We start from the raw sequence: 52,153 nt of genomic DNA on the forward strand, positions 1-52,153 counted from the left end.
AGCGCCGAGGCCACGGCCGCGACCGCCAGCCCCGACCATGCCCCCGACAGGCACCAGCGGAAGAAGGCCAGCAGGCTGCGCGGCGGCGGGCCCTCGGCCGGGCGGAAGGCGTCGATCATGCGGGCGAAGACATCATGCATCAGGCCCGGGCCTCCTGTCGCAGCGCGATCCGGCGCAGCACCTCGCGCGGCAGGGTGAAATCGCTTTCGATCCATGCCGCCTCGGCGCGTTTCAGGGCCTCGCCCAGGGCCGGGCCGGAAAGCTCGGGCATCAGGTCGCGGGCGGCCAGCGGGAATTTCGCCTCGGCGCCGCGGGCCAGCTCGTGGCACCAGCCAAAGGGCGGCGCCTCGCCGCGGGCGGCGCGGATCAGCACCGATTGCGCGGCGACGGCGCGGCCGTGGCGCCAGGCGGCGACCGGCGGATGCAGCGCCAGCGCCGCGGCGATCTGGTCCTGGCTGCGGGCCTCGTCGCGCGACAGCCGCAGCGCCCCGGCGGCGTTCGGGGCCGCCAGCAGCGCCAGGCGGCGCGGCCAGCAGGGCAGCGCGCCGGTGCCGAATTCGTGCTCGGCCTCGACCAGCTCGGGCAGGTCGCCGGGATCGGCGCCGGGCAGGACCAGCGACAGCACGCCCGCCTCGGCCATCAGCGCCACGGCGCGCGAGGGGTCGGGCGCATCCAAGAGCTTGCGCATCTCGTGGCCGATGCGTTCCCTGGAAATGCCGGCGAGGCCCGCGCGCAGCTCGCGGCAGGCGGCCAGCGCCTGCAGGTCGGCCTCGCGCCCATACCAGGCCAGGAAGCGGAAAAAGCGCAGGATGCGCAGGTAGTCCTCGGCGATGCGGGCGCGCGGGTCGCCGACGAAGCGCAGCCGGCGCGCGGCCAGGTCGGGCAGGCCGCCCACCGGATCCAGCACCTTGCCCGAAGCGGTGGCGTAAAGCGCGTTCATGGTGAAGTCGCGGCGCTGCGCGTCTTCCTCGATCCGGTCGGAATAGGCGACCACGGCGCGGCGGCCGTCTGTTTCCACGTCGCGGCGGAAGCTCGTGACCTCGAAGCCGCGGCCGTCGGCGATCACGGTGACGGTGCCATGGTCGATGCCGGTCGGCACGCTGCGCAGGCCGGCCGCCTCGGCCAGGCGGATGCTGTCCTCGGGCCGGGCCGAGGTCGAGATGTCCACATCCGCCACCGGCTCGCCCAGCAGCGCGTTCCGGACCGCGCCGCCGACGATCAGCGCCTGCGCGCCTTCGGCCGAAAGCGCGGCCAGCACCCGCGCCAGGGCGGGATCGTCAAGGAAGGGCGCGGTCAGGCGGGTCATGCGGAAAGCCTGGCTGAAATCCGGATGGCGAGCGAATGCAGGACGCGGGCGGTGGCGCCCCAGATATAATAGGGTCCCCAGGGGGCGACATAATAGTCCCGCCGGGCGCCGCGCCAGATCCGGCCCTCGACATGATAGTTCGCCGGATCGGTGACATGGGCGAAGGGGACGGTGAACACCTCCTCGACCTCGCCGGCCTCGGGGACGGGGGTGAAGGGGCCGTGGACCAGCGCCAGCACCGGGGTCATGGCAAAGCCGGTCACGGTGCGATGCGGCGGCATGGTGCCCAGGACCTCGACGCGGGCGGGGTCGAGGCCCACCTCCTCATGCGCCTCGCGCAGGGCGGCGGCGGTCTCGTCGGCATCGCCGGGATCGACCTTGCCACCGGGCAGGGCGATCTGGCCGGGATGGTGGCGCAGGCTGCTGGCCCGCTTGGTCAGCAGCAGCCGCCCGTCCGCGGCGTCGAAGGCGGCAAGCACTCCGGCGGGGCGCAACGCCGCCTCGCCGGGCGCCGGGGCGCCGCCGAAGTCGAAATCGGACGAGGGCCCGGTCGTTCCCGACAGGGCCCGCATCAATGTCTCGCGGACCCCCGTCATCAAAGTGCGGCCCGGCTTTCTTTGGCCCCGGCTTGCGGCAGCAGATTGCCCTCGGCATCCATGGTCGCCTCGAAGCCGAGGCTTTGCGGGTCGAATTCGTAATGCGCGCCGCAGAACTGGCAATCGGCGGTGACGATGCCGTCGCCGTTGGTCATGTGGGCGATGTCCTTGGCCGAATAGATCGACAGCGTGTCGCGCACCCGGTCGGCATTGCAGGAACAGCCGAAGACCAGCGGTTGCACGGCGAAGGCGGTGGGCTCCTCCTCGTGGAACAGCCGGAAGACCAGGTTCGGCAGGGGCAGGGCGGAATCGACCAGCTCCATCGCCTCGACCGTGGCCATCAGCATGGTGGCGCGGTTCCAGTCCTCGGACTGCGCGCCCTGCAGGATGTCGGCGGATTGCAGCGCCTCGCCTTCCGGGGCGGCGTGGCTGGCGGCGGGCAGGGTCTGCAGCATGATGCCGCCGGCACGCCAGTGCTCCTTGGCCTGGCCGGGCATGCGCGAGCGGCCGACCGTCAGCTCGAAGCGGGTGGGAAGCTGCTCGGACTGTTCGAAATAGGCCTGCGCGCAGGCGGCCAGCGAGCCGCCGGCCAGCGGCGTCAGGCCCTGATAGGGCGTCGTGCCCTCGCCCTGGTCGATCAGCACCGCGAAATAGCCCTGGCCGAGCTGGTCGAAGCCGGTGACGCCCTCGTGCAGCCGGTCCGGGTCGAAGCTGGCCCAGGCGCGCATCCGGGCGGGGCCGCCCTCGGTCTCGGGGGCGTAATAGTCGGTGGCGATGGTGCGGATGGCGCCGTTGCCGCGCACCTGCAGCGACAGTTTCCAGCGCAGCTTGATGGTCTGGCCGATCAGCGCGGTCAGGGTGGTCAGTTCGGCCACCATGGCGCTGACCGCGACCGGGTAGTCGTGGCGCGACAGGATATGTTCGAGCACCGGGCCCAGGCGCGCGACGCGGCCGCGCATGCCCGAGCGCTCCAGCTGGAAGGGCAGCACGCTGTCGTCCCAGGAAAGATCCTTCGTTTCGGTCATTGCAAGTCCTTCGGAATACGGGTGCGCGGGGCCGGCGACGGCCCGGCGCCTTGGCCCCAATATAGGCCCTGCGGCGGAAAGCCCAAGGGGGAAGCCGGGGGCTTCGCGCCCCCGGACCCCCGCGGGGTATTTGGAAAACGGCGAAATGCAACCTTCATGCCGGTTGACCTCGCGCGGGCGGGGACGGTAACCCGAGCGGGTATGTGCAGGGAGCCAGCCATGACCTTCGATCGCCGCATCAAGATCGCCCCGTCCATCCTGTCGGCGGATTTCGCGAATTTCGGCCAGGAGATCCGCGCCATCGAGGCCGAGGGCGCCGACTGGGTGCATGTCGATGTGATGGACGGGCATTTCGTGCCCAACCTGACCTTCGGCCCGCCGGCGGTGAAGGCGTTCCGGCCGCATGTGACCAGTTTCATGGACGTGCACCTGATGATCGCGCCGGTCGATCCCTATATCGAGGCCTATGCCGAGGCCGGCGCCGACATGATCACCGCGCATGTCGAGGCCGGGCCGCATCCGCATCGCACCCTGCAGGCGATCCGCGCCACCGGCAAGAAGGCCGGGATCTCGCTGAATCCCGGCACGCCGGCCGAGGCGGTGGAATATCTGCTGGACCTTTGCGACATGGTGCTGGTGATGACGGTGAACCCCGGTTTCGGCGGGCAGAAGTTCATTCATTCGCAACTGGACAAGATCGCCCGGCTGCGCGCCATGATCGGCGACCGGCCGGTGCATATCCAGGTCGATGGCGGCGTCGATCCGGGCACCGCGCCGCTGGTCGCCAAGGCGGGGGCCGATGTGCTGGTGGCGGGCTCGGCGGTGTTCCGCGGCGGCTCGGTCGCCGATCCCGGCGTCTATGGCAAGAACATCCGCGCCATCCGCGAGGCTGCCGAGGCCGCGACCCGTTGATCTGGCGCGGCGCCACGGCGCTGGCCGGCGCGGCGCTGGGTCTGGCCGCGCCCCTGGCCGGAAGCGACTGGCGCGAGCGGTTGGCGCTGTCGGGGCCCGAGGTTGCGCCGGGCGGCATCTGGCTGCATGCCGCGAGCGTCGGCGAGCTGACTTCGGCCCGCGTCCTGGCCGAGGCGCTGGCGCCCGGCTTTCCCCTGACCGTGACGACGAACAGCTTGACCGGCCGCGACCTGGCGCGGCGGCTGGGCCATGCCTGCGGCCTGGCGCCTCTGGACGTGCCGCAGGCGGTGGGGCGCTTCCTGGACCGGGTGCGGCCTTCGGTGCTGGTGACGGTCGAGAACGAGCTTTGGCCCAACCGCTCGGCGATGGCGGCGACGCGGGGCGTGGCCCAGGTGGTGGTGGGCGCGCGCATCTCGGCGCGTTCGGCGGCGCGCTGGGGCCGGCTGCCGGGGCTGATCGGGCCGATGCTGGGCCGCATCGACGCGCTGTCGGCGCAGGACGCGGCCAGCGAGGCGCGGCTGCTGGCGCTGGGGCTGCGGCCCGAGGCGCTGACGCCGCGGCTGAACCTGAAGCTGCTCGGTCCGGCGCGGATCGCGCCGGGCGCGGATGCGCCGGACCGTCGGCGCACCGTGCTGGCGGCCTCGACCCATGAGGGCGAGGATGCGGCGATGCTGGACGCCTGGCTGGCCGCGCGGCAGGTCGCGCCGGATCTGCGGCTGATCCTGGCCCCGCGCCATCCCGAGCGCGGCGATGCCGTGGCGGCGCTGATCGCCGCGCGCAGGCTGGATTTCGCCCGGCGCAGCCAGGGCGGCGGGCCGGAGGCGCCGCTGCTGCTGGCCGACACGCTGGGCGAGATGGCGCTGTGGTATCGCGCCGCCGGCATCTGCGTCACCGGCGGCTCCTTTGCCGATCACGGCGGCCATACGCCATGGGAGCCGGCGGCCTGGCGCTGCGCGATCCTGCACGGGCCGCATGTCGCGAACCAGGCCGATGCCTATGCCGATCTGGACGCGGTGGGGGGGGCGCTGGCCTGCAATGCCGCCGGGCTGCCGCGCCTGCTGACGGAGCTGTTGCGCGATCCGGACCGGCAGCGTCGCATGGGCGAGGCCGCGCGGGCGCTGCTGCTGGCGCGGGCGGGCAATCCTGCCACGCTGATCGCGCGGATCGGGACGCTGGCGCGGGCACGGGCTTGCGGAAGCGGCTGAGCGGCCCGATATTTGCAGGGAAAGGAGCCGACATGATCCGCTATGCCCTGCGCTGTGACCAAGGCCATGAATTCGATGGCTGGTTTCGCAATTCCGAAGGTTTCGAAAGCCTCAGGAAGGCCGGACAGGTGACTTGCGCGCAATGCGGCTCGGTCCATGTCGAGAAGGCGCTGATGGCACCGCGCGTCACCCATGGCGGCGACGATGCCCCGGATCTGCACAGCCCCCGCGACCCGCACGAGGCGGCGCTGGAAAAGCTGCGCCAGCATATCGAGGCGAACTCGGATTACGTCGGCATGTCCTTCGCCGCAGAAGCCCGCGCCATGCATGAAGGGCTGGCGCCCGAGCGCGCGATCCACGGCGAGGCGCGGCTCGAGGATGCCAAGCAGCTGCTCGAGGACGGGATTTCGGTCGCGCCCCTGCCATTCCGGGCCCGGCAGCGGGCGCATTGAGCCCGCTTGCCCGGTCGTGCCGGCCCGGCCCTAGCCCGGGGCGTGTTCGCCGTCGATCAGCACCATGATGCGGCCGCGCGAGCAGCGCTCGACGCGGGCCTCGACGCCGTAGACCTCGGCCAGCAAAGCGGGGGTCAGGATCTCCTCCGGCCGGCCCTCGGCATGGGTATGGCCGCCATGCATCAGCACGATGCGGTCGGCCCATTGCGCTGCCAGCGCCAGGTCGTGCAGCACGGCGACGACGATGCGCCCCTCGGCCGCCAGCCGTCGCAGTTCCGACAAGAGCCGCACCTGCCGCGCCAGATCCAGCGCGCTGGTCGGCTCGTCCAGCAGCAGCAGGCGCGGGTCGCGCACGATGGCCTGCGCCAGGCTGACCATCTGCCGCTGGCCCCCGGACAGCGCCGAAAGCGGCTCCAGCGCCAGCGCGCCGATGCCCAGCTTGTCCAGCACCGCCATGGCGGTGGCATCGGCACCGCGCGCGTCCAGCGTGTCGCCCGCCCGCCGTGCCGCGATCACGCTTTCCAGCGCCACCAGCGACGAGCCGGCCGGCAGGCTTTGCGGCATGAAGCCCACCAGCCGGGCGCGGTCGCGCATCGGCACATGCGCCAGGTCGCGCCCGTCCAGCAGCACCCTGCCGCCATGCGGCTGCAACTGGGCGATGGCGCGCAGCAGCGTCGATTTCCCGGCCGCGTTCGGTCCGGCCAGCACCGTGACCTCGCCCGGGCGCAAAAGCGGCAGGTCCAGCCCTGCGAGCACGCTGCGCGCGCCGTAGCGCACCGAGATGTCCTGCGCCAGCAGCCCCTGCATCAGCGCCGCCTGCCGCGCAGGATCAGCGCGAAGAAGATCGGCAGGCCGATCAGCGAGGTCACCAGCCCCACCGGCAGCAGCACCCCCGGCACCAGCGTCTTGCTGAGCGTCGAGGCCAGCGACATGACCAGCGCCCCGGTCAGCAGGCTGGCGGGCAGAAAGACGCGGTGGTTCTCGCCCACCAGCATCCGGGCGATATGCGGACCGGCCAGGCCGACGAAGCCGATCACCCCGACCATCGACACGGCGGCGGCCGACAGCAGGCTGACGCGGAACAGCGTCCAGCGCCTGAGCCCGGTCACGTCGACGCCGAAGCTGCGCGCCTGGTCCTCGCCCAGCCGCAGCGCCGTCAGCTTCCAGGCGGCGCGGAACGAGAACGGCACCGAGACCGCCAGCACCACCGCGATCAGCATCACCCCCGGCCATTGCGCCGAGGCGAGGCTGCCCATGGTCCAGAACACCAGTTGCTGCAGCGCATCGGCCGAGGCGACGAACTGCACCAGCGACAAGAGCGCCGCTGCGGTGAAGTTCAGCGCCACGCCGAACAGGATCAGCACCTCGGGCCCGCCGCCGCGGATGCGGCCCAGAAGCTGCAGCAGCGCCAGCGCGCCCAGCGCGAACAGGAAGGCATTGCCGGAAACGCTCCAGACCGCGGGCAGGCCGGGCAGGGTCAGGCCCAGCACGATCGCCACCGCGGCGCCAAGCGCGGCCGAGGACGAGACGCCCAGCGTGAAAGGCTCGGCCAGGGGGTTTTCCAGCACCGTCTGCATCTCGGCCCCGGCCAGCGCCAGCGCCGCGCCGACCAGCAGCGCCATCGCGGCGACCGGCAGGCGCACGTCCCAGACGATGACGTGGGTGCCGCGCGCGACCTCGCCGCCGGCCAGCGCCTGCAGCGTATCCGCCAGCGGCAGCCCGGCCGGGCCGGTCACCAGGTCCAGCAGCAGCGCCGCCAGCGCCGCCAGCGCCAGCACCCCGACCAGGGCCGAGTTGCGCCGGCCCTGCCGGTGATAGCGGCTCAGCGTCGCGTCGCTCATGGTTGCGGGGTCACCCACCAGCTTCCCGGCACGGTGACGGGCGAGAAGCGGGCATTGATCTCGGCCAGGGTGGCGGCGGGATCGACATCCTCGAACAGCGCGGGATGGAAGGTCTTGGCCAGGTATTCGATCAGCGCGATATGGATGGGCGAATCGTTGAACATGTGCCAGACGCCGGCGGCGCGGCCCTGCTCCACCGCCCGCAGCGCCGAGAAGCCGGGCGCCGAGACCAGCGCCTCGAAGCTGGCCTGCGCGGTCGCGGCATCGACCTCCGAGCCCAGCACCAGCCCGCCGCGCGCCGCCATATGCGTGCCGCCGGTGGCGATGTAGATGTCGGGATCGGCGCCGATCAGATATTCCAGGCTGACATTGCCGACCGGGGTCTTGACCGTCTCGGCGCCGATGTTCCGTCCGCCGGCGGTGACGATGAAATCGTTGAACACGCCCGAGCCCACGGTCGAGCAGCAGCCGGTGGGCGCGGCATGGACGTGGAAGAACACCCGCGGCCGCTCGGTGACGGCGGCCAGCCGGCCGCGGACCCGGTCGAGCCGGGTTTCGTAAAAGCCGGCGAATTCCTCGGCCCGTTCCTCGGCGCCGGTCAGCTTGCCCAGGATGTGCAGGCTGGGGATCGAGTTTTCCTGCGGATGCGAGAAGAAGTCGACATAGGCGACCGGGATGCCCGCCGCCTCGATCTGCCGGCGCACCAGTTCGGTGCCGGGATCGTCCTGGTCGATCAGCGTCAGCACCACCAGGTCGGGATGCAGGCCGATGATCGCCTCGGCCGACAGGCCGCGCGTGCCGGCGCCGACCGGCTTGATCTGGTCGATATCGGGGAATTTCTGCCGATAGGCGGCCAGGGTCGGCTCGTCCAGCGCCCGCGCCAGCCGCCAGCCGCTGACCAGCGAGACCGGGTCGTCATGGATCAGCCCCAGCACCGACAGATGCCGCGCCTCGGCCAGGACAATATGCTTGGCGGGCTGGGGCAGCGTGACCTCGCGCCCCAGGATGTCGGTCGCGGTGACGTCGGCACGGGCCAGGCCCAGCGAGGCGATCAGCGCGGCGGCGGCAAGCAGGGGACGGGTCAGGATCATGGCGTTTCCAGGGCTGGGGTGCCGGGGCGCAGCGATGCGCGCGCGCTCCGGCCGGTTCGGCTGCTTCTTAGCCTGCGGCGGGCGTGATGCGCCAGATGCGGTCGCCGGCCTCGTCCTCCGCGCCCTTGGACTTGTTCACCGCCCAGACATTGCCCTTGCCGTCGGCGCGCAGCTGGTTGGGCAGGCTGCCGGCGTCGATATTCGCCACGATCTCGCCCTCGGGGCTGACCACGGCGATGGTGCCGGCGCCGCGATTGGCGACATAGGCCAGGCGGCTGACCGGCTCGAAGGCGACGTTCAGCGGGCCGGCGCCGACCGCCACGTCATGGATCACCTCGCCGGTTTCGGCCTTGACGATCAGCAGGTTGTCGGTGGCCTGCGAGGCGACGAAGATCAGCCCCTCCTGCGGGTCGTAGGCCACGCCCGAGGCGGCCTTGACGCCGGGCAGCGGGATCACCCGAACCTCGCCCGAGGCCAGGTCGACCACCGCCGCCTCGGGGGTGGACAGGCTGACGGTGACCAGCTTGCCGCCCGCCTCGTCGATATCCAGCGCCATGGTCGAGAATGCCTCGCCGCGGATCTGCGACGTGATGGTGATCGGCTCCAGCGGCTCGAGCGTCCTGGTGTCGAAGACCTTGATCTCGGGCGTGCCGGTGGCGCTGGCATAGGCGCGGCCGTTGGCCTCGTCCACCAGCACGTCGCGGGCATGCGGCACGGCGCCCGGCGCGAACTGCTTGACCAGCGACAGGTCGGACTGCTTGTAGACCGCGGCGCTGTCCTGGCGGGTGTTGGTCACCCAGACATGGCCGTTCGCATCGTCCACGTCCACGCCATAGACCGCGAACAGGCCGCCGTCGCTGCCGTCCGCGCGCGCGGGGGCGGCGGCGGGTGTCACCTCGGCGACGATCTTCAGCGTCTGGGGGTCGATCTTGACCAGCTTGGCTTCCTTGACCGGCGGGCGGCCGACGGCGCTGGTGACGAAGACCGCGTCCCCGGCCGCGTTCGCCTTGACCTGATAGAGGCCGCGCACCACCGGCTGACTGGTGACGGCGAATTTCTCGGCGCCGCTGACCGTAACCTGGGGCGAGACCTTCAGCTCGACCACCTCGGCCGAGGCCGGGTTCTCGGTGATGACGACGATCGGCTGCAGCCCGATCTCGGCCTCGGCGTCGATGTCGAGCGCGAAGCTGAAGGTGCCGTCCTCGGCCACGGCGATCGGCTCGGGGGTCAGCACCTTCGGGCCGCGCATCAGGGTGACGGTCTGGCCGGGGATCATCGCCTCGCCCGCGATCACCGCCTTGCCGCCCTGGTGGACCGGGGCGCGGCCCTCGCCGCCGGCGCTGACATGGCCGGCGAAATCGACCAGCGGCTTGGTGAAGATCGTGTCGGCCAGCACCGGGGCGGAAAGAACCGACAGCGCCAGCGCCGAGACGCCCAGCAGGGACCGAAGGCGGTAGCGGGATTGGATGGCCATGGAAAGCTCCTTGAACAGGGGGAACGGACGTGGCTGACCGCTGGGGCTGGCTCGGATCAGGCGGCACCCTATAATCCTGACGGTCCTTGTCAACTAACGCCAGGCGGGGCAGATAGCTTTGTGAACGAAAGGATTGTCGCAAGATGTCGCAGGCTGGACAGGTCGGACCGGATCACGCCAGGAAGCAGGCCGAGCTGCGCATCTTCCAGACCGGCGCGCCGACCCATGCGCTGTCGCAAAGGGTGGCGGCGGTCGGTCCCGGCTACCGGCTGTTCCTGGCCGTGCCCCGGACCCCGGCGCCGGCGCGGGGCTGGCCGGTGCTTTACATGCTGGACGGCAATGCCGCCTTCGACTTCCTGACGCCCGAGCATCTGGCGCTGGCTCCGGGGCTGATGATCGTCGGCGTAGGCTATGACACCGACCGGCAATTCGCGCGCGAGCTGCGGACGCTGGATTTCACCGCGCCGGACGGGCCGGGCGACGGGCTGCGCCCCGACCATGTCCATCCGGGCCGCATGGCCGGCGGCGCGGCGATCTTTCACGACCGCCTGACCGGCCCGCTGCGCGCGGCGGCCGAGGCCGGCCTGCCCGTCGATCCCGTCCGCCGCACGCTCTGGGGCCACAGTTTCGGCGGGCTGTTCGCGCTTTATGCGCTGCTGGCCCGGCCGCAGGGCTTTGCCCGCCATGCCGCGATCAGCCCCTCGATCTGGTGGGACGAGGCGCTGATCCGCCGCGTGGCGCAGGAAGCCGCCCCCGCATCGTTGCCGCTGCTGGTGGCGCTGGGCGACCGCGAGCAGCGTTCGGGCAGCGCCGGCCCGCCCCCCGACGGGCCGGCGCCGGCGACCATGCAGTTCGTCGCCGGTCTGGCCCGGCATCCCGGCCACCGGGCGCAGCTTCATGTCCTGCCCGGCCATGCGCATATCCAGACGCTTGCGGGCTCGTTCCCGCTGGTTCTGCCCTTCGCGGCCGCCGATTAACCGGATCTTTGCGACTCTGCGCTTTTCTTGTCCGGAAACGGAGGGAGTCGCATGGTCCTTGTCAGATACGCTTTCGGAATGCTGGGGATCACGCTTTGCGTGCTGAGCACGACGCGAATGCAGGCGGATTGCCGCGCCGGCTGCGCCGCCTTTGCGGCGGCGCGATGGGATCCGGGAGAGGTTCTGCCGGGCCTTGCCGGGCTGCTGGGCGGGTTTGCCGCCCTGGCCTTCCCGCAGGCCGGCAAGGCGCAGCCGCCGCCCGGCAGCGCGGCGCCGGTCAGACCGGGGCCGCCGCCAGCCGGCGGGTAAGTTCGGGCAGGATCAGCGCCGTGGCCTCGGCCGAGGTCATCTCGGCATGCAGGAAGGGCAGGTCGATGACCTCGAGACCGGCGACATAGGGCGCCCACATCGCCGGGTTCAGGGCGCTGCCCTGGTGGTCGCGGGCGGCGCGGAAATGCGTGACCCGGCCGCCGAAGCGGCGGTGGCGATGGCCGCGGATCAGCCGGTTGGTGGCGGTCACCGTGCGCACCACCCCGTCCAGAACCGGCTCGGGCAGGGCGCCCAGGGCGCTGTCGCCCCGGCGCAGGAAAGCCACCACCGCCTCGCGCGTGTCCAGGTCGCGATGCGCCTCGGGGTCGTAGCCGGCGATGGCCAGCAGGGCGCGCAGCGCGGCGACCGGGTCGGGCTCGGGCTCGTCCCGCCAGGCGTCGCAGGGATAGCTGTCCAGCATGGCGACCAACCCGGTCTCGCGCCCGGTCGCGGACAGGATCGCGGCAATTTCCTGCGCCAGGATGCCGCCGACCGACCAGCCGGCCAGATGCACCGGCTGGCCGTCCGGAACCAGCGCCGCGATGCGCTGCGCGTAGTCCCGGGCCAGCGCCGCCAGGCTTTCGGGCATGGCCACCGCCGGGTCGAGGCCGGGATGCTGCAGGCCCCAGACCCGCCGCGCCGGGGCGATGCGCCGCGCCAGCCCGCGATAGCCCCAGGCCAGGCCGCCGGCCGGATGGATCAGGAACAGCGGCGCCGCCTGCGGATCGCCCTCGGCCAGCAGGATCAGCGGGCCAAGCCCGTCGTCGCGGGGCGCCCGCGCGTCCAGCACGGCGGCCAGCGCGGCCAGCACCGGCTGCTCGAAGATGGTGCCCAGGCCCGGATCCAGGCCGGTCTCGGCCTCCAGCGCCTGCGCGAGCCGCACGGCGGAAAGCGAATCACCGCCCAGGGCGAAGAAATCCGCCTCGGCCGGGGCGGGGGTGTCGAGGTGCAGGATCGCGGCGTAAAGCCGCGCCAGCAGCCGTTCGGTCGGGGTCTTTGCCGCCCGGCCGGCGGCGGCGAATTCCGGCGCCGGCAGCGCCTTGCGGTCCAGCTTGCCGTTCGCGGTCACCGGCAGCGCCGCCAGCGCCACCTCGGCCGCAGGCAGCATATAGGCCGGCAGGCTGGCCGCCAGCCGCTCGGCCAGCAGGCCCGGCCGCCAGTCCGCCGCCGGCACCAGATAGGCCACGAGGCGCTTTTCTCCGGCATGGTCCTCGCGCGCGATCACCACCGCCTCGCGGGCCAGGCCCGAGGCCATGATCGCCGCCTCGATCTCGCCCAGCTCGACGCGCAGGCCGCGGAGCTTCACCTGATGGTCCGAGCGGCCCAGATAGACCACCGCCCCGTCCGGGCGCAGCCGCGCCAGGTCGCCGGTGGCGTAAAGTCGCCCTGCCGGCCCCGCGACGAAACGTTCCGCGGTCAGGTCGGGCCGGCCCAGATAGCCGCGCGCCAGCTGCACGCCGCCCAGATACAGATGCCCGGCCAGACCCGGCGGCACCGGGCGCATCCGTTCGTCCAGCACCTGCAGCGCCGTGTTCCAGACCGGCCAGCCGATCGGCACCGGGTTCGCGCGGTCCTCGGGCCCGGCGGGCCAGAAACTGACATCCACCGCCGCCTCGGTCGGGCCGTAAAGATTGTGCAGCTCGGCCGTCATCCGGGCATGGAAGCGGTCGCGCTGGTCCGCCGTCAGCTCCTCGCCCGAGCAGAAGACGCGGGCCATCGCCAGCCCCTGCGAGGCGGGCGAGGCCAGGAAGGCCGACAGCATCGAGGGCACGAAATGGCAGGTGGTGATGCCGCGTTCGCGGATCAGCCCGGCGATGGCGGCGGGGTCGCGATGCGCGCCGGGCGGCGCCATGACCAGCTCGGCCCCGGCGATCATCGGCAGGAAGAACTCCCAGACCGAGACGTCGAAGGTCGCCGGGGTCTTCTGCAGGATGCGGTCCTGGGCATTGATGCCGTATTGCGCGCGCATCCACAGCAGGCGGTTGACGATGGCGCGATGCTCGACGGCGACGCCCTTGGGCTCGCCGGTCGAACCCGAGGTGAAGATCACATAGGCCAGATCGTCCGGCGCCGGCGCGGCCTTGGGGCGGCCCGCGGCCGGCCGGTCGGTCGGCTGGTCGGCGGGCCAGTCGGTGGGCAGCAGCAATTCGGTGCCCGGCGGGAACAGCCCGGCCAGATCGGCCGAGGTCAGCACCGCGACCGGCCGGGCCTGCGCCAGGATGCGGGCGATGCGCTCGGGCGGATGCGCCGGGTCCAGCGGCAGATAGGCCGCGCCGGCGCGCAGGATGGCCAGCAGCGCCACCGGCAGTTCCAGCGCGCGGTCCAGCGCCACCGCGACGATGCGGTCCGGACCGGCGCCGAGCGCCTGCAGCCGCGCAGCCAGAGCCGCGCTGCGGCGATCGAGCGCGGCGCAATCCAGGCTGTCCGCGCCGAAGCTGACGGCCGGCGCCTCGGGCGTGGCGGCAAGCTGCGCCTCGATCAGCGCGGTCAAGGTGGTGTCGGGCAGCGGATGCCGGGTCGCCTGGGCCCGCGCTGTGCTTGCCGCGATCTCGGCCGGGCTGGCGGTCGGCACCTCGGCCAGGGTTTCGGCCGCCAGCGCCGCGGCCAGGAAGGCCGCCAGCCGGTCGCCATGGCCGCGCACCTCCTCGGGCGCATAAAGCGCCGGGTTCGCGTCCACCTCGAAGATCATCCCCGCGGCCGGGTCGCCGCGGAAGGTCAGCGTCAGGTCGTCCACCGCCCCGGCGCCCAGGATATGCAGCCGGCAGTCGAGCCCCGGGAATTCCGGCGGCCTGTCAAAGGGCTGCACGTTCACCAGCGGCCCGTAAAGCCGCCGCGTGCCGCCGACCAGCCCCAGTTCGCGCCGCAGAATCTCGCTGCGGTAAAGGCCGCGGCGGCGGGCCTGGGCCATGGCTTTCGACTGCGCGGACAGCCATTCGGGCAGGGGCGCGTCCTCGTCCGGGCGCAGCCGGTGCGGCAGAACGTTCATCGCCATGCAGGGCACCTGCGCGATCCTGCGGCCCATCCGCGCCATGAAGGGCAGGCCGATCACCGCCTCACCGCCGGTCCAGCGCGCCAGATAGGCGCCGCAAAGCGCGTTCAGCACATCCGGCCAGCCCAGCCGGTGTTCGGCGGCATAGGCCGCCAGCCGGTCCAGCAGCGCCTGCGGCAACCGGCGCGAATCGCGCAGGAAGTCATGGCCGCTGACCGCGCGGCCCGGCGCCGGGCCCGCGACCTCGGGCAGGCCGGTAAGCTGGGCGTGCCACCAGTCGCGGTCGGCCGCGCGCCGGGGCGAGGCGCGCCAGGCCGCGTCCTCCTCGGCCGCCAGCGCCAGCGGGCCGAAGGGCTCGGGCTCGGGCGTGCCGGCCACCAGCGCGGCGTAATGCGCGGCGATGCGGTTGGTGACCAGCACCATGCCATAGCCGTCGATGGCCAGGTGGTGGATGCGCTGGTAAAGGAAATGCCGCTCGGGGCCGAGTGCGATCAGGCTCAGCGCCCCGGCCGGCTCGCGCGCCAAGTCCAGCGGGCGGCGGCTGTCGGCCTGCATCTGCGCCTGCGCCTGCGCCTCGGCATCGGGCTGGGCGGAAAGGTCGGCGAAGCCCAGGATCGGCGGCAGGCCGACGCTTTGGCGCGGCCCGTCCGGTCCGGCGAAGAAGCGCAGCGCCAGGGCCGGGGTTTCGGCGATGGTGCGGGAGACCGCCCGGGCCAGCGCGTCGCGGTCCAGCGGGCCGGTCAGTTCCAGATATTGCCCGGTGTTCAGGATCGGGTTGTCCGCGTCCAGCGCCTGGACATACCACAGCCCCTCCTGCGCCTCGGTCAGCGGGCAGCCGGTCTCGGTCGGGATGTCGCGATTCTGAGCATTCATCTGGGCCATACCCCGGCAGGCACAAGGGAAACGGAAACGAAACGGATGCTGACGACCATGTTACCCCGCAGAAAGGTTCGCGGGTCTTGCCCGTTTCGGGCCATGGCCATACTGTCGCTAAGAAAATTAGTCAACTTTACCGCTTTTCCGGCCAGAACCAGCATGACCCTGCCCACGCCTTCCCTTCCGCTGCGCGACACCGCTCGGGCCTATGGCCGCATCACCCGGCTGCTGCACTGGAGCATCGCCGCGCTGATGCTGTGGCAGTTCATCGGCATGGGGCTGCGGCTGGCCCTGGGCCGCACGCCGCTGGTGTCCTTTTTCGTCGGTTCGCATCAGCAGGTCGGCACGGTGCTGTTCCTGCTGATCGCGCTGCGGCTGCTCTGGTCGCTGGCGAACCGCCGCAACCGGCCGGGTCATGGCGCCGGCCTGCCGGGGCTGGCGGCGCGGCTGGGGCATGGCGCGCTGTATCTGGTCATGCTGATCGTGCCGGTCGCCGCGCTGCTGCGCGCCTATGGCGGCGAGCGCGGCTTCGCGCCCTTCGGCTTCGAGATCTTCGCGGCGCAGCAACCGCCGATCGGCTGGATGGTCGGCATCGGCGACGCGCTGCATGGCGAGCTGGGCTGGCTGCTGCTGGCGCTGATCGCTGGCCATGTGCTGATGGTCGGCCTGCACGAGGGGATGTGGCGCGACGGCACCCTGGCACGCATGGCCGGCGGCCGGCGCCGGGCCGGCCCCTAGGCGACGGTCCGCCCAGGGCGCGGCGGCAGACGCCGTCGCGGCGCGGCGTCGCCCTTTTTCATTGATTGCGCGCCGGGGCGGTGTCACCATTCCGTCATGATGAATGCGCCCTTCGGTTTCCCGTCCGAGCATGATCGCGTGGCCTTCGACCGGGCCGAACTGGGCGTCATCCTGTCGCTTTACGGCCGCATGGTCGCGGCGGGCGAATGGCGCGACTATGCCATGTCGTTCCTGCGCGACATGGCGGTGTTCTCGGTGTTTCGCCGGGCGGCCGAGCATCCGCTCTATCGCATCGAGAAGCGTCCCAGGCTGCGCCAGGCGCAGGGGCAATACGCGGTGATCGGCCTGGACGGCCGCATCCTCAAGCGCGGGCACGACCTGCCGACGGTGCTGCGGGTGCTGGAGAAAAAGCTGATCCGCCCGGTGGACTGACCCGGGCGGCGCTCAGCCGGCCTCGCCCGGCTTAATCTTCTGCGCCGTGCCCTGGGCGAAACTGTCCAGCCTTCCCTTGGCGGCGTCCTGGGTGTTGACGATGCCGGCGACCATGGCTTCGGCATAGGCGGCGTCCAGCCCCGACATGTTCTGCATGTGCGAGATCGCCGAGCAGGCGGCGAAATTCGACAAGGGCGTGTTCTGCGCCACCCGGCGGGCCAGCTCGTATGCCTTGGCCTCGCTGTCCGCGACCCGGTATTGCGCCAGCCCGACCTGCGTCGCCTCCTCGCCGGAATAAAGCCGGCCGGTCAGCATCATGTCGACCATGCGCGCCTGGCCGATCAGCCGCGGCACGCGGATGGTGGCGCCGCCGCCGGTGAACAAGCCGCGCTGGCCCTCGGGCAGGCCGAAATAGGTGGTCTCGTCCATGACCCGGATATGGACCGAGGAGGCCAGCTCCAGCCCGCCGCCGACCACCGCGCCCTTCAGCGCCGCGATGACCGGCACGCCGCCATATTCGATCTTGTTGAAGGCCTCGTGCCAGCGCAGGCAGATGCGCATGAACTCGGCGGGGCTGCGCTGTTCGCGGCCGTGCTCGATCAGATCCAGCCCGGCGCAGAAATGCGGCCCTTCGGCGCGCAGCACCACGGCGCGGGTGCCCGAGGCGGGCAGGGCGGAAAAGACCTCGACCAGCTCCTCGATGGTCTCGGCGTTCAGCGCGTTGCGCTTGGCGGCGCGGTTCAGCGTGACGGTGGCGATGCCATCCGCGTCCATCTGAAACAGCAGGTTGTCGAGTGTCAGGGCCGAGATGTCCCGCATGGTCTAGCCTTTCGTGATCCAGTGAATGACGAGGGGAACCGTGGCGATGCTGGCCGCGGTCGAGATCAGGATGGCCGCCGAGACCCGTTGCACGGCGGTGCCGAAATATTGCGCCAGGATATAGACATTGCCCGCCACCGGCAGGCTGGCGGCGGCGATCATCACGCCGGCCGCATAGGGCTCGACCCCGAAGACCGCCAGCGCGGCGATGCCCACCGCCAGCGGATGCAGCACCAGCTTGGCGAAGCCGAGCCAGAGCGCCGGGCCCATGCGCTCGGCCGCGCGGCCGGCGAGGCTGGCGCCGATGGCGAACAGCGCCCCCGGCGTGGCCGAGCCGCCGAGCAGCGCCAGGAACTCGTCCAGCGGCCCGGGCATCGGCAGGTGCAGCCCGGCCCAGGCCAGGCCGGCCAGCATCGAGACGATCATCGGGTTCGAGACGATGCCGCGCAGCAAGGGCACCAGCGTCGAGAGCCGCACCCGGCCCTGCCTTGCCGCGGTGACGATCAGGGTGATCAGGGTCGAGAACACCACCATGTCGATGGTCAGCACCATCAGCACCGGGCCGATGGCGCGTTCGCCCAGCAGCACGACCAGCATCGGCACGCCCAGAAAGCCGGTATTGCCGGTCATCGCGGTATGCGCCTCCATCGCCGCGGTGGCGAGCGGCTGGCGCCGCCAGCGCGCCACGGCGAAGCCCAGCGCCCAAAGCGCGGCCGAGCCCGACAGATAGGCCAGCACGAAGGCCGGGTCGAACAGGCTGGCCACGTCCAGCGTCGCGGCAAAGCGGAACAGCATGGCCGACAGCGCGAAGTAAAAGACGAATTTCGTCAGCCAGCCGGTGGCCTCGGGCGGGAAGAAACGGGTGCGCCCGGCCAGCCAGCCCGTGCCGATGACGAGAAAGAAGGGCAGGGTTTTCAGAAAGATCGCCAGCATCAGTCCGCGTCGATGGCGCAGGCCGGGCCGCGCTCGACGGTGTATTCGGTCTCGCCGGGGGCGATTTCACGCCGGGCGATCAGCCGGTGGCCGGATTCGGCGCAGAAATGCGGCACGTCGATCACCGCGGCGGGATCGGTGGCCAGCAGCGTGACCCGCGTGCCTTTAGGCAGTGCCATCAGCCGCTTGCGCAGCCGCAGCACCGGCAGGGGGCACAGAAGGCCGCGCGCGTCGATTTGCGCGGTCATGCGGCGGAATCCGTCAGGCGTGCGCGGCACCAGTCGTCGATCTGGTCCGGCCGCAATTGTTCGGCCAGGTCGCCGGCGAAGTCGCGGAAGCCCGGCAGCTGTTCGTCGGGGACATGCACCAGCACCGGGATGCCGGCGGCCAGCGCCCGGGCGATGGTGTCGCGGAAGCCGCGGCCGAAACATTCCTGCTTGCCGAATTTGTTGACGATCAGCAATTCGGCGCCCCGGTCCAGAACCGATTCGGTGCGGGCCACGGCCTGGGCCAGCGCGCCGGTATCCAGACGGCAGGCCTGCGAGCCTGCGCCCAGCGACTGGGTGATGCGCACCAAGGGGCCGTCGTCGCCCAGGATGCGCAGGTCCATGTCGCAATCGCAGCCGGGGCGGATTTCGGTATTGATCTGCACCGCGCCGGCCAGCCGCGATCCCGCAGCCGCCAGCCGCTCGGCCGTGGCGGTCAGCAGCCGGTCGCCGGCACCCGGCGTCTGGTCCTGAATGGTGACGAAACCCAGCATGACGGTCCCTCTTTCGGCGGCCAGCATAGCTTCAGGGCGCGCGGGCGCAATATCGGGTATTCGGGCAACGGAGATGTGGCCGGACTCAGCTCTCCTCGGCCAGCGGGCCGTAGAGGATCAGTGCCGGATGCGGGCTGGGGCCTTCGCTGTCCAGCAGTTCGGCAAGGGCCGAGACGGTGCTGCGGATCAGGCGCTGGTGCGGGTGGCCCACCGCCTCGGCCAGCAGGGCGGGCGTGTCGGGGGGCAGGCCGTTTTCGACCAGCAGCGCCGCCATGCGCGGGAAGGTGCGCTGGCCCATGAAGACGACGGTGGTGGCGTGCGGATCGGCCAGCGCCGGCCAGTTCTGATCCTGGGGCAAGCCGCCGGTGACATCGGCGCCGGTGACGAATTGCAGCCGGCGCGCGGTCTGGCGCCGGGTCAGCGGCAGGCCGGCGACGGCGGCCGCCGCCATGGCCGAAGGCACGCCCGGCACGATCTCGAACGGGATGGCGTGGCGGCGCAGCGCCGTCAGCTCCTCCTCGAGCCGGCCGAAAAGGCCGGAATCGCCGGATTTCAGCCGCACCACATGCTTGCCGGCCCGGGCATGCTCGACCAGCAGGGCGTTGACGTTCTCCTGCTTGGCCGAGGGGCGGCCGGCGCGCTTGCCGACCGGGATGCGTTCGGCCTGCGGTCCGGCCTGATCCAGCACCGGACCCGAGGCGAGGTCGTCGTAAAGCACCACATCTGCCCGGGCCAGCAGGCGGGCGGCGCGCAGCGTCAGCAGATCCGGGTCCCCCGGTCCTGACGAGACGAAGCTGACATGGCCCTTGCTGTTCATGGTTCCGCGATGCGGCAAAATCCGCGCCGATGCAAGAGGCTGATCGGCGCCGCCAATCGGGACCGATATCGGGACCGCGCCGCTTGCCGGGCCGCGCGGCTTTTGCCATAGAGGACCGACCGCGACCTGGGGGATCCAAGCCATGTTCCGTGCCCGCCATCTTCTGGGGATCGAGCCGCTCGCCCCGCCCGAGATCACCACGCTTCTCGACCTGGCCGAGACCTATGTGGATCTCAACCGCCGCACCGTGAAGCATTCCGATGCGCTGGCGGGCATGACGCAGATCAACATGTTCTTCGAGAACTCGACCCGCACGCAGTCGAGCTTCGAGCTGGCCGGCAAGCGGCTGGGCGCCGATGTGATGAACATGGCGATGCAGACCAGCTCGGTGAAGAAGGGCGAGACGCTGATCGACACCGCCCTGACGCTGAACGCCATGCATCCCGACCTGCTGGTGGTGCGCCATCCGCAGTCGGGCGCCGTGGACCTGCTGGCGCAGAAGGTGAATTGCGCGGTCCTGAACGCCGGCGACGGCCGGCACGAGCATCCGACCCAGGCGCTGCTGGACGCGCTGACCATCCGCCGCGCCAAGGGGCGGTTGCATCGGTTGACCGTGGCGATCTGCGGCGACATCGCGCATAGCCGCGTCGCGCGCTCGAACCTGATCCTGCTCGGCAAGATGGAGAACCGGCTGCGGCTGGTCGGCCCGGCGACGCTGATGCCGCCGGGCGCGCGAGACTGGGGCTGCGAGGTCTACGAGGACATGCGCGAAGGGCTGAAGGGCGCCGATGTGGTGATGATGCTGCGCCTGCAGAAGGAACGCATGGACGGCGGCTTCATCCCCTCCGAGCGGGAATATTACCACCGCTGGGGCCTCGATGCCGAGAAGCTCGCGCTGGCGGCGCCCGATGCCATCGTCATGCATCCCGGGCCGATGAATCGCGGGGTCGAGATCGACGGCACCATCGCCGACGACATCAACCGTTCGGTCATCCAGGACCAGGTGGAAATGGGCGTCGCGGTGCGCATGGCGGCGATGGACCTTCTGGCGCGCAACCTGCGCGCCGAACGCGGCACCAGGGCGGCGGAGATGATGGCATGATCCTGCATTTTCACAACGCCCGCCTGGTCGACCCCGAGGCGCAATCGGTCGAGCAAGCCACGCTGACCATCCGCGACGGCCGGATCGAGGCCATGGGCTCTGACGCTCCGCAAGGCGCCGAGCTGATCGACTGCGGCGGCAAATGCCTGGCGCCCGGGTTGATCGACTGGGGCGTCAAGATCGGCGAGCCGGGCGAGCGGCACAAGGAGAGCTTCCGCAGCGCCGGGCTGGCGGCGGCGGCGGGCGGGGTGACCACGCTGGTCGCGCGGCCCGACACCATGCCGCCGATCGACGCGCCGGAATCGCTGGAATTCGCCACCCGCCGCGCGGCCGATGCGCCGGTGAACATCCGCCACATGGCGGCGCTGACCCGCGGCCGTCAGGGGCGCGAGATGGTCGAGATGGGCTTTCTGCAGGATGCCGGCGCCGTGGCCTTCACCGACGGGGTGCGGGTGGTCTCGGACACCCGGCTGCTGTCGCGCTGCATGACCTATGCCCGCGGCCTTGGCGCGCTGATCGTCGGCCACCCGCAGGAGCCGGGCCTGTCGAAGGGCACGGCGGCGACCGGCGGCAAGTTCGCCTCGCTCTACGGGCTGCCCGCGGTTTCGCCCATGGCCGAGGTGATGGGGCTGGACCGCGACCTGGCGCTGGTGGCGATGACCGGTGCCCGCTACCATGCCGACCAGATCACTGTCGCGGCCAGCCTGCCGGCCTTGAAGCGGGCGCGCGAGGCCGGGCTGGACGTGACCGCCGGCATCTCGATCCATCACCTGACGCTCAATGAATATGACGTGGGCGGCTATCGGACCTTCTTCCGCTTCACCCCGCCGCTGCGCTCCGAGGAGGACCGGCTGGCCATGGTCGAGGCGGTGGCCGAGGGGCTGATCGACGTGATCGCCAGCTTCCACACCCCGCAGGACGAGGAATCCAAGCGCCTGCCCTTTGCCGAGGCGGCGCCGGGCGCGGTGGGGCTGCAGACCCTGCTGCCGGCGGCGATGCGGCTTTATCACCAGGGCGGGCTGAGCCTGCCGCAGCTCTGGCGGGCGATGTCGCTCAATCCGGCGCGGCGGCTGGGCCTGCCGGGCGGACGGCTTGCGGCGGGGGCGCCGGCCGATCTGGTGCTGTTCGACCCGGACGCCCCCTTCGTGCTGGACCGTTTCACCCTGCTGTCGAAATCGAAGAACACGCCCTTCGACGGCGCGCGGATGGAGGGCAGGGTGCTGGGCACCTGGGTCGCCGGCCGCCGGGTCTTCGGAGCGGACGCATGAGCCTGATCCTCTGGGCCGTCATCGGCTACCTGCTGGGCTCGATCCCCTTCGGCATCGTCATCACCCGGGCGCTGGGTCTGGGCGACCTGCGCCGGATCGGCTCGGGCAATATCGGCGCGACCAACGTGCTGCGCACCGGCAACAAGCCGGCGGCGCTGGCGACGCTGCTGCTGGACAGCGGCAAGGGCGCCATCGCCGTGCTGCTGGCGCGCTGGCTTGCCGGGCCGGACGCGGCGCTGGTCGCGGGCGCGGCGGCCTTCCTGGGGCATCTGTTCCCGGTCTGGCTGGGCTTCCGCGGCGGCAAGGGCGTCGCCACCTTCCTGGGCACGCTGCTGGCGCTGGACTGGCGGCTGGGCCTGATTGCCTGCGGCATCTGGCTGCTGACGGCGGCGGCGGGCCGGATCTCCTCGCTCTCGGCGCTGGTGGCGGCGGCGCTGACGCCGTTTCTCGCCCTGTGGCTTGACGGCCCGCGCATGGCGGCGGTGACGGCCTTCATGGCGGTGCTGATCTTCATCCGCCACCACGCCAATATCAGCCGCATCCTGGCCGGGACCGAGCCGCGCATCGGCAGGAAATCCTGATCTTCGCCGTTCTGCGGATCTTCCGGGGGTTGTCCGCTGAGTCCGCCATCGGCCCGAGGGCCAATGGACGACGGCAGAGCCCCCGGTCCGGCCGTGCCGTTCAGCGCGTCGGCACCGGCTCCTCGCCCGAGTAATCGTAGAAGCCGCGCCCGGTCTTGCGGCCCAGCCAGCCGGCCTCGACATATTTCACCAGCAGGGGGCAGGGCCGGTATTTGGTATCCGCCAGCCCCTCGTGCAGCACGTTCATGATCGCCAGGCAGGTGTCGAGGCCGATGAAATCCGCCAGTTCCAGCGGTCCCATCGGATGGTTGGCGCCCAGCTTCATCGACTGGTCGATGGATTTGACCGAGCCCACGCCCTCGTAGAGCGTATAGACCGCCTCGTTGATCATCGGCATCAGGATGCGGTTGACGATGAAGGCCGGGAAATCCTCGGCGCTGGCCGAGGTCTTGCCGATCTTCTCGACCACCTCGACCAGTTGCTTGTAGGTTTCCTCGTTGGTGGCGATGCCGCGGATCAGCTCGACCAGCTGCATCACCGGCACCGGGTTCATGAAATGGAAGCCCATGAAGCGCTCGGGGCGGTCGGTGCGGCTGGCAAGGCGGGTGATCGAGATCGAGGAGGTGTTCGAGGTCAGGATGGTTTCCGGCTTCAGATGCGGCAGCAGATCCTCGAAGATCGCCTGCTTGACGGTCTCGCGCTCGGTGGCGGCCTCGATGACCAGGTCGGTCTTGCCCAGATCCGCCAGGGCCATGGTGGTGCTGATGCGTTTCATCGCCGCATCCTTGTCCTCGGCCGAGATCTTGCCGCGGCTGACCTGACGGTCGAGGTTGTGGTCGATCTGCGTCAGCGCCTTGTCCAGCGCCTCGCGCGAGATGTCGGTCATCAGCACGTTATACCCCGCCAGCGCGAAGACATGCGCTATGCCGTTGCCCATCTGCCCGGCGCCGATCACGCCCACCGATTGAATCGCCATGAACCTCATCCTTTTGTCGGTCAGTCGGGACGATAGGCGCAAGCGTCCCGAAGGTTCAATGTAAAAACCGCCCGGCGAGCGGCCGGGCGGTTTTCGGGATATGTTTCGGGCGGTTGGGGGCGCTGCCCCCCGCGTTCCGGTGGCCCCGCGACGGGGCCCCCGGGACGCGCCCCCCGGGGTATTTGGGAAACGGTGAAAGCCCTCAGAGCTTGCCGGTCAGTTCCGGGACGACGGAGAACAGGTCGCCGACGAGGCCGTAATCGGCGATCTGGAAGATCGGCGCCTCCTCGTCCTTGTTGATGGCGACGATGACCTTGCTGTCCTTCATCCCCGCGAGGTGCTGGATGGCGCCGGAGATGCCCACCGCGACATAAAGCTCGGGGGCGACCACCTTGCCGGTCTGGCCGACCTGCCAGTCGTTCGGGGCATAGCCCGAGTCGACCGCAGCGCGCGAGGCGCCCACCGCGGCGCCGAGCTTGTCGGCCAGCTCTTCGATGATCGCGAAGCTCTCCTTCGAGCCGAGGCCGCGGCCGCCCGAGACCACGCGCTTGGCCGAGGTCAGCTCGGGACGGTCGCTCTCGGCCACCTCGTCGCCGACCCAGGCCGACAGGCCGGGATCGGTGGCGGCGGCGGTCTCGGTCACGCTGGCCGAACCGCCCTCGGGGGCGGCGTCGAAGCTGGCGGTGCGGATGGTGAAGACCTTCTTGGCGTCCTTCGACTTCACGGTCTGGATGGCGTTGCCGGCATAGATCGGCCGCTCGAACGTGTCGGCGTCGAGGATGGCCGAGACATCCGACAGCACCATCACGTCGAGAAGCGCCGCGACGCGGGGCATGACGTTCTTGGCATCGGTGGTCGCCGGCGCGGCGATGTGGCTGTAATCGCCGGCCAGGCCGACGATCAGCGCCGCGGTCGGCTCGGCCAGGCGGTGGCCGTAGAGGGCGTTTTCCGCCACCAGCACCTTCGCGACGCCGGCGATCGTCGCGGCCTCCTCGGCGGCGGCCTTGGCCTGCGCGCCGGCGCAGAGCACCGTCACATCGCCCAAGGCCTTGACCGCCTGCACCGTCTTCGCCGTCGCGTCGCGGTTCAGCTCGCCATTCGTGACTTCGCCAAGCAGCAGAACAGCCATCAGATCACCCCCGCTTCTTTCAGCTTGCCCACCAGCTCGTCCACCGAGCCGACCTTGATGCCGGCCTTGCGGCCCTCGGGCTCGCGCACCGAGACCACCTCGAGACGCGGCGCGACGTCGACGCCGTAATCAGCGGCGGTCTTCTCATCGAGCGGCTTCTTCTTGGCCTTCATGATGTTCGGCAGCGAGGCGTAGCGCGGCTCGTTCAGGCGCAGGTCGGCGGTGACCACCGCCGGCAGCGCGACCTCGATGGTCTGCAACCCGCCGTCGACCTCGCGCGTGACCTTGGCCTTGCCGCCGTCGAGTTCCAGCTTCGAGGCGAAGGTGGCCTGCGCCCAGCCCAGGATCGCCGCCAGCATCTGGCCGGTGGCGTTCATGTCGTTGTCGATCGCCTGCTTGCCGGCGATGATCAGCTCGGTGCCCTCGGCTTTCGCCACCGCGGCGAGGATCTTGGCCACCGCCAGCGGCTCGATGTCCTGCTGCACGTCCTCGGCGGCCACCACCAGAATGGCGCGGTCGGCGCCCATCGCCAGCGCGGTGCGCAGCGTCTCGGCCGCCTGCTTCACGCCGATCGAGACCGCGATCACCTCCTCGGCCTTGCCGGCCTCCTTCAGACGGATCGCCTCCTCGACCGCGATCTCGTCGAACGGGTTCATCGACATCTTCACGTTCGCAAGATCGACACCCGTTCCGTCCGCCTTAACGCGCGCCTTCACGTTGTAGTCGATCACGCGCTTCACTGGCACGAGAACCTTCATCGGCCTCTCCCCTTTGGTTGCGTCACCTGTTCGGAGGGTTTGTTAGCGGGCCATCGGCGGCATTGACAGGGAAAAAACGACCGGAACGCGTCGTAACGTTTCCATTCCGCCATGTTGTCGCTAACGGCTGGCTCCTGGCACCCACAGGATGTCCTGCGCGCCGTTTTCATTGGCGACGCGCCCCGCCACGAACAGCCAGTCCGACAGGCGGTTGAGATATTTCACCGCGGCGGGATTCGCATCCTCGGCCGCCGCCAGCGCCGCGGCGGCGCGCTCGGCCCGCCGCGCCACGGTGCGCGACAGGTGCAGATGCGCCGACAGCGCCGAGCCGCCCGGCAGGATGAAGCTGCGCAGCGCCGAAAGCCCGGCATTCATCGCGTCGATTTCCGATTCCAGCCGCTCGACCTGGGCGTCGATGATGCGCAGCACCGGATAGGGCGCCTCGGCGTCCTCCTCCATGCGCGGGCGCGACAGATCGGCGCCAAGGTCGAACAGGTCGTTCTGGATCACCGCGATGCGCGCCGCGATCTGGTCCGCGGCATGCAGGCGGGCAAGGCCCAGCGTGGCGTTGAGCTCGTCCACCGTGCCGTAAGCCTCGACCCGCAGGGCGTGCTTGGGCACACGCTCGCCATTCGACAGCGCGGTTTCGCCCTTGTCGCCGGTGCGGGTGTAGATCTTGTTCAGAACGACCATCAGTTGCTCCTGACCCAGAGATACAGCAGGAAGACCGCGATGGCGATCGCCTGGGCGATGATGCGCCAGCGCATCATGCGGTTGCCGTGCTTGCGGTTGAATTCGCCGCCGCGCGCGAAGCCGCCGATGCCGGTGGCCAGGATCACCACCACCGCAAGGCAGCAGATCGCGAGCAGGTAGAACAGCGGCTTGTCATGCATGGACGGACCCTTTCGGCGCAGAGCCTAGCTGCGGCGCGCGAACCAGTCCAGAGCGCGCGTGGAAAGAAGCCGCCGCCCGATGCCCGAGACATGGGTCGGCGTGGTGACGTAATAGCGCGGCCGCGGGCGCGGGCTTTCCAGCGCCTGGGCGATGCGGGCGCTGACGGCCGCCGGCGGCAGCTCGAAGCGGTCCTTCTTGGCCGCCGGTTCGTAGAGGCGTCCGAGCAGCGTGCGGCGGTATTGCTCGGCGCGCGGGCTGGCCCGCCAGTCGATCCAGGTCTCGAAATGCGGGATGGAGTTCTGGCGGATCCGGGTGCCGATCGGGCCGGGCTCGATCAGGATGAATTTCACCCCGGTATCGGCCATCTCGACGCGCAGCACGTCGGTCAGCCCCTCCAGCGCGAATTTCGTCGCCACATAGGCGCCGCGCCAGGGGATGCCGATCAGGCCCAGGACCGAGCTGATGTTCACCACTCGCCCGCCATGGGCGCGGAAATGCGGGATCAGCCGGCGGGTCAGATCATGGGTGCCGAACAGGTTCGCCTCGAAGATCGCCCGCAATGCGCCGCGCGGCAGATCCTCGGCGGCACCGGGGATGGCGAAGGCGGCGTTGTTGACCAGCGCGTCGATGCGCCCCAGCGCCAGCGCGGCTTCGGCGCAGTGGGCGACGCTGTCATCGCAGCCCAGTTCCAGCGGCAGGGTGTCGAAGCCTTCGGCGCGGCGGGCCTCGATATCCTCGGGCTTGCGGCAGGTGGCGATGACGCGCCAGCCGCGCCCGCGCATGTGCCGTGCCGCGTCCAGCCCGATGCCCGAGGAACAGCCGGTGATCAGAACGGTCTTCATGCGCGCCTCCTTGCCGGGCGGTTCTGCGCCATGGCCGGGCCTTGCGCAAGCCGCGCATTTCCGGCTGGACCGGCGCGGCGCGCGGGCCTATTCAATCGGCCATGTCCGACGACCCGAACATTCCCGATCCCCATGCGGATCAGACCAGCTCCGAGCCGCTGTCGCGCGCCATCGGCGAGCGCTACCTGACCTATGCGCTGTCGACGATCATGAACCGGGCGCTGCCGGATGCGCGCGACGGGCTGAAGCCGGTGCATCGCCGCATCCTGTTCGCCATGCGCGAGCTGCGGCTGTCGCCCAGCGGCGCGTTCCGCAAATCGGCCAAGATCAGCGGCGACGTGATGGGCAACTATCACCCGCATGGCGACGCGGCGATCTATGACGCGATGGCGCGGCTGGCGCAGCCCTTCGCCATGCGCTACCCGCTGGTCGACGGGCAGGGCAATTTCGGCAATATCGACGGCGACAACCCCGCCGCCAGCCGCTATACCGAGGCCCGCCTGACCGCCGCCGCCGAGGCGCTGATGGAGGGGCTGGCCGAGGACGCCGTCGATTTCCGCCCGAACTATGACGGCACGCTGGAAGAGCCCATCGTGCTGCCGGCGGCCTTCCCGAACCTTTTGTGCAACGGCGCGAGCGGCATCGCGGTCGGCATGGCGACCAACGTGCCGCCGCACAACCTGCACGAGGTCATCGACGCCTGCCTGCATCTGATCAAGGCGCCGGATGCCCGCGACGACACGCTGGTCAGCATCATGCCGGGGCCGGACTTCCCGACCGGCGGCGTGCTGGTCGAATCGCGCGAGACCATCGCCGAGGCCTACCGGACCGGCCGCGGCAGCCTGCGGCTGCGGGCGCGCTGGTCGGTCGAGGATCTGGGCCGCGGCCAGTGGCAGGTCGTCGTCACCGAGATCCCCTACCAGGTGCAGAAATCCAAACTGATCGAGCGGCTGGCCGAGGTCATCCAATTGAAGAAGGTGCCGATCCTGGCCGATGTGCGCGACGAATCGGCCGAGGACATCCGCATCGTGCTGGAGCCGCGCACCCGCGCCGTCGATGCCGAGCAGTTGATGGCGGCGCTGTTCCGGGTTTCGGATCTGGAGGTGCGATTCGGCCTGAACATGAACGTGCTGATCGACGGCCGCGTGCCCAAGGTCTGCTCTCTGAAAGAGGTGCTGCGCGCCTTTCTCGACCACCGGCGCGAGGTGCTGGTGCGGCGCTCGAACCACCGGCTCGACAAGATCGCGGCGCGGCTCGAGGTGCTGGAAGGCTACATGATCGCCTTCCTGAACCTCGACCGGGTGATCGAGATCATCCGCCACGAGGACGATCCCAAGGCGGTGATGATCGCCGAGTTCGGCCTGACCGAGGTGCAGGTCGAAGCGATCCTGAACATGCGCCTGCGCGCGCTGCGCAAGCTCGAGGAAATCGAACTGCGCGCCGAGCACGAGAAGCTGACCGCCGAGCGCGTCGAGCTGATGGCCATGCTGGCCGACGAGGGCGCGCAATGGGCGAAGATCGCCGATGAGCTGCGCGAGACCCGGGCCCGGTTCGGCAAATCCGCCCCCGGCGGCCTGCGCCGCACCGAGATCGGCGAGGCCGGCGAGGTGGCCGAGATCGACATGGATGCGATGATCGAGCGCGAGCCGATCACGGTGATCCTGTCGAAAATGGGCTGGATCCGCGCCATGAAGGGCCACCAGCCGCTGGATGCCGAGGTCAAGTTCAAGGACGGCGACGGCCCGTTCATGGCCATCCATGCCGAGACCACCGACAAGCTGATGGTCTATGCCGCCAACGGCCGCTTCTATACCCTGCCGGCGAACAACCTGCCCGGCGGCCGCGGCATGGGCGAGCCGTTGCGGCTGATGATCGACCTGCCGAACGATGCCGCGGTGATCGACCTTTTCCCCTGGCGCGAGGGCGAGCGGTATCTGGTCGCCTCGAAGGCCGGGGACGGGTTCATCGTCGCCGGCGCCGACATCCTGGCGCAGACCCGCGCCGGCAAGCAGGTGCTGAACGGCGAGGCGGCGCTGTGCCGCCGCGTGACCGGCGATCATGTCGCCGTGGTCGGGCAGAACCGCAAGCTGCTGGTCTTCCCGTTGTCGGACCTGCCGGAAATGGCGCGCGGCAAGGGCGTGCGGCTGCAGAAATACAAGGATGGCGGGCTGTCGGATGCGATCTGCGTCACCCTGGCCGAGGGGCTGCGCTGGCAGGAATCCGGCGGCCGGACGCGCAGCGAACCCGACCTGACCGAATGGCTGGGCAAGCGGGCAGGGGCGGGCTACATGGCGCCGCGCGGCTTTCCGCGCGACAATCGCTTCAACTGAAAAAGGGCGGGTCGCATCCCGCCCTTTGCGCTAGCTGTTGGTGCTTGGCGGCGTGGCCGGGCGTTCGACCGGCATGGTGGTCGCGGTCTGGTCGTTGGACATCTTCTTGTGGCCGGGGCAGTCCGCAAGCGCGGGGACTGCGGCCATCGAAAGCGCCAGCGCCAGCGCGACGGTCTTGCTGATCATCATCGGCTCCTTCCTGCGGTTCAGGCATGCCGGACAGGCCAGGGTGCAGGCCCGGCATGTCCCAGCCTGACACGCGGGGACGATTCGATCAATTCCGCCGCCTAGTCCTCACGCACCTGTTTGCGGCCGGTGATCATCGGCCGCACCAGATCCTCGCGCTTCCAGAAGCGATAGAACAGGATCACCGCGACATGCAGCAGCGCCAGCACCAGGATCAGCGAGGCACCCAGTTCGTGCCAGCCCACCGCCCTGGTCCGCGTCGCGCTGCTGACATACGAGGCCAGCGGGCCTACATTGATATAGTCGTCGGGATCCGAGATCAGGCCGCTGCTGACCTGCGCCGCCAGCAGCGCCAGCAGGGCGATGACCGCCAGCGCCCCCAGCGGATTGTGGCCCGGCCAGTAGCTGGGTTCGCGCAGGAACAGGCCGCGCACGTAGCCGGCGACGGCGCCCGGCCCGCGGAGGAAATGCGAGAACCGCGCCGGGGCCGGCCCGACCAGGCCCCAGACCAGCCGGAAGACCAGCAGCCCGGCCACGACATAGCCGCACCAGAAATGCAGGGTCATCTTGGCCGGCCCGAACTGGCCAAGACACCAACCGAGAATCACGAAGAAGGCCAGCAGCCAGTGGAACCCGCGCAGCAGCGGATCCCACAGCCGGACCTCCTGCACCGGGCCGCGCCCGGTCATCAGCTTTTCTCGCGGTAATTGTCATGACAGGCCTTGCAGGCCCCACCCAGCTTCTGGACCACCGGCGCGACATTCTCGGCCCCGCCCTTGACCGCATCGGCGGCACCGGTCGCGGCCTCCTGCAACCCGGCGAACTTGGCGCGGAACGCCTCGAGATCGGTCCAGATGGCGGGCTTGGCGGCGCTGTCCTTGGCATCGGCCGAGCTGCTGCCCTCGATGAACAGGCTGGACAGGTCGTAATGGGTCAGCGCCTCGATATTGGCGGCGGCGCGGCTGGCCGCGGCCTCGTCATAGGCGATTTCGCCCTTGGCCATGCCGGAAAGCGTGCCCATGCTGATCGCCAGCATCTGGTAGAAGCCATGGCGGGCCTCGATGGCCTGATGGATCGGATCTTCCTGTGCAAGCGAAGCCAGCGGGACCGTGGCAAGGGCGGCGGCGGCAAGAATCAAGCGCATGTCGTCATTCCTTTGATGTGGCATGGAGCTGCAATCGGGATTCGCGCCCGCACAGAGTTGCACAGCCCGCCCAATCTGCCAACGCACCGGCCGATGCCGTTTTCGTGAAACCCCCGTGTTGGCGGGATTTTTCCGGCCGGCTCGACCGTTTCCCGGCTTGCGCTTTTTGGCGCCGACGCCGGGCCGGTCTGGCCAGGATTTGGGCAGAATCCCCCCGGGGCCGTCCGATGGGCACGCCGCTCTTGCGCCCTGCCGGGCAGCGGGCGCAAGCTGAAGCCGACGGGGCCGCATTCCCCGTCGGCCCCGCGCCGCACGGGGCCTGCAAGGCAGTGACCGCCGTTCATGCCGCGTCTCCTCCCTCCACGCGGCATGGACGGCGGCTTTTTCAGCCCGCCGGGATGCGCAGCTTCAGGCAGAAGCGCAGCCGGCCGCAGGGCCGGGCATCGCCGATCCAGCCGTTCGGCGCCGCCAGATAGGCGCGGATCGTCGCCGCGATGTCCGAGACATCCTCGGGGCGCAGGCCGTGGAACAGATAGGCGCCGCGCCCCGGCGCCTGCAGCGCCATCAGCAGCGGCCGCGCGTCCCGCACCCGCAGGGCGGCGCGGCGCAGGGCGATGTGCGGGCCAAGCGCGTGCAACGCCTCGGCCAGCGCATCGGCCGCCCGGCCCGGCGGCAGGGTCAGCGTGACCGGCATCGGTCCAGCAGGTAGATGTCCATGATCCAGCCGTGCTCGGCGCGGGCGCGGGCGCGGGTGTCCAGGATGCGGCCGGCGACCGCGGGCAGCGGGCCCCGGATCAGGATCTGCTGCGGCATGCCCAGGAATGCGCCCCACCAGATATGCAGTCCCTCCTGCGCATCGAGGTTCTGGAACGAGCATTCCCCGTCCAGCATGACCACCAGCCGGTCCACGGCCTCGGGCCAGCCATGGTCGCGGATCTGGCGGCCGGTGGTGATCAGCACCGGCGCCGCCACCGCGTTCAGCGGCATGGCATGGGCGGCGCAAAGCGCCTGGATCGCGGTGATGCCGGGGATCACCCGCAGGTTCAGCGGCAGGCGGCGTGCCACCCGTTCCGCGATGCGCAGCGTGCTGTCGTAAAGCGAGGGATCGCCCCAGACCAGCAGCGCCGGGCGGATGGCGCCATGGGCGCGGATCACCTGTTCCCATCTTGCGGCGATGGCGTCGTGCCAGGCCTCGACCCCGTGGCGATAGCCGTCCGAGACGTCGCGCGCCGGCATGTCGAAGACCGCCAGCGGCGGCGGGCTGGCCAGCACCTGCTGGCAAAGCGCCCGGCGCAGATCGGCCAGGTCGGCCTTGTCCTCGCCTTTCGAGGGGATCAGGATCAGGTCGGCATCCGCCATGGCGGCGACGGCCTCGCGCGTCAGGTGGCCGGGGCTGCCGGTGCCGATGCCGATCAGCGCAAGCGCGATCATGGCGCCGCTCCGATCAGGTGGAAGAAGCTGCCGGTGGCCGGACCGCGGCGCGAGCCGGTTTCGGGCACCGCATCGCCATTGGCGTCGGCGACGCGGGCCAGCGGCTCGTCGGGCTGGGCCAGGATGGTGGCGTAATGGAACTCGTGCCCGGCCAGCGGCTGGCGATAAAGCCCGGCCAGCGGTTCGGCGCGGCGATAGCCCAGATGCATCCGCCGCTGGGCGTAGCTGGTCTCCAGCCCCAGAAGCCCGGCCATTTCGTGGCGGGTGCCCTGGGCATCGACCAGCCCGGCGCCCATCGCCATGTAGCCGCCGCATTCGCCATGCACCGGCCGGGTTTCGGCAAAGCGCCGCAGCCCGTCGCGGAAGCGGTCGGCCGCGGCCAGCCGGCCCGCGTGCAGTTCGGGATAGCCGCCGGGCAGCCAGCAGGCCCCGGCGCTGTCGTCCGGCGCCTGATCGGCCAGCGGCGAGAAGGGCAGGATCGTTGCCCCCGCCGCCCGCCAGCCGGCAAGCAGATGCGGATAGACGAAGGAAAAGGCGTCGTCCTGCGCCAGCGCGATGCGGTCCGCCGGCGGCGGCAGCGGGCGGAAGGGTTCCGCCGCGATCCCCCCCGCCGCCGCGGCGACGATGGCGTCCAAGTCCAGATGCCGCGCCGCCGCCGCGCCCGCCGCCGTCAGCAGCGCCCCAAGCGCGGCGTGTTCCTGCGCCTGCACCAGGCCCAGATGCCGCTCGGGCAGCTCGATCCCGGCCTCGCGCGGCAGCACGCCCAGCACCGGGATGGCAAGCTGGTCGAAAGCCTGCCGCATCAGCGCCTCGTGCCGGGCCGAGGCGACGCGGTTCAGCACCACGCCGGCCAGAGGCACGTCGCGCCGCATCTCGCGGAAGCCCAGTGCCACGGCGGCGGCGGATTGCGCCTGCCCCTTGCAATCCATGACCAGCAGCACCGGCCAGCCGGTCAGCGCGGCGATGTCGGCGCTGGCGCCGTTGCCGCAGCCGCCCGCCCGCGCCACGCCGTCGAAAAGCCCCATCGAGCCCTCGGCCAGCGCGATATCCGCGCCGTCCGCCGCGCCGATCAGATGCGCGATCTGCGCCCGGCCCATGGCCCAGCTGTCAAGGTTGAACGATTCGCGCCCGGCCGCGGCGCGGTGAAAGGCGGGGTCGATATAGTCCGGCCCGCTCTTGAACGGCTGCACCACCAGCCCGCGCGCCCGCAGGGCCGCGATCAACCCCAGCGTGACCGTGGTCTTGCCGGACCCCGAGGCCGGGGCGCTGACGATCAGCCCCTTCATTCCGGGAACCGGGGCTCGGTGCCGACCGGGCGGAAGCGGCGGTCGTAATCGCCGGCATAGAGGCGGCTTTCCTCGAAGCCCTCGGCCGCCAGCGCCCGGCCGACCAGGATCAGCGCCGTGCGCTCGCCTTCGCCGATGCCGGGGTCCAGCCCGCCCAGCGTGGCGCGGATGATGCGCTGGTCGGGCCAGCTGGCCCGGAACACCACCGCGACCGGGCAATCGGCGCCGTAATGCGGGATCAGTTCCGCCTGCACCCGGTCCAGCACATGCACCGACAGGTGGATGGCCAGCGTGGCGCCGGTGGCGGCGAAATTCGCCAGGGTTTCGCCCTCGGGCATCGCGGAGGCGCGGCCCGAGGTGCGGGTCAGCACCACCGATTGCGCGACGCCCGGCAGGGTCAGTTCTGCCCCCAGCGCCGCCGCCGCCGCCGCAAAGGACGGCACGCCCGGCGTCACGTCATAGGGGATGCCGAGCTCGCGCAGCCGCCGCAATTGCTCGGCCATGGCCGACCAGACCGACAGGTCGCCCGAATGCAGCCGCGCCACGTCCTGGCCCGCCCGATGCGCGGCGGCGATCTCGGCGATGATCTGGTCGAGATCCAGGGGCGCGGTGTTCACGATCCGCGCGCCGGGCGGGCAATGCGACAGCAGCGCCTGAGGCACCAACGAGCCGGCATAGAGGCAGACCGGCGAGGCGGCGATCAGGTCGCGGCCGCGCAGGGTGATCAGGTCGGCCGCGCCGGGGCCGGCGCCGATGAAATGGACGGTCATGCGGGGTCTCCTTCTGCGATGGCGGCGGTGGCCATGCCGTCTTGCGAGATGACGCGCGGCGCGACGATGCGCGCCCCGGGGCCAAGCGCCGCCAGGGCGGCGGCCTCGGCCAGCGAGCCGGTGCCGTGGCGCGTCAGGATGCGCGGCGATCGGGTGGGGGTGGCGATGCCGGCGATCTCGACGGCCAGCAGCGGCAGGCCGGTCCGCGCCGCCAGCGCCCGGATCACCGGCGCCTGCGCCTTGGCCGGGCTGGTCGCCAGCGCTTCGGCCGCCCCGGCCTCGGCCAGCGCCTCGGCCGGCGAGGCAAGGCTTGCCGCCCGGCGAAAGCCGATGCCCGCCACCCTCATGGCCAGCTCCATTGCGTGACGCTGCGCGCCGGGGTCCAGCCGCGCATCCGGCCAAGCGGCGCGGCCTCCTCCAGCGCGATGCGGGTCAGGCTGCCGCCGCGCGCGGCGTGGAGGGCGACCAGCAGCGCCTCGGTCTCCAGCGTCACCGCGTTGGCCACCAGCCGGGCCGGGGGCAGGGCGTCGATCACGGCGGCGCTTGCGCCGCCGCCGATGAAGATGGCGTCGGGGGGTGGCAGATCGGCCAGCGCCCCGGGGGCAGCGCCGTGAACGGCGCGCATCCAACGCGCCAGCCCGAAAGCGTCGATATTGGCGGCGATATTGGCGATGCGGTCGGCGCGGGGCTCCAGCGTCACCGCCCGGCCGCCGTTCAGGCACCATTCGACGCCGACCGAACCCGAGCCGCCGCCGATGTCCCAAAGCATCTCGCCCGCGCGCGGCCCCAGCGCCGCCAGTGTCATCGCCCGGACGGCGCGGCGGGTGATCTGGCCGTCATGGGCGAAGCTGTCGTCGGGCAGGCCGAAGCCGCGCGGCAGGCCGGCGCCCGGCGGCAGCTTCGCCCCGTCCAGCGCCACCGCGACCGGGGCCGCGCAGTCCAGCGCGAAGTCGTCGTCCGCCCGCGTCTCGCGGATGCGTTCGCGCGGGCCGCCAAGCGCCTCGAGCACCACCATGCGCGTCGCGCCCAGCCCCTGCGCTGCCAGCCATTGCGCCAGGGCGGCAGGGGCGGCGCCGTCGCGCAGCAGGCAGATTGCCCGCGCGCCCCGCGCCATCACCGGGCGCAGCCGGGCGAAGGGCGCGGCGTGCAGGCCGAGGCAGGCCACCTCCTCCAGCCGCCAGCCCAGCCTTGCGGCGGCCAGCGAAAACGTGCCGGGCGCCGGAAAGGCCCGCCATTCGCGGGGGGCAAGCCGCGCGGCGATGCTGCCGCCGGCGCCGTGCCAGAACGGATCGCCCGAGACCAGCGCCGCGACGTGCTGCCCGCGCAGGGCCGGCAGCGGGTCCAGGCTGAAGGGCACCGGCCATTCCCGGCCCCGCGGCCCCGCGATGCCGGCCAGCGCCAGATGCCGCGGCGCGCCGAAGACGATTTCCGCCCGATCCAGCGCATCGCGGCTTGCAGGCGGCAGGCCGGCGAGGCCATCTTCGCCCAGACCGATGATGGAAAGCCAGGGATCAGGCATGACGCGCATCCTTCTGCTGGGCGGCACCACCGAGGCGGGGGCCATGGCCCGCGCGCTGGCCGAGGCCGGGCTGGACGCGGTCTATTCCTATGCCGGCCGCACCGCCAACCCGCTGGCGCAGCCGCTGCCCACCCGCATCGGCGGCTTCGGCGGGCCCGAAGGGCTGGCCGATTACCTGCGGGCCAAGCGCATCAGCCACGTCGTCGATGCCACCCACCCCTTTGCCGGGGGCATGAGCCGCAACGCCATCGCCGCCTGCGCCGGCACCGGCACGCCGCTGATCGCGCTGGAGCGGCCGCCATGGATCGCGCGGCCCGGCGACCGCTGGGTGCATGTCGCCGATTACGAGGCTGCCGCCCGCTCGTTGCCCGGCGACGGCTCGGCGGTGTTTCTGGCCATCGGGCGGCAGAACCTGCAGCCCTTCACCGGGCTGAACCACATCTGGATGCTGCGTTTTGCCGAGGTGGCGGCGCATCCGCTGCGCGACGCGACGCTGATCGTCTCGCGCGGGCCGTTCACCGTCGCGGGCGACATGGCGCTGATGCGCCGCCACGCCATCGCCCATGTCGTGGCCAAGAATGCCGGCGGCCATGCCGCCGAGGCCAAGCTGGCCGCGGCGCGCGAACTGGCCCTGCCGGTGGTGATGATCGACCGGCCGGTGCTGCCGCTGCGCCGCGTCGTCGCCACGCCGGCCGAGGTGATGGCCTGGCTTCATGGCGCGGATCGCGGCGTATAGACCCAGGGCCCGACCCGGCGGGTGGCGCTGTTGCCCAGGATGACGACGCTGCGCATGTCGGCCATCTCGGGCCGGGCTTCGGCCAGGGTGACGGTGCGGATCGCCTCGTCCGGGGTCGAGACGGCGCGGGCGAAACAGATCGGCCGCTCCGGCCCACAGCATTCGCGCAGGATCTGCAGCGCGCGGGCGAAACCCTCGGGCCGGGATTTCGAGCGCGGGTTGTAGAAGGCCATGGCGAAATCCGCCTCGGCCGCCAGGCGCAGGCGCTTTTCGATCAGCGCCCAGGGCTTCAGGTTGTCCGACAGGTTGATGGCGCAGAAGTCGTGGCCCAGCGGCGCGCCGATCCGGGCGGCGGCGGCCAGCATGGCGGTGATGCCGGGCAGGATGCGGATCTCGGGCGTCTCGCCGCGCCCCTCCAGCGCCTCGAACAGCGCCGAGGCCATGGCGAAGACCCCCGGATCGCCCGAGGAGACCACCACCACCCGGCGCCCCCGCGCCGCCAGATCCAGCGCGAGGCGGGCGCGCTCCAGCTCGACCCGGTTGTCCGATGGGTGCAGCACCAGCCCCGCGCGCGGGACGACGCGGGCGACATAGGGGATGTAGCCCACCACGTCGGTCGCCTCGGCCAGCGCCGCCTGCACCTCGGGGGTGACCAGCGCCTCCGCGCCTGGGCCAAGGCCCGCCACCGCGACCCAGCCCGTCATTCGGCGGCATCCGCGGCAGCATCGGACAGCGGCCGGCGGCCGTTGCCATGCACCAGCACGGTGGCGAAATAGGGGCAGGCCGCCAGATCGGCCTGCGCCAAGGGGGTCACGCGCTGGTTGGGCATGGTGCCGCGCTCGACCAGCCAAGCGTCGGCCATGCGCCCGGCCGAGGCCAGCGCGCGGGCGATCTTCGGCAGGTTGCGGCCGGTCTTCATCACCACCACCGCATCGGCGGTGCGCATGTGGCGGGCCAGCTCGGCCTCGGGCAGGGTGCCCATCAGCACCGTCATGGCGTCGTCGCCCCAGGTCATCGGCTGGCCGATGGCGTTCCAGCAGCCGGTCATGCCGGGAATGCCGGGGATGATCTCGACCGGGACGATGCCTTGCAGCCGGGCGTGCAGATGCATGAACGAGCCGTAGAACAGCGGGTCGCCCTCGCACAGCACCACCACGTCGCTGTCGGTGGCCAGCCGCGCCAGCCGCGCGGTCCAATCGTCGTAGAAGGCCGAGAGCAGCCGGTTGTATTCCGGGCTGTCGAAGGGGATCTCGGTGGTGACCGGATATTCCATCGCGTGTTCGACCGCGTCCGGGGCCAGCAGATCGGCGACGATGCGGCGGGCCTGGCCGGCGCGGCCCTTCTTGCGGAAATAGGCGATCTGCCGCGCATTGCGGATGGCGCGTTCGGCGCGGACCGAGATCAGGTCGGGATCGCCGGGACCGAGGCCGGCGCAGATGATCTTTCCGGTTTGGGGGCCCATGGTCATTCCTTCCGGCTGGCCAGCGCGTTGACGGCGGCGACGGTGATGGCCGAGCCGCCCAGCCGGCCGCGCACCACCAGCGCCGGGACGGGCGGGGCGTCGATCAGTGCCGCCTTGGATTCCGCCGCGCCGACGAAGCCCACCGGGCAGCCGATGATCGCGGCGGGGCGCGGACAGGCGGGATCCTGCAGCATGTTCAGCAGGTGGAACAGCGCTGTCGGCGCATTGCCGATGGCGACCACGCTGCCGGCGAGGTCGTCGCGCCACAGCTCCAGCGCCGCGGCGCTGCGGGTGTTGCCCATCTGCGCCGCCAGATCCGGCACGCGCGGGTCGTTCAGCGTGCAGATGACCCGGTTCGCGGCGGGCAGGCGGGCGCGGGTGATGCCCTCGCTGACCATGCGCGCATCGCAGAGGATCGGCGCGCCGTCTTCCAGCGCCTGACGCGCCGCGATGGCCATGCCGGCCGAGAAGATCACGTCGCGTTCCAGCCCCACCAGCCCGGCGGCGTGGATCATGCGCACCACCACCGGCTCTTCCTCGGCGGTGAAGCGGGCCAGGTCGGCCTCGGCGCGGATGGTGGCGAAGGACTGCGCGTAGATCCGGGCGCCGTCGGTTTCGTATCGGTGCAGCATCGGGGTTTCCTGGGGCGGCTATCGGAGAAGGGGTGGGATGCGGTCCGGCGCGAGCCCGGCCAGCCCGGCGGGATCGCCGGGCCGGCCGTCCCGGATCAGGTCGAAGCGGTCGGGGCCGGTCGCGACCAGCGTCGCCGAGGCCGCGCCCTGATGCGCGCAGCCCTTGGCGCAGCCGCTGACATGCAGGCTTCGGCCGGGGGCGAGGTGCGGCGCCAGCCGGCGCGCCAGCGCCCGGACATCGGCCAAAGCCTGCGGGCAGCCGGGGGCGCCGGTGCAGGCATGGACGCGCAGGAGCGGGTCGCTGGGGTCGAGGATGGCGCCGCCGATCTGCGGGCGGCTGGCGCCTTCGATCAGCAGCGCCCGCCACGGGGTGAGGCGCAGGGGGCCAAGGGCCGCCGCCTCGGTCAGTTGCCGGGCGGTGATCTGGCCGAAGGCGAAGCCCAGCAGCCAGCCGTTCGGCGCCGGGCCGGGTCCGGCCGGATCGGCGCTGGCGGGCCCGGCGGCGCGGTCGCATGGGTATTTGGACAACAGAGAAGGCGGGAGCGGAATCGCGCCGGGGGGCGCGGCGGGGCTGCGGCGCAGGTGGTCGCGCATCCGGCCGCGGCCGTCCCGGACGCCGCCCTGCGTGAACCAGCGCGCCAGTTCCACGGCGCGGCCGGCGGCCTGGGCGGCGTGCCGGGCCGTCAGCGCCCAGTCGCCGCCATCGGGCAGGATCAGCCAGCCCTCGGCCTGGGGGCGCAGGCGGATGTCCGCGGGCGTCCCGGCCAGCACCGGCGGGTCGGCATCGACGGCGAAGCCGAACTTGCCGGGCACCTGCGGCGCGTCGGGCGCGGTCATCGCCCGGGCGATGGCCTCGGCCGCTTGCCAGGCCGCGCCGTCCTGGGGCGCGAAGGGTGACAGGATCACGTTGCGCCGCGCCTCCGCCTCGGGGCTGTCGTCGAGCAGGCCGAGGCGGGCGAGCGCGGCGGTCGCCTTGCCATGTCCCCGGGCGTCGAGGCCGCGCAATTGCAGGTTGGCGCGGCTGGTCAGGTCCATCATGCCGTTGCCCAGGCTCCAGGACAGGTCGGCGATGGCCTGCGCCTGCCCGGGCTCCAGCCGGCCGTTGCGGGTGCGGATGCGCAGGACCAGTCCGTCGCCGGACGCCATCGGCCGCAATGCGCCGGGGCACCAGCCCTTGATCTCGAAGTTCATCGCGATGTCTCCGCCAGCACCGAATTGCGCCGCGTGGTCCAGAGGCCCGAGGCGAGCAGCCGCGCGAAAAGCGCGCGCATGGCGGCCAGCGCGGCGGGGTTTTCGCGCTGCAGGAAGGCCACGACCTCGGGCCGGCCCAGCGTCGCGTCGTGATAGAGGTCGAAGAGGTGCCCGGGCACCACCCCGGCCAGATTGGCGAAGGCGGCCATGTGGTCGAGCGTCGCCGCGATCTCGGCCGCGCCGCGGAAGCCGTGCCGCATCATGCCGTCGGCCCAGGCCGGGTTGGCGGCGCGGGAGCGGATGACGCGGGCGATCTCCTCGGCCAGGCTGCGGGCGCGGGGCTGGCCGGGGCGGGTGGCGTCGAGGTGATAGAGCGCGGGGGCGGGGGCGCCGATGCGGGCCATGGCGGCGGCGAAGCCCGCTTCATGCGCGGCATAGTCGCCGGCCAGCAGCAGATCGGATTCCGGCAGGTCCTGGGCGTGGACGAAGGCATCGGCCCGCGCCAGCCGGTCGCGGATCGCCTGCGGCTGATGGGTGATCCGGCCGTCGGCGGCGATGGCATGGGAGGAGGCGGCGAGCCAGGCCTCACCCGCCGCCTGCCGGGCCTGATCGGTGAAGGTTTCGGCCAGGTCGGCCAGGCCGAGGCCGTAGAGCCCCGGTTTCGGGCCGAAGACGCGGGGGGCGCGGCTGCGGTAGGGATTGTCCCCCGGGGCTTCGTCGCGGGCTGAGAGCGCCTCGGCCCCGGTCTCGAAGAGCTGCGCGAGGCCGGGGAAGATGTCGCGGAACAGGCCCGAGACCCGCAGCGTCACGTCGATGCGCGGCCGGCCAAGCTCGGCCAGCGGCAGGATCTCGATGCCTGCGACCCGGCCCGAGGCGCCGTCCCAGCGCGGGCCAAGGCCGGCCAGATGCAGGGCCATGGCGAATTCCTCGCCGGCCGTGCGCATGGTGGCGCTGCCCCACAGGTCCACGACCAGGCCTTTCGGCCAGTCGCCATGGTCCTGCAGGTGGCGGCGCAGCAGCTCCTCGGCCAGCTTCACCCCCTGCGCATGGGCGTTGCGCGAGGGCACGGCGCGCGGATCGACGGCAAACAGGTTGCGACCGGTCGGCAGCACGTCCTGCCGCCCCCGCGCCGGCGAACCGGAGGGGCCGGGCGCCACCCGACGGCCGGCCAGCGCGCGGGCCAGCCCTGCGGTTTCGCCGGCGGCGGTGCCATAGACATGCAGCCCGTCGCCGAAGCGGCTGTCCTTCAAGTCGCAGAGGAAGCGGTCGATCAGCGGGATCGCCTCGGAGGCCGCGGCGCCCGGAGGCAGGCCCAGGTCGGCCTCGACCCCGGCGGCGCGGGCCTCGTCGCGGATGGCGCCGATCAGCCGGTCGCGGCGGCGCGGGTCGAGCCCGTCGGCGGTGGAATATTCGTCGAGCAGCCGTTCCAGATGCGCCAGATTCCCGGGGATGGCGGAATCGACCAGCGGCGGCGGCAGGTGGCCCAGCGTCACGGCGGAGAGGCGGCGCTTGGCCTGCGCGGCCTCGCCCGGGTCGTTGACGATGAAGGGGTAGATCACCGGCAGGTCGGCCAGCAGCGCCTCGGGCCAGCAGGTGTCCGACAGCGCCACGGATTTGCCGGGCAGCCATTCCAGCGTGCCATGCGCGCCCATGTGGATCAGGGCATCCGCTTGCGTCCGCAGCCAGAGGTAGAAGGCGACATAGTCGTGGCGCGGCGTGCGGGTCAGGTCGTGGTAATCGTCGGCGCGGGTCTTCACCTCGCCGCGTTCGGGCTGCAGGGCGATCAGGTCGGCGCCGTGGCGGAGGGCGGCGAAACCGAAGCCTTCGGCCGGCGGCTCGCCCCATGCCGCCTGCAGGTCGTCCTGCAGGCTTTGGGGCAGGCGGGCCAGCGCCTTGCGATAGGCCGCGAGCGGCCAGTGGATGCACTCGGCCATGAGCCGGTGGCCGAGGTCGTCATGCGCAAGCCCGAGAATCGCGCCGCAGGATGCCAGCGCGTCCAGCCCCACCGCATGGGCCAGTTGATGCGTCTTGCCGGGATAGGTCGACAGCACCACCGCGCGGCGCGGCGCCGGCAGGCCGAGCCATGCCTTGATCCGCGCCACCGCCGCCGCGATGCGGCCCATGTCGGGGGCGTGGATCGCACGGGCGAATTGCAGCGCCGGGTCGCGCTGTTGCGGTTCCTTGAAGCTGATCGCGCCCAGGAAGATGCGGCCATCCACCTCGGGCAGCACGACATGCATGGCCAGGTCGGCGGCGGAAAGGCCGCGCTCCTCGGCCGCCCAAAGGGCGCGCGGCGCGGTGGACAGGGCGACCTGGAACACCGGGCAATCGGCGCCGTCGAAGGGCGTCGCGCCGGCATCGTCGCGGGCGGAAAAGGCGGTCATGTTCACCACCGCCGCAAGGCCGGGCAGGTGCGGCGCCAGCCAGTCGGCGAAGCCCGCAACCTTGAGCGAGGGCGCGAAAACCCCGGTCGCGGCAAAGCCCGCATCCCGCAGCGCCCGGATCGTCGCATCCACCGGGCCCAGATCGGCCGAGGTCAGATAGCTGCGGTAAAAGCTGACCAGAACCGGGCTCGCGCCGGCCGCCGGTTTTGTGATCACACCGGCATCGGGGTCATAGAACCCCCATTGCGGGATCGTGGCCTGACCCGTGACCGGCGCGGCGGCAAGCCCGGCCGCGCCCGCCAGTTCCGCCAGCGCGGTCTGGGCGGCAATCGCGCCGCCCTCGTCGCAAAGCGCGGCCAGCCGGTGCAGCACCGCCGCGTCCAGCGTCGAGAACCGTTCCAGCGTGGCGTCGGGCCGGCCATCGGCGGGCAGAAAGGCCAGCGCGATGCCATGCCTGCGGGCATGGTCCTGAAGGCTGGCGACGCCATAGGGCCAATAGGGTTCGCCGCCGATCAGCCGGACCAGCACGGCGCGGGCGCCCGCCAGCGTGGTTTCGAGATAATTATCGACCGAAACCGGATGCCGCAGCGCCGAGAGATTGCAGAGCCGCAGAGACGGCAGGCCGCCGGCAGCCCGGTGCCAGCCCGCCGCGAAAGCGCCGAGGTCGCTGTCGGAATAGGACAGCACGACCATATCGGCGGGGCTTTGGCCGGGGTCGGTCGGGACCTCGGTTTCCTCAAGCCCACGGCTTTCGCGAAAGACGACGTGCATCGTCAGGCCGCCAGAACCGCCCGGATCGCGGCCTCGTCGATGTCGTCATGCTCGGCGATCACGACAAGGCGCGAGGCGCGGGGCGCGGCGCCCCATGGCCGGTCGTATTGGTGGCGCACGCGTTCGCCCACCGCCTGCACCAACAGGCGCATGGGCTTGCCGGCGACGGCGACATGGCCCTTGACCCGCAGGATGTTCTGTTCGCGCGCAAGCCGGGTGATGCGGTCGGCCAGATCGGCGGGGTCGGCGATTTCGGCAAGCTCGATCACCACGGAATCGAAATCGTCATGTTCGTGATCGTCCGCGCCGTCGTGATGGCTGGGGCGGGCGGCCAGATCGTCCTCGGCTGCGGCACCCAGCCCAAGGATCACCCGTGGGTCGATCACGCCATCGGTCAAGGGCAGGATCGGCAGCTTGCGCGGGGCCTCGGCCTCGATGACCGCGCGGGCGGCGGCAAGGCCCGCATCGCCGGCCAGATCGGCCTTGGAAAGCAGGACGATATCGGCGCAGGCGATCTGATCCTCGAATACCTCGGACAGGGGCGTTTCGTGGTCGAGACTTTCGTCGGCCTCGCGCTGGGCCTGAACGGCGGCCTCGTCGGGGGCAAAGCGGCCGGCGGCCACCGCCTCGGCATCGGCCAGCGCGATCACGCCGTCCACGGTGATGCGCGAGCGGATCGCCGGCCAGTCGAAGGCTTTCAACAGCGGTTTCGGCAGCGCCAGGCCCGAGGTCTCGATCAGGATATGGTCGGGTTTCACCGGCATCGCCATCAGCCGTTCCAGCGTCGGGATGAAATCGTCGGCGACGGTGCAGCAGATGCAGCCGTTCGACAGTTCCATGATGTTCTCGGCCGGGCAGTTCGCGTCGGCGCAGGATTTCAGGATCTCGCCATCGACGCCCATGGTGCCGAATTCATTGACCAGCACCGCCAGCCGCTTGCCTTGCGGGTTCAGCATCAGGTGGCGGATCAGCGTGGTCTTTCCGGCCCCCAGAAAGCCGGTGATGACGGTGACGGGGGTCTTGGTCAGGTCGCTCATCTGTTATCCGATCGGGGGAATGCGCGCGAGGCTGCGCTTGCGGAAAATGGTGACGCGCTCGCGCCAGGGCACGATGCCGTCCGGGGCGTCGGCATAGGCGGCGGCGCCGGCCAGGATCTCGGGCGCGTCCGCGGCCGACATGCGGCCATAGACATAGGTCCAGCGGCCCGGCGCCGAGAGCGCGATGGCCGCGCCGCTGGCGCAGGCCGAAAGGCATTCGACCGGGACGATGCGCACGCCGTCGGGCGCGCTTTCGGCGGTCAGCGCGTCATGCAGCCGCGCGCCGGGCACCGGCTCGCCCTCGGGCACCGGCTGGCCGGCGCGGCAGGTGACGCAAACATGCAACGTGACGGTCATGCACCCTTCATCCGTTGTGGCGGCAGGGCGCAGGGGCACGGAATGCCCCAAGCCCCAGCGGGAACACCCCGTCCGCCGGTCGATCCTTCTGCGCTGGCAGGTCTCCCGGCTTGCGGATTCGGGCCTTGGCCCACGGCCGCCCCGCCTTCCCGGCTTTCGCCAGTGGCCTCGGGGCGACCTCTCCGGTCACGGTCGCGGGGGCGGCTGCTTTCAGGCGGTTGCCTGTCGCATTCCCTCTTCGCCTGTCATAGGACAGGAACCAGCGCCCCCTGTCTGTGCGCGCCCGGTCCCGACTTGTCAAGCGAAGGAGTGCCCGATGCAGACCGACGACAATGCCCGCCATGCCGAGAAGATGGCGAAGATCAAGGCCGCCCGCGACCGGATGATGCAGGACAAGCAGGGCGAGAAGGGGCTGGTCATCGTCCATACCGGCAAGGGCAAGGGCAAGTCCTCCTCGGGCTTCGGGATGATCCTGCGCTGCATCGCCCATGGCATGCCCTGCGCGGTGGTGCAGTTCATCAAGGGCGGCTGGGACACCGGCGAGCGGCGGCTGCTGACCGGGCATTTCGCCGATCTGTGCCAGTTCCACGCCATGGGCGAGGGCTTCACCTGGGAGACGCAGGACAAGGCGCGCGACATCGCCGCCGCCCGCGCCGGCTGGGACAAGGCCAAGGCGCTGATCCGCGATCCGTCCATCCGCATGGTCTTGCTGGACGAGATCAACATCGCGCTGCGCTATGACTACCTTGACCTCGGGGAGGTGCTGGCCTTCCTGCGCGACGAAAAGCCGCCGCTGACGCATGTGGTGCTGACCGGCCGCAATGCGAAACCGGACCTGATCGCGGCGGCCGATCTGGTGACCGAGATGGAACAGGTCAAGCACCCGTTCCGCGACGGCATCAAGGCGCAGCCGGGGGTGGAATTCTAGACCCGCCTGCTGTCATCTGTGCGTCGCGGAGTTTTCTGCAAGAAGATCACGAGTGAGTGCAAAGGAATATTCAGACATGTTTTTGAGGCAAGGCTTTGTTGCGCTGCTGGCCATCTGCCCGGTCTCGGCGGCCTGGGCGGTGCCCGCCACCGAGGAAGGGGCGGCACGGCTGCGCGGCGTTTTCCAGACCTATTTCGGCGGCACCGCGGGGGTGGTCAGCGTCACCCCGCAGGGGGAAAGCTATGAGCTGAAGATCGACCCGGCGCCGCTTCTGGCGCAGATTCCCGCCGAGCAGGCGCAGATCAGCATCTCGGCCCTGACCTACCGGCTGACCGACAATGGCGACGGCAGCTGGGGCGTCAGCGAGGACCAGGTGCTGAGCTGGTCGGTGGTGGTGCCGAAGACCTTCGAGCAGAAGGGCTCGACCAGGATCGAATCGACCGGCATCTGGGATGAATCGCTGATGAGCTTCCGCGAGCAGCAGGCGGTGATGACGGATTATGTCATCGATTCGGTGCAATATGCGCCGCCGCTGCCGCCGCCCGCGCCCGAGGCTGGCGCCGCGTCCGAACCAATGCCCGAGGAGCCGCAGGTCGTGTCGCGCGATCACCAGCGCACCGCGCGGATGGAGATGTCCCTGAGCGGCGCGGCGGGCAAGGCCGGCGGCGTCGATCAGGCCATGCGCTTCACCGCCGAAGGGCTGGAGCAGACGCAGGACATCGTGATGATTCCGGGCGGTGAGCCGGTGCAGATCCGGGTCACCGCCCCGGGCTATGACGGCAGCGGCCAGATCACCGGCGCCCGCACCGAGGGCGTGCTGTCCCTGCTGGCCTGGTTCGTCGCCCATCCCTCGGAAGAGCTGATCAAGGGCTCGCAGGAGGCGCTGCGCGACCGGGTCAGCGCGGCCATGCCGCTGTGGGACGAACTGTCGATGGATGCGGCGCTGCGCGATCTCAGGGTCGGCACGCCGCTGGGCGAGTTCGGACTGGCCTCGGCCAGGCTGATGGTCGGCATGTCCGGGGTCACCGCCGACGGCCGCTTGCAGGAGCAGGTGGCGCTGGCGGGCCTCAGCGTGCCCGAGGGCGTGCTGCCCTCCTGGGTGGCGCCGATCCTGCCGCAAGAGGTGACGCTGGACTTCACCGCCTCGGAATTCGACCTGGCGGCGCCGGCGAAGATGCTGATCGAGGCGGTCGACCTGGCGGCCGAGGACCCCTTCGCCAAGCTGGATCCCGAGCAGGTGCAGGCGGCGCTGCTGCCGCAGGGCAAGGCGGCGCTGACACTCGCGCCCTCGCAGATCAAGGGCGATGGCTATCGGATCGACTATCGCGCCGATGTCGCGGCCGGTCCGGGTGCGGTGCCCTCCGGCTCGGCGCTGATCTCGGCGACCGGGCTCGACAAGGTCGAGGCGGCGCTGGCCGCCGCCCCGCCGGACGAGGCCGGCCAGCCGCTGATGATGCTGCGCATGGCCCGCGCCATGGCCAAGCCCGGCGCCAGCGGCGAGAATGTCTGGGACATCCAGATGCCCGAGGGCGGCGGCCCCGTCACCGTCAACGGCCAGCCCATGGGTCCGGCCACCTCGCAGCCCTGAACCGGGGGCAGCCCTGAACCGGGGGCAGCCCCGCCCGATGCGGCGGGGCTAGCGGCGTTGCCAGTCCGCCGCGGTGTTTTCCTGCCAGCCCGAGCGGTGCAGCAGCGGGGTGTCGTCGGTGAAATCCGGCCAGCCCAGACAGAGCAGCGCGCTGAACTCCCAGCTTTCCGGCACCTGCAGCAAGGCGGTGATCCGCGCCGGATCGAGGATCGAGACCATGCCGAGGCCGAGGTTGCGCGCCCGCGCCGCCAGCCACAGCGTATGGATCGCCATGGCGGTGGATTGCTGCAGCGTCCGGGCCATGGTGGCGCGGCCCAGATGGTGGCCTTCGGCCGGGTCGATCTCGGTCAGGACCGCCAGCCAGACCGGGGCGCGGTCCAGCCCCGCCAGCTTCAGCGCGTCATATTCCTGCCGCTGCCGGCCCTGGTAGCGGGTGGCGGCCTCGGCATTGCAGCGCAGGAAATCGGCGCGGATCGCGGCGCGCAGGCCGGGGCTTTCGACCCGGATCACCCGCCATGGCCGGGAATTGCCGACCGAGGGCGCCAGTTCCATTGCCGCGCGCAGCGCGTCCAGCAGCGGCTCGGGAATCGGGTCCTCGCGGAAATGCCGCACGTCGCGGCGCCAGCGCAGGATGCGGTCCAGGGCGGCACGGTCTTCGGCGCCGAACTCCATCACGGTACCGCGCAGATGGCGCTGTCGGGCAGGCCCTCGGCCCCGGCGCGGATGGCGACCGGGCGGTCGGGCACGGTCAGCTCGACGGCGAGGGGCCGGCCAGAGACGGTCAGCGGCCGGTGGTCGTTGGCGTTCAGCTCGACCCGCAGCCGGTCGCCGGGCTCCAGCGCGTCGAGATGCCGGGCCGGGCCGTAGAGCCGGGCGATCTTGGTGCCGTTCAGGTAAAGATGCGCGTGCCCCTCGCCCGTCCGGTGGGTCAGGCCGGCATGGTCGGGGGCGAAGCAGAAGCCCTGCAGCTGCAGGAACAGGTTCCAGCCCGAGACGCTGTCGGGTTCCAGCCGGGCCGAGGCGGTGGCGCTGCCGGCGGGCAGGTCGATCGGGGCGCCGTGGTCATGCGTCTTGGCCCCGGCGGCGGCCGCGCCATGGCCGCTTGCGCCATGGTCGTGGCCGTCCAGGGTAATGCCGTTGGCCGCGGCGACGACGAAACCCAGCCCGCCGCCGAAGATCAGGCCGATCAGCAGCATCGGGATCGAACGATCCATGTCTGGCCCCCGGTTCATGGAAGGGCCGGGCACGGTCTGTGCCCGGCCGGAGGAGTTTTCCGACCGGATCAGGCGGGCTGCGGAACAGCCGCCCGCTGACCCTCGCGCTGCCAGAACCAGCCGGCCAGCAGGCCGAGCAGCGCCCAGGCCATGGCCCCGGCCCCCAGCGCCCGGCCGGCGAACTCGGCCGAAAGCTCGGGCGGGACCGGGCCGGCATAGCTGCCGGGCTGCGGCGCGCCGATCAGATGCGGGGCCAGGATCAGCACCGCGGCGACAGCCCAGGCTGCCCAGCCCTTGCCAAAGGCGACCAACCACAGCGCCAGCCCGGTGGCGATGGCGGTGCCCAGCCACCAGATGGCGCGAAGCTGCACCTCGGCGGCGGCGACGCCCGGCACCTCGGGCGCAAGGCCGAAGGCGGGGGCGAGCTGCATGGTCAGGTAGCCGGCAAGGCCCCAGAGCAGGCCCTGCCGCGCGGTGACCGCATTGCCCTGCGATTCGGAAACCGCCATCAGCGCCACCAGCATCAGCCCGTAACCGGCATAGACCAGCATGGTGAACAGCACCGAGAGCCCGTTGCGGGTCCATTCGAAGGCGCCGAGATCCTGGTGCGCGCTGACGGGTTCGGCGCCGAAATGCGCCAGCTGCCCGGATTCGTAAAGCTCGGCATGCAGCAACACCGGCTGCACGAACCAAAGCTGCAACAGGGCGGCAATCAGCCCCGTTGCAGCGCCAGCGATCAATCCGCTGGTCAGGATGCGCGAGAACATGTCAGTGGCAGGGGAAGCCGGTGGCGTGACGCACGTCATGGGCGGCGTCATGCAGGGTCTCGGCCTGCACCAGCCCGGCCATGAAGATCAGCCCGAAGCCGATGGCGAAGGTGGCGATGGCGGGAAACAGCACCGAGGCGCGGCTGGCGCCGGCGGCGGTTGCGGATCTTGCGGTCATCCTTGACCCTTTCCTTTGGTCGTCCAACCCGACGACGTTGCGGTTCCATGCATCGGCAGGTCTCCTGGCTTGCGGGTCAAGGCCGACGCCCGCCTTCCCGGCCGGATGGCCAGTGGCATGATGGACGTCCGCTCTCCGCTCACAGTCGCGGGGGCGGCTGCGGATTTGGCCCCGGATGTCCAGGACCGCACCGCATTCCCTTTTGGCCCCCGAAGGGGCACCGATACGGCCATATGCTAGCCGCGATGCGGCATGGGCGGCAAGCGGAATCGCGGCGCGGCGCTATCGCATGGGTATTTGGCCAACGCAGAAGATGCCGGGGCAGGGGAGGGGGCGTCCCGGTCGCGGCCCGTGATCACGGTCCCGGCGGCCAGTCCAGATCGACCCAGACCAGCCGGTGCGCGGATGCCGTCAGCGCGGCCTGGGCCAGCGGCCCCTCGGCGGGCCAGACCACGCCCGCGCCCAGCAGCTTCAGGCCCCGGGAGGGCAGGACGTAATCGACGCGCAGATTGCCCGGCGGCTGGTCGTTCGGCCAGTCGCCACTATCCAGCCCCGGATCGCCCTTGTGGCCGTCATTCACCCCGCCCTTCGCTGCCGCGCCGCCGGGGCTGCGGGGCAGGGGGTCGGCGACCTGCGCCATGAGCCGGGCCAGCGCCTGCGGTCGCCCCTCGCTGTCCTCGGGGTCGAGGTTCAGGTTCCCGGCCAGCACGAAGGGCGCTTCGGGCAGGTGGTGCAGCCAGAAGGCCAGCTCGTCATGGTTGCGGCGGCCGTTCAGATCCTCGGGCCCGTCGAAGACCGGCGGCGTCGCGGACATGGCAAGCAGGTGCAGCGGCCGGTCCGCCACCGTGATCACCGCGTCCCAATGCGCGGTCGAGGACAGGCGGCGGATCGCCGCCACCGCCTCGGGCAGCGGCGGCATCAGATTGCCGGGCAGGTCGCGCCACAGAAATTCCGTGTAATCGGTCACCGGCCCGATGGGATGGCGCGACAGGATCGCCATGCCGCCCTGTCCGGTGAACGCACCGAAACCCTGCGCATCGTCGGCCGTGCCCAGCCGACCGTCGGCGTTCAGGTCCAGCCCGGTCGCCATGCCGGAATTCGGCCGCGCCGCGAAACGGTGCGGATAGTCCAGCCCCGCCTGCGCCAGCAGCGCGGCAAAGGCGTCCAGCGCCTCGCCGTCGAAATCCCAGTCGAAATCCGTCAGCAGCAGGATGTCGGGCCGGGTCTCGGCGATGACCCGGGTCACCGCCGCGACCTGCGCATCCCGGCGGCCGAGGTCGCGCAACAGAAGCCCCGGCCCGTCGCGCGACAGGTCGGGGCTGTAGGTGGCGATCCGCAAGGGGTCCGCCTGTGCGTGAACGCCAAGGGCGGCGATCAGCGCCGCCCCGGCCAGCGCCCTTATACCCAAGGGCGGCTCTGGGCCATCTGGGTCTCGAACGTGTCGATGGCGCCGGCCTTCTCCATGGTCAGGCCGATATCGTCCAGCCCGTTCAGCAGGCAGTGGCGGCGGAACGGGTCCAGCTCGAAGGGGAAGCTCTGCCCGTCCGAGGTGGTCACGGTCAGGTTTTCCAGATCCACGGTCATGCGGGCATTGGCGCCCTTCTTCGCATCCTCCATCAGCACCTGCACCACCTCGGCCGGCATGACGATGGGCAGGATGCCGTTCTTGAAGCAGTTGTTGTAGAAGATGTCGGCGAAGCTGGTCGAGATCACGCAGCGGATGCCGAAGTCCAGAAGCGCCCAGGGCGCGTGTTCGCGCGACGAACCGCAGCCGAAATTGTCGCCGGCGACGATGATCTGCGCGTCGCGCCAGGCCGGCTGGTTCAGCACGAAATCCGGATTCTCGTTGCCTTCGGCGTCAAAGCGCATCTCGTCGAACAGGTTCTTGCCCAGACCCGAGCGGTGGATCGTCTTCAGGAACTGTTTCGGGATGATCATGTCGGTGTCGATATTGACCAGCGGCATGGGTGCCGCGATGCCGGTCAGGGTGGTGAACTTGTCCATGTCTTGATCCTCGCAGAATTGACTTGGGGCGCGTGCGCCCGTTAACCGAGACCCGAGCGGCGCCTGGCGCCATGGCTATGCGGGTCTTGTAGATGTATTTCGGGTTTTCGAGTTTCGCCGCCCTGCGCGCCTGTATCGCGCGCGACTGGACGCCGCAGATGGGCGATCCCGAGATCACCGGCTGGCTGACGGTGCTCTCGTATCTTCTGTGCCTGTTCCTGGCGGTGAAGGTGCTGCGCCGCCGGCCGGCCGGCGCGGCGCGCGGGCTGTGGCTGGCAATCGCCGCGCTGATGGCGTTCCTGGCGCTGAACAAGCAGCTTGACCTGCAGACGGCGCTGACCGCCACCGGGCGCTGCATGGCCCGGGCGCAGGGCTGGTACGACAACCGCTGGCTGGTGCAGCTGGCCTTCATCGCCGGGCTGGTGCTGGGCGTGGTGATCGCGCTGCTTTGGGCGACGAAGGCCCTGCGCGGGCACATGCGCCGCAACGGCCTGGCCCTGCTGGGGCTGGCCGTGCTCTGCGGCTTCGTGCTGGTGCGCGCGGTGGGCTTTCATCATGTCGACAGGCTCCTCAGCCTGGATTTCGCGAACCTGGCCTTCAACTTCTGGTTCGAGAATGCCGGGCTGTTTCTGATCGCGGTCAACGCCTTGCTGCTTTTGCGGCGGGGCCGCTAGGGGCCCCGCCCGAAGCATCAGACGGTTTCCGCCAGCAGTTCGCGCACATCGGTCAGGTGGCCCTTGATGCCCGCCGCCGCCGCCATCACCGGCGACATCAGATGCGTGCGGCCGCCGCGGCCCATGCGCCCCTCGAAATTGCGGTTCGAGGTCGCGGCGCAGCGCTCGCCCGGCGCCAGCTGGTCGGGGTTCATGCCCAGGCACATCGAACAGCCGGCCAGCCGCCATTCGAAGCCGGCATCGGTGAAGATCTTGTCCAGACCCTCCTCCTCGGCCTGCATCCGCACCAGGCCCGAGCCGGGCACCACCATGCCGCGCACCCCCGGCGCCAGCTTGTGGCCCTTGAGGATGCCGGCGGCGGCGCGCAGATCCTCGATCCGGCCGTTGGTGCAGGAGCCGATGAAGACCGCGTCGATCTTGACCTCGTTCAGCGGCGTGCCGGGCTTCAGGCCCATGTAGTCG

58 protein-coding genes and 2 riboswitches (2 of these 60 cut by a window edge) are annotated in these 52,153 nt (G+C 71.1%); of the genes, 15 read left to right on the forward strand and 43 right to left on the reverse strand.

Annotated elements, in window-relative coordinates; genetic code table 11:
• The 4 genes in view from ACFOMP_RS15360 to hslO are tightly spaced (at most 23 nt apart) and all read right to left on the reverse strand, a layout consistent with a single transcriptional unit that may run on beyond the window.
• Nucleotides 1-140: the 5' portion of an ABC transporter ATP-binding protein gene (locus ACFOMP_RS15360; protein WP_379032050.1), read on the reverse strand. 1,732 nt of this gene lie to the left of the window's left edge; 140 of the gene's 1,872 nt are visible here — the first part of the coding sequence; it begins with the start codon at nucleotides 138-140; its stop codon lies off the left edge, out of view.
• Nucleotides 140-1,306: a CCA tRNA nucleotidyltransferase gene (locus tag ACFOMP_RS15365; RefSeq protein ID WP_379032053.1), complete on the reverse strand. Its 1,167-nt coding sequence runs from the start codon at nucleotides 1,304-1,306 to the stop codon at nucleotides 140-142. Before ACFOMP_RS15365 ends, ACFOMP_RS15360 begins: the two co-directional genes overlap by 1 nt.
• A complete protein-coding gene (locus ACFOMP_RS15370) occupies nucleotides 1,303-1,878 on the reverse strand; it encodes a CoA pyrophosphatase (protein ID WP_379032056.1) in 576 nt (191 codons plus the stop codon). Before ACFOMP_RS15370 ends, ACFOMP_RS15365 begins: the two co-directional genes overlap by 4 nt.
• A 23-nt stretch (nucleotides 1,879-1,901) precedes the next feature.
• On the reverse strand, nucleotides 1,902-2,927 hold the full coding sequence (gene hslO, locus ACFOMP_RS15375; RefSeq protein WP_379032059.1) for an Hsp33 family molecular chaperone HslO: 1,026 nt from the start codon (nucleotides 2,925-2,927) through the stop codon (nucleotides 1,902-1,904).
• Between the two features lie 219 nt (nucleotides 2,928-3,146).
• Between hslO and rpe the strand changes: the two genes are divergently transcribed.
• The 3 genes from rpe to ACFOMP_RS15390 are packed head-to-tail and all read left to right on the forward strand — an operon-like array spanning nucleotide 3,147 to nucleotide 5,496.
• On the forward strand, nucleotides 3,147-3,839 hold the full coding sequence (rpe, locus tag ACFOMP_RS15380; protein ID WP_289894764.1) for a ribulose-phosphate 3-epimerase: 693 nt from the start codon (nucleotides 3,147-3,149) through the stop codon (nucleotides 3,837-3,839).
• Nucleotides 3,836-5,044, forward strand: coding sequence for a 3-deoxy-D-manno-octulosonic acid transferase (locus ACFOMP_RS15385; RefSeq protein ID WP_379032062.1), 1,209 nt, complete (start codon nucleotides 3,836-3,838; stop codon nucleotides 5,042-5,044). The genes rpe and ACFOMP_RS15385 overlap by 4 nt, the downstream gene beginning before the upstream one ends.
• A 32-nt stretch (nucleotides 5,045-5,076) precedes the next feature.
• Nucleotides 5,077-5,496 carry a DUF1178 family protein gene (locus ACFOMP_RS15390; RefSeq protein WP_289894766.1) on the forward strand — a complete coding sequence of 140 codons (420 nt, stop codon included), beginning with the start codon at nucleotides 5,077-5,079 and terminating at the stop codon, nucleotides 5,494-5,496.
• Between the two features lie 30 nt (nucleotides 5,497-5,526).
• Here the strand turns inward: ACFOMP_RS15390 and ACFOMP_RS15395 are convergent, their stop codons facing one another.
• The 4 genes from ACFOMP_RS15395 to ACFOMP_RS15410 form a co-directional block, all read right to left on the reverse strand.
• Nucleotides 5,527-6,303, reverse strand: a complete 777-nt coding sequence (locus ACFOMP_RS15395) for an ABC transporter ATP-binding protein (RefSeq protein WP_289894767.1) — start codon at nucleotides 6,301-6,303, stop codon at nucleotides 5,527-5,529.
• Nucleotides 6,303-7,355: a FecCD family ABC transporter permease gene (locus ACFOMP_RS15400; protein ID WP_379032067.1), complete on the reverse strand. Its 1,053-nt coding sequence runs from the start codon at nucleotides 7,353-7,355 to the stop codon at nucleotides 6,303-6,305. Before ACFOMP_RS15400 ends, ACFOMP_RS15395 begins: the two co-directional genes overlap by 1 nt.
• A complete protein-coding gene (locus tag ACFOMP_RS15405) occupies nucleotides 7,334-8,428 on the reverse strand; it encodes an ABC transporter substrate-binding protein (protein WP_379032070.1) in 1,095 nt (364 codons plus the stop codon). The genes ACFOMP_RS15400 and ACFOMP_RS15405 overlap by 22 nt, the downstream gene beginning before the upstream one ends.
• A gap of 67 nt (nucleotides 8,429-8,495) precedes the next feature.
• A complete protein-coding gene (locus ACFOMP_RS15410; protein ID WP_379032073.1) occupies nucleotides 8,496-9,902 on the reverse strand; it encodes a YncE family protein in 1,407 nt (468 codons plus the stop codon).
• 143 nt (nucleotides 9,903-10,045) lie between these two features.
• Between ACFOMP_RS15410 and ACFOMP_RS15415 the strand changes: the two genes are divergently transcribed.
• Nucleotides 10,046-10,879: an alpha/beta hydrolase gene (locus tag ACFOMP_RS15415; protein ID WP_289894771.1), complete on the forward strand. Its 834-nt coding sequence runs from the start codon at nucleotides 10,046-10,048 to the stop codon at nucleotides 10,877-10,879.
• 51 nt (nucleotides 10,880-10,930) lie between these two features.
• The gene (locus ACFOMP_RS15420; protein WP_289894772.1) at nucleotides 10,931-11,188 is read left to right on the forward strand and encodes a hypothetical protein; all 258 of its coding nucleotides are present in this window, start codon (nucleotides 10,931-10,933) and stop codon (nucleotides 11,186-11,188) included.
• Here ACFOMP_RS15420 and ACFOMP_RS15425 read toward each other — a convergent pair.
• Nucleotides 11,157-15,050, reverse strand: coding sequence for an amino acid adenylation domain-containing protein (locus ACFOMP_RS15425; RefSeq protein ID WP_379032076.1), 3,894 nt, complete (start codon nucleotides 15,048-15,050; stop codon nucleotides 11,157-11,159). The two genes, ACFOMP_RS15420 and ACFOMP_RS15425, sit on opposite strands and share 32 nt — an antisense overlap.
• Before the next feature lie 162 nt (nucleotides 15,051-15,212).
• On the opposite strand from ACFOMP_RS15425, the gene ACFOMP_RS15430 reads away from it, so the two are divergent.
• Nucleotides 15,213-15,791, forward strand: coding sequence for a cytochrome b (locus ACFOMP_RS15430; RefSeq protein ID WP_289894774.1), 579 nt, complete (start codon nucleotides 15,213-15,215; stop codon nucleotides 15,789-15,791).
• Between the two features lie 99 nt (nucleotides 15,792-15,890).
• Nucleotides 15,891-16,223, forward strand: a complete 333-nt coding sequence (locus ACFOMP_RS15435) for a DUF2794 domain-containing protein (RefSeq protein ID WP_289894836.1) — start codon at nucleotides 15,891-15,893, stop codon at nucleotides 16,221-16,223.
• Between the two features lie 12 nt (nucleotides 16,224-16,235).
• Here the strand turns inward: ACFOMP_RS15435 and ACFOMP_RS15440 are convergent, their stop codons facing one another.
• From ACFOMP_RS15440 to cobA, 5 genes are all read right to left on the reverse strand, one after another.
• Complete coding sequence (locus tag ACFOMP_RS15440) at nucleotides 16,236-17,042, reverse strand: crotonase/enoyl-CoA hydratase family protein (protein ID WP_379032080.1); 807 nt, start codon at nucleotides 17,040-17,042, stop codon at nucleotides 16,236-16,238.
• 3 nt (nucleotides 17,043-17,045) lie between these two features.
• Nucleotides 17,046-17,975, reverse strand: a complete 930-nt coding sequence (locus tag ACFOMP_RS15445) for an AEC family transporter (RefSeq protein ID WP_379032083.1) — start codon at nucleotides 17,973-17,975, stop codon at nucleotides 17,046-17,048.
• Nucleotides 17,975-18,223, reverse strand: coding sequence for a sulfurtransferase TusA family protein (locus tag ACFOMP_RS15450; protein WP_289894778.1), 249 nt, complete (start codon nucleotides 18,221-18,223; stop codon nucleotides 17,975-17,977). Before ACFOMP_RS15450 ends, ACFOMP_RS15445 begins: the two co-directional genes overlap by 1 nt.
• Entirely contained in the window at nucleotides 18,220-18,735 is a 516-nt protein-coding gene (locus ACFOMP_RS15455) for a DUF2478 domain-containing protein (RefSeq protein WP_379032086.1), read from the reverse strand. Before ACFOMP_RS15455 ends, ACFOMP_RS15450 begins: the two co-directional genes overlap by 4 nt.
• 85 nt (nucleotides 18,736-18,820) lie before the next feature.
• On the reverse strand, nucleotides 18,821-19,552 hold the full coding sequence (gene cobA / locus ACFOMP_RS15460; protein ID WP_289894780.1) for a uroporphyrinogen-III C-methyltransferase: 732 nt from the start codon (nucleotides 19,550-19,552) through the stop codon (nucleotides 18,821-18,823).
• 142 nt (nucleotides 19,553-19,694) lie between these two features.
• On the opposite strand from cobA, the gene ACFOMP_RS15465 reads away from it, so the two are divergent.
• The 3 genes from ACFOMP_RS15465 to plsY are packed head-to-tail and all read left to right on the forward strand — an operon-like array spanning nucleotide 19,695 to nucleotide 22,503.
• Nucleotides 19,695-20,654, forward strand: a complete 960-nt coding sequence (locus tag ACFOMP_RS15465; RefSeq protein WP_289894781.1) for an aspartate carbamoyltransferase catalytic subunit — start codon at nucleotides 19,695-19,697, stop codon at nucleotides 20,652-20,654.
• Nucleotides 20,651-21,922 carry a dihydroorotase gene (gene pyrC / locus ACFOMP_RS15470; RefSeq protein WP_379032090.1) on the forward strand — a complete coding sequence of 424 codons (1,272 nt, stop codon included), beginning with the start codon at nucleotides 20,651-20,653 and terminating at the stop codon, nucleotides 21,920-21,922. Before ACFOMP_RS15465 ends, pyrC begins: the two co-directional genes overlap by 4 nt.
• Entirely contained in the window at nucleotides 21,919-22,503 is a 585-nt protein-coding gene (plsY, locus tag ACFOMP_RS15475; RefSeq protein WP_379032093.1) for a glycerol-3-phosphate 1-O-acyltransferase PlsY, read from the forward strand. The genes pyrC and plsY overlap by 4 nt, the downstream gene beginning before the upstream one ends.
• A gap of 100 nt (nucleotides 22,504-22,603) precedes the next feature.
• Here plsY and ACFOMP_RS15480 read toward each other — a convergent pair whose 3' ends face one another.
• The 6 genes from ACFOMP_RS15480 to ACFOMP_RS15505 all read right to left on the reverse strand — a co-directional run bounded on the left by ACFOMP_RS15480 (nucleotide 22,604) and on the right by ACFOMP_RS15505 (nucleotide 27,102).
• Entirely contained in the window at nucleotides 22,604-23,479 is an 876-nt protein-coding gene (locus tag ACFOMP_RS15480) for a 3-hydroxybutyryl-CoA dehydrogenase (protein ID WP_289894784.1), read from the reverse strand.
• A gap of 202 nt (nucleotides 23,480-23,681) precedes the next feature.
• The gene (locus ACFOMP_RS15485) at nucleotides 23,682-24,608 is read right to left on the reverse strand and encodes an electron transfer flavoprotein subunit alpha/FixB family protein (RefSeq protein WP_379032097.1); all 927 of its coding nucleotides are present in this window, start codon (nucleotides 24,606-24,608) and stop codon (nucleotides 23,682-23,684) included.
• Nucleotides 24,608-25,366 carry an electron transfer flavoprotein subunit beta/FixA family protein gene (locus ACFOMP_RS15490; RefSeq protein ID WP_289894786.1) on the reverse strand — a complete coding sequence of 253 codons (759 nt, stop codon included), beginning with the start codon at nucleotides 25,364-25,366 and terminating at the stop codon, nucleotides 24,608-24,610. Before ACFOMP_RS15490 ends, ACFOMP_RS15485 begins: the two co-directional genes overlap by 1 nt.
• Nucleotides 25,367-25,486: 120 nt before the next feature.
• On the reverse strand, nucleotides 25,487-26,059 hold the full coding sequence (locus tag ACFOMP_RS15495) for a cob(I)yrinic acid a,c-diamide adenosyltransferase (protein WP_379032100.1): 573 nt from the start codon (nucleotides 26,057-26,059) through the stop codon (nucleotides 25,487-25,489).
• Nucleotides 26,059-26,259, reverse strand: coding sequence for a twin transmembrane helix small protein (locus tag ACFOMP_RS15500; protein WP_019351547.1), 201 nt, complete (start codon nucleotides 26,257-26,259; stop codon nucleotides 26,059-26,061). Before ACFOMP_RS15500 ends, ACFOMP_RS15495 begins: the two co-directional genes overlap by 1 nt.
• A 24-nt stretch (nucleotides 26,260-26,283) precedes the next feature.
• Nucleotides 26,284-27,102: an SDR family NAD(P)-dependent oxidoreductase gene (locus ACFOMP_RS15505; RefSeq protein ID WP_379032103.1), complete on the reverse strand. Its 819-nt coding sequence runs from the start codon at nucleotides 27,100-27,102 to the stop codon at nucleotides 26,284-26,286.
• A gap of 101 nt (nucleotides 27,103-27,203) precedes the next feature.
• Here ACFOMP_RS15505 and parC point away from each other — a divergent pair, with 101 nt between their 5' ends.
• Nucleotides 27,204-29,432, forward strand: coding sequence for a DNA topoisomerase IV subunit A (gene parC, locus ACFOMP_RS15510; RefSeq protein WP_379032106.1), 2,229 nt, complete (start codon nucleotides 27,204-27,206; stop codon nucleotides 29,430-29,432).
• Between the two features lie 30 nt (nucleotides 29,433-29,462).
• Here parC and ACFOMP_RS15515 read toward each other — a convergent pair whose 3' ends face one another.
• The 9 genes from ACFOMP_RS15515 to cbiE all read right to left on the reverse strand — a co-directional run bounded on the left by ACFOMP_RS15515 (nucleotide 29,463) and on the right by cbiE (nucleotide 35,768).
• Nucleotides 29,463-29,621: a hypothetical protein gene (locus ACFOMP_RS15515; RefSeq protein ID WP_379032109.1), complete on the reverse strand. Its 159-nt coding sequence runs from the start codon at nucleotides 29,619-29,621 to the stop codon at nucleotides 29,463-29,465.
• 98 nt (nucleotides 29,622-29,719) lie between these two features.
• Nucleotides 29,720-30,307 (reverse strand): cytochrome b/b6 domain-containing protein, encoded by a 588-nt coding sequence (locus tag ACFOMP_RS15520; protein ID WP_289894791.1) that lies wholly within the window; start codon nucleotides 30,305-30,307, stop codon nucleotides 29,720-29,722.
• Entirely contained in the window at nucleotides 30,307-30,762 is a 456-nt protein-coding gene (locus ACFOMP_RS15525) for a c-type cytochrome (RefSeq protein WP_379032113.1), read from the reverse strand. The genes ACFOMP_RS15520 and ACFOMP_RS15525 overlap by 1 nt, the downstream gene beginning before the upstream one ends.
• Nucleotides 30,763-31,147: 385 nt before the next feature.
• Nucleotides 31,148-31,456: a hypothetical protein gene (locus ACFOMP_RS15530; protein ID WP_379032116.1), complete on the reverse strand. Its 309-nt coding sequence runs from the start codon at nucleotides 31,454-31,456 to the stop codon at nucleotides 31,148-31,150.
• Entirely contained in the window at nucleotides 31,441-32,193 is a 753-nt protein-coding gene (cobF, locus tag ACFOMP_RS15535) for a precorrin-6A synthase (deacetylating) (protein WP_379032119.1), read from the reverse strand. The genes ACFOMP_RS15530 and cobF overlap by 16 nt, the downstream gene beginning before the upstream one ends.
• Nucleotides 32,190-33,479 (reverse strand): cobyrinate a,c-diamide synthase, encoded by a 1,290-nt coding sequence (locus tag ACFOMP_RS15540; RefSeq protein WP_379032122.1) that lies wholly within the window; start codon nucleotides 33,477-33,479, stop codon nucleotides 32,190-32,192. The genes cobF and ACFOMP_RS15540 overlap by 4 nt, the downstream gene beginning before the upstream one ends.
• Entirely contained in the window at nucleotides 33,476-34,249 is a 774-nt protein-coding gene (gene cobM / locus ACFOMP_RS15545; RefSeq protein ID WP_379032125.1) for a precorrin-4 C(11)-methyltransferase, read from the reverse strand. The genes ACFOMP_RS15540 and cobM overlap by 4 nt, the downstream gene beginning before the upstream one ends.
• Entirely contained in the window at nucleotides 34,246-34,596 is a 351-nt protein-coding gene (locus ACFOMP_RS15550; RefSeq protein ID WP_379032128.1) for a cobalamin biosynthesis protein, read from the reverse strand. The genes cobM and ACFOMP_RS15550 overlap by 4 nt, the downstream gene beginning before the upstream one ends.
• Nucleotides 34,593-35,768, reverse strand: coding sequence for a precorrin-6y C5,15-methyltransferase (decarboxylating) subunit CbiE (cbiE, locus tag ACFOMP_RS15555; protein WP_379032131.1), 1,176 nt, complete (start codon nucleotides 35,766-35,768; stop codon nucleotides 34,593-34,595). Before cbiE ends, ACFOMP_RS15550 begins: the two co-directional genes overlap by 4 nt.
• On the opposite strand from cbiE, the gene ACFOMP_RS15560 reads away from it, so the two are divergent.
• On the forward strand, nucleotides 35,767-36,504 hold the full coding sequence (locus tag ACFOMP_RS15560; protein ID WP_379032134.1) for a cobalt-precorrin-6A reductase: 738 nt from the start codon (nucleotides 35,767-35,769) through the stop codon (nucleotides 36,502-36,504). The two genes, cbiE and ACFOMP_RS15560, sit on opposite strands and share 2 nt — an antisense overlap.
• On the opposite strand, the gene cobJ is transcribed toward ACFOMP_RS15560, so the two are convergent.
• The 7 genes from cobJ to ACFOMP_RS15595 are packed head-to-tail and all read right to left on the reverse strand — an operon-like array spanning nucleotide 36,480 to nucleotide 44,338.
• Nucleotides 36,480-37,208, reverse strand: a complete 729-nt coding sequence (gene cobJ / locus ACFOMP_RS15565; protein ID WP_379032137.1) for a precorrin-3B C(17)-methyltransferase — start codon at nucleotides 37,206-37,208, stop codon at nucleotides 36,480-36,482. The two genes, ACFOMP_RS15560 and cobJ, sit on opposite strands and share 25 nt — an antisense overlap.
• A complete protein-coding gene (locus ACFOMP_RS15570) occupies nucleotides 37,205-37,966 on the reverse strand; it encodes a precorrin-2 C(20)-methyltransferase (protein WP_379032140.1) in 762 nt (253 codons plus the stop codon). The genes cobJ and ACFOMP_RS15570 overlap by 4 nt, the downstream gene beginning before the upstream one ends.
• Before the next feature lie 2 nt (nucleotides 37,967-37,968).
• Nucleotides 37,969-38,598, reverse strand: coding sequence for a precorrin-8X methylmutase (locus ACFOMP_RS15575; RefSeq protein ID WP_379032143.1), 630 nt, complete (start codon nucleotides 38,596-38,598; stop codon nucleotides 37,969-37,971).
• Nucleotides 38,599-38,616: 18 nt separating this feature from the next.
• Nucleotides 38,617-39,789, reverse strand: coding sequence for a precorrin-3B synthase (locus ACFOMP_RS15580; protein WP_379032146.1), 1,173 nt, complete (start codon nucleotides 39,787-39,789; stop codon nucleotides 38,617-38,619).
• A complete protein-coding gene (cobN, locus tag ACFOMP_RS15585; protein WP_379032149.1) occupies nucleotides 39,786-42,944 on the reverse strand; it encodes a cobaltochelatase subunit CobN in 3,159 nt (1,052 codons plus the stop codon). Before cobN ends, ACFOMP_RS15580 begins: the two co-directional genes overlap by 4 nt.
• A 2-nt stretch (nucleotides 42,945-42,946) precedes the next feature.
• Nucleotides 42,947-43,981 (reverse strand): cobalamin biosynthesis protein CobW, encoded by a 1,035-nt coding sequence (cobW, locus tag ACFOMP_RS15590; protein WP_379032152.1) that lies wholly within the window; start codon nucleotides 43,979-43,981, stop codon nucleotides 42,947-42,949.
• A 3-nt stretch (nucleotides 43,982-43,984) separates the two neighbouring features.
• The gene (locus tag ACFOMP_RS15595; protein WP_379032155.1) at nucleotides 43,985-44,338 is read right to left on the reverse strand and encodes a DUF1636 family protein; all 354 of its coding nucleotides are present in this window, start codon (nucleotides 44,336-44,338) and stop codon (nucleotides 43,985-43,987) included.
• Between the two features lie 78 nt (nucleotides 44,339-44,416).
• Nucleotides 44,417-44,617: riboswitch (cobalamin riboswitch) on the reverse strand.
• A gap of 37 nt (nucleotides 44,618-44,654) precedes the next feature.
• Between ACFOMP_RS15595 and cobO the strand changes: the two genes are divergently transcribed.
• Together cobO and ACFOMP_RS15605 are read left to right on the forward strand one after the other, a co-directional pair.
• Nucleotides 44,655-45,266 (forward strand): cob(I)yrinic acid a,c-diamide adenosyltransferase, encoded by a 612-nt coding sequence (gene cobO / locus ACFOMP_RS15600; protein ID WP_379032158.1) that lies wholly within the window; start codon nucleotides 44,655-44,657, stop codon nucleotides 45,264-45,266.
• Nucleotides 45,267-45,342: 76 nt separating this feature from the next.
• Nucleotides 45,343-46,854 carry a hypothetical protein gene (locus tag ACFOMP_RS15605; protein ID WP_379032161.1) on the forward strand — a complete coding sequence of 504 codons (1,512 nt, stop codon included), beginning with the start codon at nucleotides 45,343-45,345 and terminating at the stop codon, nucleotides 46,852-46,854.
• 48 nt (nucleotides 46,855-46,902) lie between these two features.
• Here the strand turns inward: ACFOMP_RS15605 and bluB are convergent, their stop codons facing one another.
• From bluB to leuD, 6 genes are all read right to left on the reverse strand, one after another.
• Nucleotides 46,903-47,526 (reverse strand): 5,6-dimethylbenzimidazole synthase, encoded by a 624-nt coding sequence (bluB, locus tag ACFOMP_RS15610; protein ID WP_379032164.1) that lies wholly within the window; start codon nucleotides 47,524-47,526, stop codon nucleotides 46,903-46,905.
• On the reverse strand, nucleotides 47,526-48,068 hold the full coding sequence (locus tag ACFOMP_RS15615) for a hypothetical protein (protein WP_379032167.1): 543 nt from the start codon (nucleotides 48,066-48,068) through the stop codon (nucleotides 47,526-47,528). Before ACFOMP_RS15615 ends, bluB begins: the two co-directional genes overlap by 1 nt.
• A gap of 68 nt (nucleotides 48,069-48,136) precedes the next feature.
• Nucleotides 48,137-48,835, reverse strand: coding sequence for a CbtA family protein (locus ACFOMP_RS15620; protein WP_379032170.1), 699 nt, complete (start codon nucleotides 48,833-48,835; stop codon nucleotides 48,137-48,139).
• A gap of 1 nt (nucleotide 48,836) precedes the next feature.
• Complete coding sequence (locus ACFOMP_RS15625) at nucleotides 48,837-49,013, reverse strand: CbtB domain-containing protein (protein WP_379032173.1); 177 nt, start codon at nucleotides 49,011-49,013, stop codon at nucleotides 48,837-48,839.
• 37 nt (nucleotides 49,014-49,050) lie between these two features.
• Nucleotides 49,051-49,253, reverse strand: a riboswitch (cobalamin riboswitch).
• A 115-nt stretch (nucleotides 49,254-49,368) separates the two neighbouring features.
• Entirely contained in the window at nucleotides 49,369-50,421 is a 1,053-nt protein-coding gene (locus ACFOMP_RS15630; RefSeq protein WP_379032176.1) for an endonuclease/exonuclease/phosphatase family protein, read from the reverse strand.
• The gene (gene leuD, locus ACFOMP_RS15635; RefSeq protein WP_019351763.1) at nucleotides 50,412-51,017 is read right to left on the reverse strand and encodes a 3-isopropylmalate dehydratase small subunit; all 606 of its coding nucleotides are present in this window, start codon (nucleotides 51,015-51,017) and stop codon (nucleotides 50,412-50,414) included. The genes ACFOMP_RS15630 and leuD overlap by 10 nt, the downstream gene beginning before the upstream one ends.
• Nucleotides 51,018-51,109: 92 nt before the next feature.
• On the opposite strand from leuD, the gene ACFOMP_RS15640 reads away from it, so the two are divergent.
• Entirely contained in the window at nucleotides 51,110-51,691 is a 582-nt protein-coding gene (locus ACFOMP_RS15640; RefSeq protein ID WP_289892890.1) for a hypothetical protein, read from the forward strand.
• Nucleotides 51,692-51,708: 17 nt separating this feature from the next.
• On the opposite strand, the gene leuC is transcribed toward ACFOMP_RS15640, so the two are convergent.
• Nucleotides 51,709-52,153, reverse strand: the final stretch of a protein-coding gene (leuC, locus tag ACFOMP_RS15645; protein WP_379032180.1) for a 3-isopropylmalate dehydratase large subunit. The gene runs 992 nt beyond the window's last position; the window shows 445 of its 1,437 coding nt (coding positions 993-1,437); its start codon lies off the right edge, out of view; its stop codon occupies nucleotides 51,709-51,711.

It is taken from the genome of Paracoccus simplex (genome assembly GCF_042648325.1).
Lineage (GTDB): Bacteria > Pseudomonadota > Alphaproteobacteria > Rhodobacterales > Rhodobacteraceae > Paracoccus > Paracoccus simplex.

What these genes read in the sequence shown, in the direction of transcription:
- ACFOMP_RS15595 (WP_379032155.1), bottom strand. Translation starts at nt 44,338, where the DNA reads ATGACCGTCACGTTGCATGTTTGCGTCACCTGCCGCGCCGGCCAGCCG.
- ACFOMP_RS15615 (WP_379032167.1), bottom strand. Translation starts at nt 48,068, where the DNA reads ATGGATCGTTCGATCCCGATGCTGCTGATCGGCCTGATCTTCGGCGGC.
- plsY (WP_379032093.1), top strand. Translation starts at nt 21,919, where the DNA reads ATGAGCCTGATCCTCTGGGCCGTCATCGGCTACCTGCTGGGCTCGATC.
- ACFOMP_RS15570 (WP_379032140.1), bottom strand. Translation starts at nt 37,966, where the DNA reads ATGGGCCCCCAAACCGGAAAGATCATCTGCGCCGGCCTCGGTCCCGGC.
- ACFOMP_RS15480 (WP_289894784.1), bottom strand. Translation starts at nt 23,479, where the DNA reads ATGGCGATTCAATCGGTGGGCGTGATCGGCGCCGGGCAGATGGGCAAC.
- cobA (WP_289894780.1), bottom strand. Translation starts at nt 19,552, where the DNA reads ATGAACAGCAAGGGCCATGTCAGCTTCGTCTCGTCAGGACCGGGGGAC.
- ACFOMP_RS15525 (WP_379032113.1), bottom strand. Translation starts at nt 30,762, where the DNA reads ATGCGCTTGATTCTTGCCGCCGCCGCCCTTGCCACGGTCCCGCTGGCT.
- cobW (WP_379032152.1), bottom strand. Translation starts at nt 43,981, where the DNA reads ATGAGCGACCTGACCAAGACCCCCGTCACCGTCATCACCGGCTTTCTG.
- ACFOMP_RS15455 (WP_379032086.1), bottom strand. Translation starts at nt 18,735, where the DNA reads ATGCTGGGTTTCGTCACCATTCAGGACCAGACGCCGGGTGCCGGCGAC.
- ACFOMP_RS15390 (WP_289894766.1), top strand. Translation starts at nt 5,077, where the DNA reads ATGATCCGCTATGCCCTGCGCTGTGACCAAGGCCATGAATTCGATGGC.
- ACFOMP_RS15640 (WP_289892890.1), top strand. Translation starts at nt 51,110, where the DNA reads ATGTATTTCGGGTTTTCGAGTTTCGCCGCCCTGCGCGCCTGTATCGCG.
- cobN (WP_379032149.1), bottom strand. Translation starts at nt 42,944, where the DNA reads ATGCACGTCGTCTTTCGCGAAAGCCGTGGGCTTGAGGAAACCGAGGTC.
- pyrC (WP_379032090.1), top strand. Translation starts at nt 20,651, where the DNA reads ATGATCCTGCATTTTCACAACGCCCGCCTGGTCGACCCCGAGGCGCAA.
- ACFOMP_RS15430 (WP_289894774.1), top strand. Translation starts at nt 15,213, where the DNA reads ATGACCCTGCCCACGCCTTCCCTTCCGCTGCGCGACACCGCTCGGGCC.
- ACFOMP_RS15405 (WP_379032070.1), bottom strand. Translation starts at nt 8,428, where the DNA reads ATGATCCTGACCCGTCCCCTGCTTGCCGCCGCCGCGCTGATCGCCTCG.
- ACFOMP_RS15540 (WP_379032122.1), bottom strand. Translation starts at nt 33,479, where the DNA reads ATGAAGGGGCTGATCGTCAGCGCCCCGGCCTCGGGGTCCGGCAAGACC.
- ACFOMP_RS15365 (WP_379032053.1), bottom strand. Translation starts at nt 1,306, where the DNA reads ATGACCCGCCTGACCGCGCCCTTCCTTGACGATCCCGCCCTGGCGCGG.
- ACFOMP_RS15580 (WP_379032146.1), bottom strand. Translation starts at nt 39,789, where the DNA reads ATGAACTTCGAGATCAAGGGCTGGTGCCCCGGCGCATTGCGGCCGATG.
- ACFOMP_RS15415 (WP_289894771.1), top strand. Translation starts at nt 10,046, where the DNA reads ATGTCGCAGGCTGGACAGGTCGGACCGGATCACGCCAGGAAGCAGGCC.
- ACFOMP_RS15560 (WP_379032134.1), top strand. Translation starts at nt 35,767, where the DNA reads ATGACGCGCATCCTTCTGCTGGGCGGCACCACCGAGGCGGGGGCCATG.
- ACFOMP_RS15410 (WP_379032073.1), bottom strand. Translation starts at nt 9,902, where the DNA reads ATGGCCATCCAATCCCGCTACCGCCTTCGGTCCCTGCTGGGCGTCTCG.
- cobJ (WP_379032137.1), bottom strand. Translation starts at nt 37,208, where the DNA reads ATGACGGGCTGGGTCGCGGTGGCGGGCCTTGGCCCAGGCGCGGAGGCG.
- ACFOMP_RS15490 (WP_289894786.1), bottom strand. Translation starts at nt 25,366, where the DNA reads ATGAAGGTTCTCGTGCCAGTGAAGCGCGTGATCGACTACAACGTGAAG.
- ACFOMP_RS15435 (WP_289894836.1), top strand. Translation starts at nt 15,891, where the DNA reads ATGAATGCGCCCTTCGGTTTCCCGTCCGAGCATGATCGCGTGGCCTTC.
- ACFOMP_RS15575 (WP_379032143.1), bottom strand. Translation starts at nt 38,598, where the DNA reads ATGCTGCACCGATACGAAACCGACGGCGCCCGGATCTACGCGCAGTCC.
- parC (WP_379032106.1), top strand. Translation starts at nt 27,204, where the DNA reads ATGTCCGACGACCCGAACATTCCCGATCCCCATGCGGATCAGACCAGC.
- ACFOMP_RS15530 (WP_379032116.1), bottom strand. Translation starts at nt 31,456, where the DNA reads ATGCCGGTCACGCTGACCCTGCCGCCGGGCCGGGCGGCCGATGCGCTG.
- ACFOMP_RS15420 (WP_289894772.1), top strand. Translation starts at nt 10,931, where the DNA reads ATGGTCCTTGTCAGATACGCTTTCGGAATGCTGGGGATCACGCTTTGC.
- cobF (WP_379032119.1), bottom strand. Translation starts at nt 32,193, where the DNA reads ATGATCGCGCTTGCGCTGATCGGCATCGGCACCGGCAGCCCCGGCCAC.
- ACFOMP_RS15550 (WP_379032128.1), bottom strand. Translation starts at nt 34,596, where the DNA reads ATGAGGGTGGCGGGCATCGGCTTTCGCCGGGCGGCAAGCCTTGCCTCG.
- ACFOMP_RS15495 (WP_379032100.1), bottom strand. Translation starts at nt 26,059, where the DNA reads ATGGTCGTTCTGAACAAGATCTACACCCGCACCGGCGACAAGGGCGAA.
- ACFOMP_RS15395 (WP_289894767.1), bottom strand. Translation starts at nt 6,303, where the DNA reads ATGCAGGGGCTGCTGGCGCAGGACATCTCGGTGCGCTACGGCGCGCGC.
- hslO (WP_379032059.1), bottom strand. Translation starts at nt 2,927, where the DNA reads ATGACCGAAACGAAGGATCTTTCCTGGGACGACAGCGTGCTGCCCTTC.
- cbiE (WP_379032131.1), bottom strand. Translation starts at nt 35,768, where the DNA reads ATGCCTGATCCCTGGCTTTCCATCATCGGTCTGGGCGAAGATGGCCTC.
- cobO (WP_379032158.1), top strand. Translation starts at nt 44,655, where the DNA reads ATGCAGACCGACGACAATGCCCGCCATGCCGAGAAGATGGCGAAGATC.
- ACFOMP_RS15505 (WP_379032103.1), bottom strand. Translation starts at nt 27,102, where the DNA reads ATGAAGACCGTTCTGATCACCGGCTGTTCCTCGGGCATCGGGCTGGAC.
- ACFOMP_RS15450 (WP_289894778.1), bottom strand. Translation starts at nt 18,223, where the DNA reads ATGACCGCGCAAATCGACGCGCGCGGCCTTCTGTGCCCCCTGCCGGTG.
- cobM (WP_379032125.1), bottom strand. Translation starts at nt 34,249, where the DNA reads ATGACCGTCCATTTCATCGGCGCCGGCCCCGGCGCGGCCGACCTGATC.
- ACFOMP_RS15520 (WP_289894791.1), bottom strand. Translation starts at nt 30,307, where the DNA reads ATGACCGGGCGCGGCCCGGTGCAGGAGGTCCGGCTGTGGGATCCGCTG.
- bluB (WP_379032164.1), bottom strand. Translation starts at nt 47,526, where the DNA reads ATGGAGTTCGGCGCCGAAGACCGTGCCGCCCTGGACCGCATCCTGCGC.
- ACFOMP_RS15465 (WP_289894781.1), top strand. Translation starts at nt 19,695, where the DNA reads ATGTTCCGTGCCCGCCATCTTCTGGGGATCGAGCCGCTCGCCCCGCCC.
- ACFOMP_RS15500 (WP_019351547.1), bottom strand. Translation starts at nt 26,259, where the DNA reads ATGCATGACAAGCCGCTGTTCTACCTGCTCGCGATCTGCTGCCTTGCG.
- ACFOMP_RS15370 (WP_379032056.1), bottom strand. Translation starts at nt 1,878, where the DNA reads ATGCGGGCCCTGTCGGGAACGACCGGGCCCTCGTCCGATTTCGACTTC.
- ACFOMP_RS15445 (WP_379032083.1), bottom strand. Translation starts at nt 17,975, where the DNA reads ATGCTGGCGATCTTTCTGAAAACCCTGCCCTTCTTTCTCGTCATCGGC.
- ACFOMP_RS15485 (WP_379032097.1), bottom strand. Translation starts at nt 24,608, where the DNA reads ATGGCTGTTCTGCTGCTTGGCGAAGTCACGAATGGCGAGCTGAACCGC.
- rpe (WP_289894764.1), top strand. Translation starts at nt 3,147, where the DNA reads ATGACCTTCGATCGCCGCATCAAGATCGCCCCGTCCATCCTGTCGGCG.
- ACFOMP_RS15625 (WP_379032173.1), bottom strand. Translation starts at nt 49,013, where the DNA reads ATGACCGCAAGATCCGCAACCGCCGCCGGCGCCAGCCGCGCCTCGGTG.
- ACFOMP_RS15515 (WP_379032109.1), bottom strand. Translation starts at nt 29,621, where the DNA reads ATGATGATCAGCAAGACCGTCGCGCTGGCGCTGGCGCTTTCGATGGCC.
- ACFOMP_RS15605 (WP_379032161.1), top strand. Translation starts at nt 45,343, where the DNA reads ATGTTTTTGAGGCAAGGCTTTGTTGCGCTGCTGGCCATCTGCCCGGTC.
- ACFOMP_RS15425 (WP_379032076.1), bottom strand. Translation starts at nt 15,050, where the DNA reads ATGAATGCTCAGAATCGCGACATCCCGACCGAGACCGGCTGCCCGCTG.
- ACFOMP_RS15620 (WP_379032170.1), bottom strand. Translation starts at nt 48,835, where the DNA reads ATGTTCTCGCGCATCCTGACCAGCGGATTGATCGCTGGCGCTGCAACG.
- leuD (WP_019351763.1), bottom strand. Translation starts at nt 51,017, where the DNA reads ATGGACAAGTTCACCACCCTGACCGGCATCGCGGCACCCATGCCGCTG.
- ACFOMP_RS15440 (WP_379032080.1), bottom strand. Translation starts at nt 17,042, where the DNA reads ATGCGGGACATCTCGGCCCTGACACTCGACAACCTGCTGTTTCAGATG.